At 61.3% G+C, this 55574-nt stretch carries 58 protein-coding genes (2 of these 58 cut by a window edge); 39 read left to right on the top strand and 19 right to left on the bottom strand.

Annotated features, from left to right (window positions below):
- The 24 genes from cbiE to ureC all read left to right on the top strand — a co-directional run.
- Positions 1 to 726: the 3' portion of a precorrin-6y C5,15-methyltransferase (decarboxylating) subunit CbiE gene (cbiE, locus tag HU742_RS20295; protein WP_186644306.1), read on the top strand. It extends 486 nt beyond the left edge of the window; the window shows 726 of its 1212 coding nt (coding positions 487–1212); the start codon falls outside the window, past its left edge; it ends in the stop codon at positions 724 to 726.
- On the top strand, positions 719 to 1816 hold the full coding sequence (locus HU742_RS20290) for a cobalt-precorrin-5B (C(1))-methyltransferase (protein ID WP_186644307.1): 1098 nt from the start codon (positions 719 to 721) through the stop codon (positions 1814 to 1816). Before cbiE ends, HU742_RS20290 begins: the two co-directional genes overlap by 8 nt.
- Before the next feature lie 26 nt (positions 1817 to 1842).
- Complete coding sequence (locus HU742_RS20285) at positions 1843 to 2565, top strand: cobalt-precorrin-6A reductase (protein WP_186644349.1); 723 nt, start codon at positions 1843 to 1845, stop codon at positions 2563 to 2565.
- Between the two features lie 386 nt (positions 2566 to 2951).
- On the top strand, positions 2952 to 3197 hold the full coding sequence (locus tag HU742_RS27125) for a DUF6124 family protein (RefSeq protein WP_437179904.1): 246 nt from the start codon (positions 2952 to 2954) through the stop codon (positions 3195 to 3197).
- Positions 3198 to 3285: 88 nt separating this feature from the next.
- Positions 3286 to 3561, top strand: a complete 276-nt coding sequence (locus HU742_RS26830) for a hypothetical protein (RefSeq protein WP_225923637.1) — start codon at positions 3286 to 3288, stop codon at positions 3559 to 3561.
- A gap of 269 nt (positions 3562 to 3830) precedes the next feature.
- Entirely contained in the window at positions 3831 to 4229 is a 399-nt protein-coding gene (locus HU742_RS20275) for a DUF2946 domain-containing protein (RefSeq protein WP_186644309.1), read from the top strand.
- Positions 4230 to 4274: 45 nt separating this feature from the next.
- On the top strand, positions 4275 to 4754 hold the full coding sequence (locus HU742_RS20270; RefSeq protein WP_186638603.1) for a copper chaperone PCu(A)C: 480 nt from the start codon (positions 4275 to 4277) through the stop codon (positions 4752 to 4754).
- 14 nt (positions 4755 to 4768) lie between these two features.
- Entirely contained in the window at positions 4769 to 5203 is a 435-nt protein-coding gene (locus tag HU742_RS20265; protein ID WP_437179903.1) for a DUF2946 domain-containing protein, read from the top strand.
- An 83-nt stretch (positions 5204 to 5286) separates the two neighbouring features.
- On the top strand, positions 5287 to 7413 hold the full coding sequence (locus HU742_RS20260; RefSeq protein ID WP_186644311.1) for a TonB-dependent copper receptor: 2127 nt from the start codon (positions 5287 to 5289) through the stop codon (positions 7411 to 7413).
- Between the two features lie 212 nt (positions 7414 to 7625).
- On the top strand, positions 7626 to 9005 hold the full coding sequence (locus HU742_RS20255) for a PepSY-associated TM helix domain-containing protein (RefSeq protein ID WP_186644313.1): 1380 nt from the start codon (positions 7626 to 7628) through the stop codon (positions 9003 to 9005).
- Positions 9006 to 9108: 103 nt separating this feature from the next.
- Positions 9109 to 9897: an ABC transporter ATP-binding protein gene (locus HU742_RS20250; RefSeq protein WP_186638591.1), complete on the top strand. Its 789-nt coding sequence runs from the start codon at positions 9109 to 9111 to the stop codon at positions 9895 to 9897.
- Positions 9894 to 10841: an ABC transporter substrate-binding protein gene (locus HU742_RS20245; RefSeq protein WP_186644327.1), complete on the top strand. Its 948-nt coding sequence runs from the start codon at positions 9894 to 9896 to the stop codon at positions 10839 to 10841. The genes HU742_RS20250 and HU742_RS20245 overlap by 4 nt, the downstream gene beginning before the upstream one ends.
- On the top strand, positions 10838 to 11848 hold the full coding sequence (locus tag HU742_RS20240; protein ID WP_186638587.1) for a FecCD family ABC transporter permease: 1011 nt from the start codon (positions 10838 to 10840) through the stop codon (positions 11846 to 11848). The genes HU742_RS20245 and HU742_RS20240 overlap by 4 nt, the downstream gene beginning before the upstream one ends.
- A 236-nt stretch (positions 11849 to 12084) precedes the next feature.
- Complete coding sequence (urtA, locus tag HU742_RS20235; RefSeq protein WP_186638585.1) at positions 12085 to 13350, top strand: urea ABC transporter substrate-binding protein; 1266 nt, start codon at positions 12085 to 12087, stop codon at positions 13348 to 13350.
- Between the two features lie 153 nt (positions 13351 to 13503).
- Complete coding sequence (gene urtB, locus HU742_RS20230; RefSeq protein ID WP_186644328.1) at positions 13504 to 15006, top strand: urea ABC transporter permease subunit UrtB; 1503 nt, start codon at positions 13504 to 13506, stop codon at positions 15004 to 15006.
- Positions 15006 to 16085, top strand: a complete 1080-nt coding sequence (gene urtC / locus HU742_RS20225) for an urea ABC transporter permease subunit UrtC (protein WP_186644329.1) — start codon at positions 15006 to 15008, stop codon at positions 16083 to 16085. The genes urtB and urtC overlap by 1 nt, the downstream gene beginning before the upstream one ends.
- Complete coding sequence (gene urtD / locus HU742_RS20220; RefSeq protein ID WP_186638574.1) at positions 16082 to 16942, top strand: urea ABC transporter ATP-binding protein UrtD; 861 nt, start codon at positions 16082 to 16084, stop codon at positions 16940 to 16942. Before urtC ends, urtD begins: the two co-directional genes overlap by 4 nt.
- A gap of 172 nt (positions 16943 to 17114) precedes the next feature.
- Positions 17115 to 17813, top strand: a complete 699-nt coding sequence (urtE, locus tag HU742_RS20215; RefSeq protein WP_018611889.1) for an urea ABC transporter ATP-binding subunit UrtE — start codon at positions 17115 to 17117, stop codon at positions 17811 to 17813.
- A gap of 30 nt (positions 17814 to 17843) precedes the next feature.
- Positions 17844 to 18686, top strand: coding sequence for an urease accessory protein UreD (locus HU742_RS20210; protein ID WP_186644331.1), 843 nt, complete (start codon positions 17844 to 17846; stop codon positions 18684 to 18686).
- 64 nt (positions 18687 to 18750) lie between these two features.
- Entirely contained in the window at positions 18751 to 19053 is a 303-nt protein-coding gene (ureA, locus tag HU742_RS20205) for an urease subunit gamma (RefSeq protein WP_074873350.1), read from the top strand.
- Between the two features lie 9 nt (positions 19054 to 19062).
- Positions 19063 to 19596, top strand: coding sequence for a GNAT family N-acetyltransferase (locus tag HU742_RS20200; protein WP_186644332.1), 534 nt, complete (start codon positions 19063 to 19065; stop codon positions 19594 to 19596).
- A gap of 5 nt (positions 19597 to 19601) precedes the next feature.
- Positions 19602 to 20135, top strand: a complete 534-nt coding sequence (locus tag HU742_RS20195) for a GNAT family N-acetyltransferase (protein ID WP_186644333.1) — start codon at positions 19602 to 19604, stop codon at positions 20133 to 20135.
- Positions 20132 to 20440 (top strand): urease subunit beta, encoded by a 309-nt coding sequence (locus tag HU742_RS20190; RefSeq protein WP_186638568.1) that lies wholly within the window; start codon positions 20132 to 20134, stop codon positions 20438 to 20440. The genes HU742_RS20195 and HU742_RS20190 overlap by 4 nt, the downstream gene beginning before the upstream one ends.
- Before the next feature lie 123 nt (positions 20441 to 20563).
- Positions 20564 to 22264, top strand: a complete 1701-nt coding sequence (gene ureC / locus HU742_RS20185) for an urease subunit alpha (protein WP_186638567.1) — start codon at positions 20564 to 20566, stop codon at positions 22262 to 22264.
- A gap of 166 nt (positions 22265 to 22430) precedes the next feature.
- Here ureC and HU742_RS20180 read toward each other — a convergent pair whose 3' ends face one another.
- Positions 22431 to 22730 carry a chaperone modulator CbpM gene (locus tag HU742_RS20180; protein WP_186638566.1) on the bottom strand — a complete coding sequence of 100 codons (300 nt, stop codon included), beginning with the start codon at positions 22728 to 22730 and terminating at the stop codon, positions 22431 to 22433.
- A 50-nt stretch (positions 22731 to 22780) separates the two neighbouring features.
- Positions 22781 to 23719, bottom strand: coding sequence for a DnaJ C-terminal domain-containing protein (locus HU742_RS20175; RefSeq protein ID WP_186638565.1), 939 nt, complete (start codon positions 23717 to 23719; stop codon positions 22781 to 22783).
- Positions 23720 to 24011: 292 nt separating this feature from the next.
- On the opposite strand from HU742_RS20175, the gene HU742_RS20170 reads away from it, so the two are divergent.
- Entirely contained in the window at positions 24012 to 25286 is a 1275-nt protein-coding gene (locus HU742_RS20170) for an Hsp70 family protein (protein ID WP_186638563.1), read from the top strand.
- 57 nt (positions 25287 to 25343) lie between these two features.
- On the opposite strand, the gene HU742_RS20165 is transcribed toward HU742_RS20170, so the two are convergent.
- From HU742_RS20165 to HU742_RS20150, 4 genes are all read right to left on the bottom strand, one after another.
- Positions 25344 to 26357, bottom strand: coding sequence for an AI-2E family transporter (locus HU742_RS20165; protein WP_186610775.1), 1014 nt, complete (start codon positions 26355 to 26357; stop codon positions 25344 to 25346).
- Between the two features lie 138 nt (positions 26358 to 26495).
- Positions 26496 to 26792 carry a PsiF family protein gene (locus HU742_RS20160; RefSeq protein WP_186644334.1) on the bottom strand — a complete coding sequence of 99 codons (297 nt, stop codon included), beginning with the start codon at positions 26790 to 26792 and terminating at the stop codon, positions 26496 to 26498.
- A gap of 127 nt (positions 26793 to 26919) precedes the next feature.
- A complete protein-coding gene (locus HU742_RS20155; RefSeq protein WP_186638562.1) occupies positions 26920 to 27810 on the bottom strand; it encodes an esterase/lipase family protein in 891 nt (296 codons plus the stop codon).
- Between the two features lie 110 nt (positions 27811 to 27920).
- Positions 27921 to 28559, bottom strand: a complete 639-nt coding sequence (locus HU742_RS20150; protein ID WP_186638561.1) for an FMN-dependent NADH-azoreductase — start codon at positions 28557 to 28559, stop codon at positions 27921 to 27923.
- A 128-nt stretch (positions 28560 to 28687) separates the two neighbouring features.
- Between HU742_RS20150 and HU742_RS20145 the strand changes: the two genes are divergently transcribed.
- The gene (locus HU742_RS20145; protein WP_186638558.1) at positions 28688 to 29656 is read left to right on the top strand and encodes a LysR substrate-binding domain-containing protein; all 969 of its coding nucleotides are present in this window, start codon (positions 28688 to 28690) and stop codon (positions 29654 to 29656) included.
- Here HU742_RS20145 and HU742_RS20140 read toward each other — a convergent pair.
- From HU742_RS20140 to HU742_RS20130, 3 genes are all read right to left on the bottom strand, one after another.
- The gene (locus tag HU742_RS20140) at positions 29638 to 30354 is read right to left on the bottom strand and encodes a hypothetical protein (RefSeq protein ID WP_186638556.1); all 717 of its coding nucleotides are present in this window, start codon (positions 30352 to 30354) and stop codon (positions 29638 to 29640) included. The genes HU742_RS20145 and HU742_RS20140 overlap by 19 nt on opposite strands.
- A 51-nt stretch (positions 30355 to 30405) precedes the next feature.
- The gene (locus HU742_RS20135; protein WP_186638555.1) at positions 30406 to 31314 is read right to left on the bottom strand and encodes a hypothetical protein; all 909 of its coding nucleotides are present in this window, start codon (positions 31312 to 31314) and stop codon (positions 30406 to 30408) included.
- Between the two features lie 172 nt (positions 31315 to 31486).
- Complete coding sequence (locus tag HU742_RS20130; protein ID WP_186644335.1) at positions 31487 to 33556, bottom strand: AsmA family protein; 2070 nt, start codon at positions 33554 to 33556, stop codon at positions 31487 to 31489.
- Between the two features lie 388 nt (positions 33557 to 33944).
- Here HU742_RS20130 and HU742_RS20125 point away from each other — a divergent pair, with 388 nt between their 5' ends.
- From HU742_RS20125 to HU742_RS20090, 8 genes are all read left to right on the top strand, one after another.
- Entirely contained in the window at positions 33945 to 34439 is a 495-nt protein-coding gene (locus HU742_RS20125) for a hypothetical protein (RefSeq protein WP_186644336.1), read from the top strand.
- A 156-nt stretch (positions 34440 to 34595) separates the two neighbouring features.
- Positions 34596 to 35228 (top strand): TetR family transcriptional regulator, encoded by a 633-nt coding sequence (locus HU742_RS20120; protein WP_186610767.1) that lies wholly within the window; start codon positions 34596 to 34598, stop codon positions 35226 to 35228.
- 479 nt (positions 35229 to 35707) lie between these two features.
- Entirely contained in the window at positions 35708 to 36091 is a 384-nt protein-coding gene (locus HU742_RS20115) for a DUF6124 family protein (protein WP_186644337.1), read from the top strand.
- A gap of 304 nt (positions 36092 to 36395) precedes the next feature.
- Positions 36396 to 36896 carry an urease accessory protein UreE gene (ureE, locus tag HU742_RS20110; protein WP_186644338.1) on the top strand — a complete coding sequence of 167 codons (501 nt, stop codon included), beginning with the start codon at positions 36396 to 36398 and terminating at the stop codon, positions 36894 to 36896.
- Positions 36893 to 37597 carry an urease accessory protein UreF gene (locus HU742_RS20105; protein WP_186644339.1) on the top strand — a complete coding sequence of 235 codons (705 nt, stop codon included), beginning with the start codon at positions 36893 to 36895 and terminating at the stop codon, positions 37595 to 37597. The genes ureE and HU742_RS20105 overlap by 4 nt, the downstream gene beginning before the upstream one ends.
- 9 nt (positions 37598 to 37606) lie before the next feature.
- A complete protein-coding gene (ureG, locus tag HU742_RS20100; RefSeq protein ID WP_186638549.1) occupies positions 37607 to 38221 on the top strand; it encodes an urease accessory protein UreG in 615 nt (204 codons plus the stop codon).
- 32 nt (positions 38222 to 38253) lie between these two features.
- On the top strand, positions 38254 to 38826 hold the full coding sequence (locus HU742_RS20095) for a HupE/UreJ family protein (RefSeq protein WP_186644340.1): 573 nt from the start codon (positions 38254 to 38256) through the stop codon (positions 38824 to 38826).
- A 134-nt stretch (positions 38827 to 38960) separates the two neighbouring features.
- Positions 38961 to 40094: an AGE family epimerase/isomerase gene (locus HU742_RS20090; protein ID WP_186644341.1), complete on the top strand. Its 1134-nt coding sequence runs from the start codon at positions 38961 to 38963 to the stop codon at positions 40092 to 40094.
- A gap of 138 nt (positions 40095 to 40232) precedes the next feature.
- Here HU742_RS20090 and HU742_RS20085 read toward each other — a convergent pair whose 3' ends face one another.
- From HU742_RS20085 to amaB, 8 genes are all read right to left on the bottom strand, one after another.
- Positions 40233 to 40997 carry an SDR family oxidoreductase gene (locus HU742_RS20085; protein WP_186638546.1) on the bottom strand — a complete coding sequence of 255 codons (765 nt, stop codon included), beginning with the start codon at positions 40995 to 40997 and terminating at the stop codon, positions 40233 to 40235.
- Positions 40998 to 41740: 743 nt separating this feature from the next.
- Positions 41741 to 42457 (bottom strand): ABC transporter ATP-binding protein, encoded by a 717-nt coding sequence (locus HU742_RS20080; protein ID WP_186638545.1) that lies wholly within the window; start codon positions 42455 to 42457, stop codon positions 41741 to 41743.
- Positions 42454 to 43326, bottom strand: coding sequence for an ABC transporter ATP-binding protein (locus HU742_RS20075; RefSeq protein ID WP_186638543.1), 873 nt, complete (start codon positions 43324 to 43326; stop codon positions 42454 to 42456). The genes HU742_RS20080 and HU742_RS20075 overlap by 4 nt, the downstream gene beginning before the upstream one ends.
- Entirely contained in the window at positions 43323 to 44603 is a 1281-nt protein-coding gene (gene livM, locus HU742_RS20070) for a high-affinity branched-chain amino acid ABC transporter permease LivM (RefSeq protein ID WP_186638535.1), read from the bottom strand. The genes HU742_RS20075 and livM overlap by 4 nt, the downstream gene beginning before the upstream one ends.
- Before the next feature lie 2 nt (positions 44604 to 44605).
- Positions 44606 to 45520 (bottom strand): ABC transporter permease subunit, encoded by a 915-nt coding sequence (locus HU742_RS20065; RefSeq protein WP_186638533.1) that lies wholly within the window; start codon positions 45518 to 45520, stop codon positions 44606 to 44608.
- 160 nt (positions 45521 to 45680) lie between these two features.
- A complete protein-coding gene (locus HU742_RS20060) occupies positions 45681 to 46817 on the bottom strand; it encodes an ABC transporter substrate-binding protein (protein ID WP_186638531.1) in 1137 nt (378 codons plus the stop codon).
- A gap of 370 nt (positions 46818 to 47187) precedes the next feature.
- Positions 47188 to 48471 (bottom strand): L-pipecolate oxidase, encoded by a 1284-nt coding sequence (gene amaA / locus HU742_RS20055; protein ID WP_186644342.1) that lies wholly within the window; start codon positions 48469 to 48471, stop codon positions 47188 to 47190.
- 91 nt (positions 48472 to 48562) lie between these two features.
- The gene (gene amaB, locus HU742_RS20050) at positions 48563 to 50053 is read right to left on the bottom strand and encodes an L-piperidine-6-carboxylate dehydrogenase (protein WP_186610753.1); all 1491 of its coding nucleotides are present in this window, start codon (positions 50051 to 50053) and stop codon (positions 48563 to 48565) included.
- Positions 50054 to 50230: 177 nt separating this feature from the next.
- Between amaB and HU742_RS20045 the strand changes: the two genes are divergently transcribed.
- The 3 genes from HU742_RS20045 (at position 50231) to nadE (ending at position 53341) form a co-directional block, all read left to right on the top strand.
- The gene (locus tag HU742_RS20045) at positions 50231 to 51142 is read left to right on the top strand and encodes a LysR family transcriptional regulator (protein ID WP_186644343.1); all 912 of its coding nucleotides are present in this window, start codon (positions 50231 to 50233) and stop codon (positions 51140 to 51142) included.
- Positions 51143 to 51282: 140 nt separating this feature from the next.
- Positions 51283 to 52488, top strand: a complete 1206-nt coding sequence (pncB, locus tag HU742_RS20040) for a nicotinate phosphoribosyltransferase (RefSeq protein ID WP_186638527.1) — start codon at positions 51283 to 51285, stop codon at positions 52486 to 52488.
- Between the two features lie 25 nt (positions 52489 to 52513).
- Positions 52514 to 53341: an NAD(+) synthase gene (nadE, locus tag HU742_RS20035; RefSeq protein WP_186638526.1), complete on the top strand. Its 828-nt coding sequence runs from the start codon at positions 52514 to 52516 to the stop codon at positions 53339 to 53341.
- Between the two features lie 86 nt (positions 53342 to 53427).
- Here nadE and azu read toward each other — a convergent pair whose 3' ends face one another.
- Positions 53428 to 53874, bottom strand: a complete 447-nt coding sequence (gene azu, locus HU742_RS20030; RefSeq protein WP_186638521.1) for an azurin — start codon at positions 53872 to 53874, stop codon at positions 53428 to 53430.
- Between the two features lie 342 nt (positions 53875 to 54216).
- Between azu and HU742_RS20025 the strand changes: the two genes are divergently transcribed.
- Positions 54217 to 54804: a cytokinin riboside 5'-monophosphate phosphoribohydrolase gene (locus HU742_RS20025; protein ID WP_186638520.1), complete on the top strand. Its 588-nt coding sequence runs from the start codon at positions 54217 to 54219 to the stop codon at positions 54802 to 54804.
- 68 nt (positions 54805 to 54872) lie between these two features.
- Entirely contained in the window at positions 54873 to 55064 is a 192-nt protein-coding gene (locus tag HU742_RS20020; RefSeq protein WP_186610748.1) for a hypothetical protein, read from the top strand.
- 185 nt (positions 55065 to 55249) lie between these two features.
- Here HU742_RS20020 and HU742_RS20015 read toward each other — a convergent pair whose 3' ends face one another.
- Positions 55250 to 55574: the 3' portion of a transglutaminase family protein gene (locus HU742_RS20015; RefSeq protein ID WP_186644345.1), read on the bottom strand. Its footprint extends 569 nt past the window's final position; the window shows 325 of its 894 coding nt (coding positions 570–894); its start codon lies beyond the right edge, outside the window; its stop codon occupies positions 55250 to 55252.

Raw genomic sequence — 55574 nt, 5'->3', positions numbered from 1 at the left:
GGCTTCGGCCCGAGCGCCATGACGGTGCTGGAACATTTAGGCGGCGCGGCAGAACGACGGATCGAAAGCACTGCGACGCGATGGTCCGATGAAACCGTCGCCGACCTGAACCTGATCGCCCTCGAATGCCGGGCCGAACCGTCGACACAGCGCTTGTCACGCCTGGCCGGTCTGCCAGACAGCGCATTCGAGCATGACGGCCAGTTGACCAAGCGCGACGTGCGCGCCATCACCCTCGCCCGCCTTGCCCCGACGCCCGGTGAATTGCTCTGGGATGTCGGCGCCGGCAGCGGCTCCATCGGCATCGAATGGATGCGCGCCCATCCCAGTTGCCGGACCCTGGCCATCGAAGCCGACGAAAGTCGCCAAGGCTTGATCGAACGCAACCGCGACAGCCTCGGCGTACCGGGCCTGCAGCTGATTCGCGGCAGTGCCCCGCAGGCGCTGGAGAACCTCGAACGTCCGGACGCGGTGTTCATCGGTGGCGGCGTCACCCGAGAAGGCGTGCTCGACGCTTGCTGGGCCCAGCTCAAGCCCGGCGGTCGGTTGGTCGCCAATGCCGTGACCCTGCAAAGCGAAATGACCCTGATGCACTGGCGCGAACGCCACGGCGGCGAGCTGACCCGCATCCACATCGCCCAGGCCCAGCCATTGGGCGAGTTCGACACCTGGCGCCAGGCCTTGCCGATCACCTTGCTGGACCTGACGAAACCTCTCGATGCGTGACGAAACCGCCGAACAACCCGCCCCCTTGCGCAGTGGCCTGACCACCGGCAGCTGCGCCACGGCCACCAGCCTGGCAGCCGCGCGACTGCTGCTTTGCGGCACCGAAGCCGATGCCGTGGAAATCGTATTGCCCAAGGGTAAGCAGGTGCAGATGCGCCTGGAGTTCTGCCGGTTGACCGAGCAAGGCGCCGAGGCCGGAACGATCAAGGACGCCGGCGATGACCCGGACGTGACCCACGGCGCGCTCCTGTTTTCCCAAGTACGCTTGGTCGCCGAGCCCGGCGTGCGCTTCGTCGCCGGTCGTGGCGTGGGCACGGTAACGCGACCGGGGTTGGTGCTGGGCGTCGGCGAACCGGCGATCAACCCGGTGCCGCGCCAGATGATCAACGATCACTTGGGCCGCTTGGCCGAGGAAAGCGCTTACACCGGTGGTTTCGAAGTCACGGTCAATGTCGAGGGCGGCGAAGCCCTGGCGCTGAAAACCATGAACCCGCGCCTGGGCATCCTCGGCGGCCTGTCGATCCTCGGCACCAGCGGCATCGTCCGGCCGTTTTCCTGTGCGGCCTACATTGCCTCGATCCACCAAGGCATCGACGTGGCGAAAACCAACGGCTACCTGCACATCGCCGCCTGCACCGGCAATGCCAGCGAAGACACCATGCGCCGGGTCTACGACCTGCCGGAAATCGCCCTGATCGAAATGGGCGACTTCGTCGGCGCCGTGCTCAAGCATGTGCGCAAGGTGCCGGTGGAAAAACTCAGCCTCTGCGGCGGCTTTGGCAAGATCAGCAAACTCGCCGCCGGCCACATGGACCTGCACAGCCGCCACTCGAGCATCGACCTGCCACAACTGGCCGAATGGGCGGCTGCCATCGGTGCCGATGAAGTTTTGCAGCAGGGGATCCGAGAAGCCAACACCAGCCAACAGGCCCTGGCAATGGCCAGTGCCGCCGGCATTGCCTTGGGCGACGCGGTGTGCGAGCACGCGCTGGCCTTCGCGCGCAGTGTGGTGCCGGCCCTGGTCCAGGTCGAAGTCTTCGCCATCGACCGCCAGGGCGGGATTGTCGGTCATGCCGGAGCCTTGTCATGAAGAGACTTGTCATGAAAAGCCTTGCGATGAAACGCATCCTGCTGCTCGGTGGCGTCACCGAAGCCCTGGCCATCGCCCGCACGCTTGGCCCCCAGCACATCTACAGCCTGGCAGGCATCGGTCGCATCCCCAACGACCTGGCCTGCCAGGTCCGCGTCGGTGGCTACGGCGGCGCCGAAGGGCTGGCGCAATTCATCCGCGCCGAGGGCATCGACCTGCTGCTGGACGCCACCCACCCCTACGCCGCCCAGATCAGCCACAACGCCGCCCACGCGGCCCGCGCCTGTGGCATTCCCTGCTGGGCGCTGCGCCGTCCGACTTGGCAACCCCGGGCTGGCGATGACTGGCGCGAAGTGGCCGACTGGGCCGAATTGATCCAGGCGCTGCGTCCCTTCCAACGCCCCTTGTTCACCCTCGGCCGTGAGCCGCTGCAACATTTGCATGAAATTCCGCCGGAGCAATTCTGGACCCTGCGTGCCCTGGACGTTTATCCCGGTAACGAACGCTGCGAAGTGATTGGGGCCCGTGGGCCGTTTCACATCGAGGGCGAGCGAGAGCTGTTCGAACGACGGCAGATCGATGTGCTGGTGAGCAAGAACAGCGGCAGTACGGCTACTGAACCGAAGCTGGAGGTGGCGCGGGAGCGAGGGGTGCCGGTGTTGGTGCTGAGGCGGCCGGTGTTGGTGGGGGTGGATCGGGAGTTTGGGACGGTGGATGAAGTGTTGCAGGGGCTGCTGCAGTTGATCTGACAGAAAACTGCACCGTCCTACAAGCCTGTCCTGTCAGAACTACGTCAGCAGGCTACATCACCTTGCGTCGCTGCCTACAACTACGCCAGAATCCGCCGGCTTGTGCGCCTTGGAGGCCCTCGGTAACTTGATTCCCGTCACTGCCCTTCAGTGATCGGGTTTAGTCGCCCGAGGTTTTCAGCGGGTTCACAAGCTTCGTCAGTCAGGTATTTCATCCCTGCACTTGATGGTGGTTGTGCGCAGGGCGCCTTCGGGCGCGCCGGTAATGCTGGACTCCCCGGTCGACTAACCTGCGCACAGCCGCCGCCCTGTGGCGAGGGAGCTTGCTCCCGCTGGGCTGCGCAGCAGCCCCAAAAAAGTGGACGCGATATTCCTGACACACCGCAATGTCCGGTTTTAGGGCCGCTCCGCGCTGGAGCGCCAGCCCGGCCCAGCGGGAGCAAGCTCCCTCGCCACAAAGATCTCATTCGTCTTCAGACGGGGGCAACATTCCCGAAGGGACAGCCATGGTCAGCGACCTCGCATTCGATCTGGAGGGCTCGCGACGACATATCGCGCAAGGGGTCCAGCAGATGATTGAGTTGAGCCAGTTGTTGGCAAATCGGGCGCTGGATGTGGTCGATCCGAGATAAGCGACAGGGCCTTGGGTTTGATCAAAGCGATTGATCAAACCCCTCGCCACAAAAACCACGCATGTTCTCTGGTCCCACAGGTGAATAAATGGCCCTTACACGAAACTATAAACATACGATTGCGGAACGCGCCAAAAGCGATCCAGCGGTCGCCCGAATTCTGCGAGATGAAGCCTTCACACGTTTCGATGCTGCCAGCTATCTCCAAACGGCAGAGGAAAAGTTGGCTTATCTTGATGCTTGCCTGGAAGAAGATAAGGGTGACGGCGTCTTGATTCGAGCAACCCTCAACGATATCGCCCGGGCAAACGATATAGCACAGGCTTATACCGGCGCAGATCGGGAACGACTGGATATCAAATGATCAATAATGCCCGTGGCGAGGGAGCTTGCTCCCGCTGGGCTGCGCAGCAGCCCCAACGCTATTTTCCTGAAACACCGCAATGTCCGGTTTTAGGACCGCTTCGCGCCCCAGCGGGAGCAAGCTCCCTCGCCACGAAAGCACTCACCTTAAAATATGTTGCTACTGTTAACACCAGCCCTGCGACCCTACACCGCACGTGGCTTTTTTACTTCTGTCCCCCGATCAGGCTAAATACCGCCACCTGATCGCCCAACCGAGCGGATTGCCCCATGTCCCGACAACGGCTTGCATTTGCCTGGATCGCCTGCTTCGCAGTGCTGTTCAACATGCTTGCCATGCCGCTTTCCAACAGCGGTGGCGCGACCGCCAATTCGCCAGCCGAGCAAATGCTATGGGGCAGTTTCTGCTCCTCCAGCGGCACGAAAATGGTCGCGGTGTCCCTGGGCACGTTCGAACAGGGCACGCCACAGCAAGACAATCACTCGACGATGCAGCATTGCTGGTGCTGCTCAGGTCCGGCGCCGTTGGTGGCGCTCGCCGGGCATGCCCCGCAGTTGTATCTGGATGCACAGCTGGCCCATCACGGTGCCGTCCACTCGACGCTCGACAGCCCCACGCCGCGCCAGCAATGGCCCAGCCTCAATCCCCGCGCCTCACCTCTGGCCTGATTCTTCCGCATAAAACTGCGCCCTGAATCGTTCCGGAGAATTGCCATGTTGAACAGACTTATCCTGCTGGCTGCCCTGCTGCTTCCCGTCGGCTTCGCCCAAGCTCATCAATACAAGGCGGGCGATCTTGAAATCGCTCATCCATGGTCCCAGGAATTGCCGCCCAACGCGCCGACCGTGGCCGCCTATTTCGTCATCCACAACAGCGGCACCACCGCCGACAAGCTGCTCAGCGTCGACTCGCCCATTGCCGGCAAGGCCGAGCTTCATGAGCATGTGATGCAAAACGACTTGATGAAGATGCAGCCGGTGCCCGTCGTGAGTATCGCTCCCGGTGCGACCATCACCTTCGCACCGATGGCCTACCATGTAATGCTGCTGGACCTGAAGGACCGAAGCCTGCTCAGCGACGGCAAACGCTTCCCCATGACCCTGCATTTCGAAAAGGCCGGGGATGTCACGGTTGATGTCGCGGTGCAGAAAAAAGCACCCGACGGCACCAAGAAACATATGCACGGCCAATAAGACGTAGCCGCCCAATGCAATCGCCTCGCGCCAGCCTGTCCACGCACCGCCGTCAGCCCATGAGCCTGACCCGCGGCAGCTGGATCAGCCTGTTCGCCATGCTTATGATCTTTATCGGTCCGCTGGTTTCCCAGTCGATGCCGATGGATCAACGCATGTCTTCGTCCATGCCTGTGTCCATGAGCATGGAGATGGGCATGGACATGACGGCGCACGAAGCGCCGGCAGCCGAGCATTGCCCGCCCCAGGGCGAGCACCATGCGCTGTGGGAAAAATGCGGTTATTGCAGCCTGCTGTTCAACTGCCCCGCCCTCACTGGCGGCCATACTTTCACCGTCTTCGACGCGTCGCCCACACATACCTATAACGGTCCCTCGCCGCGCCTGGGCCACGCCCGGCCAGCATTCTTCCCCGGTGCCCGCACGCGCGCACCACCCATCGTCGCGTAGCCCCGACACTTACTCACCCGGTCGCAAAAAGACAGCCCCAGGCTGCCCGACCGTGTCGTCTACGTCTGTTCGATGGAATCATCATGTCCAGGTTTTCTGCTGGCATCGCTTTGGGCTCTGCCCAGGTTAGCTGCCCCCTGAACGAGCCACGGGTTCGTTTGCGCCAAACCCTCGCCGCACTGTGCGGCCTGCTGCTTACCCCGCTCGTGCTGGCCGACGAGCACGAGCATCACGACCATCAGGTCGAGGAACTGAGCCCGACGGTCATCACCGCCATCGCCCCCAGTTCACCGCTGACTGTCGTCACCAACCCCAAGGACCCGCGCCAACCGGTGCCGGCCAGTGATGGCGGCGACTATCTCAAGACCATTCCCGGCTTCGCCCTGGTGCGCAACGGCGGCACCAATGGCGACCCGGTGTTGCGCGGCATGTTCGGCTCACGACTGAACATCCTCACCAACGGCAGCATGCTGTTGGGTGCTTGCCCAGGTCGAATGGACGCGCCGACGTCCTACATATCGCCGGAAACCTACGACAAGCTCACCGTCATCAAAGGCCCGCAAACCGTGCTCTGGGGCCCCGGCGCATCGGCCGGGACCGTGCTGTTCGAGCGCGAGCCGGAACAGTTCGGGGAACTGGGCACGCGGGTCAACGCCAGTGTGCTGGCCGGCTCCAACGGTCGTTTCGACAAAGTGCTGGATGCCGCCGCCGGGGGGCCGCAGGGTTATGTCCGGGTGATCGGCAACACCGCGCATTCGGACGATTACCGCGACGGCAATAACGACACCGTGCCGTCACGCTATGACAAGTGGAATGGCGACGTCACCCTCGGCTGGACGCCGGACGCCGATACCCTGCTGGAGCTGACGGCCGGCAAGGGCGACGGTGAAGCACGCTACGCCGGGCGCGGCATGGACGGCTCACAGTTCAAGCGTGAAAGCCTCGGGCTGCGTTTCGAGCGCTCGAACATCGGCGAGGTGCTGGACAAGGTCGAGGCCCAGGTCTACTACAACTACGCCGACCACGTGATGGACAACTACACGCTGCGCACGCCGTCCGGTACGGGGATGATGGCCGGGCCCATGGCGTCCAACGTCGACCGCCGCACCCTCGGTGCTCGTATCAAGGCCACCTGGCGCTGGGCCGATGTACAACTGATCAGCGGCCTGGACGCCCAGACCAACGAACATCGCCAACGCAGCAGCATGGGCGTGGACACCTACAAGGACCTGCCGTACACCAAGGACGCCGACTTCCACAATTACGGCGCGTTCAGCGAACTGACCTGGTACGCCGCCGACCGTGACCGAGTGATCACCGGCGCCCGGCTCGACCGCGCCTCGGCCAAGGACTACCGCCAGAGCATCGGCTCCGGCATGTCGACCCGCCCCAATCCCACCGCCGACGGCACCCGCGCCGACACCCTGCCCAGCGGTTTCGTCCGCTACGAACACGATTTGGCCGACAACCCCACCACCCTCTACGCAGGCATCGGTCACACGCAACGGTTCCCGGACTACTGGGAGCTGTTCTCGCCGGACGCCGGCCCGAGCGGTTCGCTGAACGCCTTCGACGCGATCAAGCCGGAGAAAACCACCCAGCTCGACGTCGGCCTGCAGTACAAGACCGACACTCTCGAAGCCTGGGCATCGGGGTACGTCGGGCAGGTACGCGACTACATCCTGTTCGACTACACGCCGGGGATGATGGGCACCACTTCCCGGGCCGAGAACATCGACGCGCGGATCATGGGCGGCGAATTGGGCGCGGCCTACAAATTGACCGAGCGCTGGAAAGCCGACGCGACCCTGGCCTACGCCTGGGGCAAGAACAGCAGCGACGGCAGCGCCCTGGCGCAAATGCCGCCGCTGGACGCACGCCTGGACCTGACCTACAGCGAAGACCGCTGGAGCGCCGGGGCCTTGTGGCGGGTGGTGGCGGCGCAACACCGTGTCGATGAAAACAGAGGCAACGTGGTCGGCAAGGACTACGGCAAAAGCTCGGGGTTCGGGGTCTTCTCGCTCAACGGCGCCTACCGCATCAATCAACACTGGAAGGTCAGCAGCGGCGTCGACAACCTGTTCGGCAAAGCCTACGCCGAGCACTTGAACCTCGCCGGCAACGCCGGGTTTGGCTACCCGGCGAGCGATCCCCAGGCCATCAACGAACCGGGGCGCACGCTCTGGACGAAGGTGGATATGAGTTTCTAACAACACAGGCCAAGCCTGACACCTGACCCTGTGGCGAGGGAGCTTGCTCCCGCTCGGTTGCGTAGCAACCGCAAAAAACTGGGGACTGCTGCGCAGTCCAGCGGGAGCAAGCTCCCTCGCCACAGGTCCGTGTTTATCCAAGGCTCACCTGGCGGTTGCCCGGCAACCACCAAAAACATAACAACCCAATTAGCCCTGCGGAGCGCTTTGCAATGAGCCAACCGAAACCGAATTTTTATAACCTGGCCTGGCGCTGGCATTTCTATGCCGGTCTGTTCGTCGCGCCGTTCATGGTGATGCTGGCCCTGACCGGGATCATTTACCTGTTCAAGCCACAACTCGACCCCCTGATGTACGGCGATCTGCTGAACGTGCCGGCCGGCCATCACAGCTTGGCGGCGGACGATCTGCTCAAGCAGGTTCACCAGGCCTATCCAGAGGGCCACGTCACACAGTACCTGCCGCCGATCAATGCCGAACGCAGCGCGCAATTCGTGGTGATCGACAAGGGCCGGGAATTGAACGTGTTCATCGACCCGTATCACGGCGATGTCCTCGGCGAGCAGGACGCCAAAGACAACCTGCAAGCCATGGCGCGGGCGATCCACGGCGAATTGATGATCGGCACCGTCGGCGATCGGCTGGTGGAAATGGCCGCCGGCTGGGGCGTGGTATTGCTGGTTTCCGGGCTGTACCTGTGGTGGCCGCGCGGGCAATCGTCGGCCGGCGTGCTGTGGCCGCGCTGGAACACTCGCGGCCGGGTGTTCTGGCGTGACCTGCACGTCGTTATCGGGTTCTGGGGCTCGGCGTTCTTGCTGGTGATGCTGCTCAGCGGCATGACCTGGACCGGCTTCTGGGGCAAGCAATACGCCGACCTCTGGAACCGCTTCCCGGCAGCGATGTGGAACGACGTACCGAAGTCCGACGTGGAGGCCGGCAGCCTCAACCACGCCCATCGCCAGACCGTGCCCTGGGCCATGGAAAACACGCCGATGCCGATGTCCGGAGACCATGCCGAACACATGGCCCATGGCGGCATGCACGAAGGCCCCGCCGCCCCGACCGTCAGGTTGCAAGCGGTGCAGGACATCGCTACCGAGCGCAACGTCGAACCCGGCTACAGCATCACGTTCCCGACGACTGCCTCCGGCGTTTTCACCATCGCCGTGTTCGCCGACGACCCGCGCAATGACGCGACCCTGCATGTTGACCAATACACCGGCAAGGTCCTGGCCGATGTGCGCTGGGAGCACTACAACCTCGTGGCCCGCGCCACCGAAACCGGGGTGATGCTGCATGAAGGCAAGATGTTCGGCCCGGTGAACCAGATCATCGTGCTGTTGATCTGCCTGATGATCCTGCTCAGCGCCGTGAGCGGCCTGGTGATCTGGTGGAAGCGCCGGCCGCAAGGCAAGTTCGGCGTGCCGCCGTTGCGTCACGACTTGCCGGCTTGGAAGAGCGGCGTGTTCATCATGCTGGCCCTGGCGGTAGTGTTCCCGTTGGTGGGAGCTTCACTGGTAGTGGTGTGGTTGCTGGATCGCCTGGTCACGCGGTTCAATCGCCAGCCTGAGACGGCCTCATCGTCAAGCTGAAGAGAGTGCATTAACGGAAAGCGGCGAGATGCCTCTACAATCGCGCCGCTTTCCAACGATGAACACAGCCCGATATGTTCCAAACCAAATCCTGAGTGCATGCATGACCTCGCTGACCCTCTCCCATCTCGCCTGGACGCCCTTGGGCCATGGCCACTGCCATCACCAGTTCCAGCTGCGCGACGCCACGTTGCAGGTGGCGGCCGGAGAGTTTGTCGGGTTGATCGGTCCCAACGGCAGCGGCAAGACCAGCCTGTTGCGCTGCGCCTATCGCTTCAGTCGACCGGAACATGGCGAGGTGAAACTCGAGCACCACAACCTCTGGAAACAGTCCTCGCGCTGGTGCGCCCAACGCATCGCCGTGGTGTTGCAGGAGTTTCCCGACGCCTTTGGCCTGACGGTCGAGGAAGTGGTCGCCATGGGCCGCACGCCCCACAAGGGTCTGTTCGACGGCGACAATCACGAAGACCGGTGCCTGGTGCTCCAGGCTTTGCAATCGGCGGGACTCGATGGCTTTGGCGATCATGCATTCTCGACCCTGTCAGGCGGAGAAAAACAGCGGGTAATCCTCGCCCGGGCACTGGCCCAACAACCGCAGTTGTTGATTCTTGATGAACCGACCAATCACCTCGACCCTCGTTATCAACTGCAATTGCTGCAATTGATCAAACGCCTGGGTATCGGCACCCTCGCCAGCATTCACGACCTGAACCTGGCCGCCGCGTTCTGCGATCGCCTGTATGTGATCGAACACGGACGGATCGTCGCCAGCGGCACGCCCAAGGACGTCCTGACCAGCGCACTGCTGCGTGAGGTGTTCGGCGTTGACGCGCTGGTGGACGAACATCCACTGGCCGGCTACCCACGAATCACTTGGATAACCCAACCATGATCTTGCGTTCCCTGCTGTTGCTGCCCTTGCTGCTGGGCAGTGCCCATGCGTTGGCCGAAGCCACTCGCTACCCGTTGACGATCCAGAGTTGCAACCGCCAAGTGGTGTTCAACGAGGCGCCCCGGCACGCTGTCAGCCATGACATCAACATGACCCAGATGATGCTCGCCTTGGGCCTCAAGCCGCGCATGGTCGGCTACAGCGGCATCAGTGGCTGGAAATCGGTAACGTCGGACATGGCGAAGATCCTCGATGGCCTGCCGGAACTGGCCGCCAAGTATCCCTCGGTGGAAACGTTGCTCAATGCCAACGTCGACTTCTTCTTCGCCGGTTGGGACTACGGCATGCGGGTGGGTGGGGATCTGACGCCGCAAACCCTGCAGCCGCTGGGCATCAATGTCTACGAACTGACCGAATCCTGTGCATTCGTGATGAAGCGCCGGGCGGCCACGCTGGAGGACACCTACAACGACCTGCGCAACCTCGGGAAGATCTTCGACGTGCAGGATCGCGCCGATGCGCTGATCGCGACGATGCAGGCCCAGGTGGCCGAAGTCCGCCAACACCTGCCGTCCGAGCGACCTAGGGTATTCCTCTACGACAGCGGCGAGGATCGAGCGATGACATCCGGGCGACTGGGTATGCCCCAGGCGCTGATCGACGCAGCGGGCGGGCGCAACATCCTCGACGACGTGGAAACCAGTTGGACCCGGGTCAACTGGGAGAACGTGGTGGAGCGCAACCCCGAGGTGATTGTGATCGTCGACTATGGCGAAACCACCGCCGAGCAGAAGCAGCAATTCCTTTTGGATAATCCGGCACTGCACTCGGTGGATGCGATCAAGCATCGGCGCTTCATCGTGATTCCCTACGTACAGGCCACGCCAGGCATCGATAATGTGCTGGCGGTGCAAACCCTGGCGAAGGGTCTGCACCGCCAATGAACACTCGTCGCTATGGCGCGCTGTTGATCTTGCTCGGCGTGATGCTGCTCGTGTCGTGCGTGGTGTCCCTGGGCTTCGGGCCCGCGCGGCTGCCGGTGGGCGTGGTCTGGGACATTCTGTTGAACAAGGCTTTCGGCGTGGGCGATGTCCATTGGACGCCGGGGCAGGAGCACATCGTCTGGCTGATCCGCGTACCGCGCCTGCTGCTTGGCGCCCTGGTGGGCGCGGGGCTGGCGTTGATCGGTGCGGTGCTGCAAGCGGTCACGCGCAATCCGCTCGCCGATCCGCATCTTCTCGGCGTGACGTCCGGCGCGACCCTGGGTGCGGTCATCGTGGTGCTGCATGTCGGCGAAATCATCGGCCTGCTCACCTTGCCCCTCGCCGCGTTTATCGGCGCATTGCTGAGCATGTTGCTGGTGTTGGCCATCGCCGCCCGCCAGGGTCGCCTGGAAAGTGATCGCCTGCTGCTGTGCGGCGTCGCGGTGTCGTTCGTGATGATGGCGGCGGCCAACTTGCTGTTGTTCCTTGGTGATCATCGCGCCAGTTCAGCGGTGATGTTCTGGATGCTCGGCGGCTTGGGCCTGGCGCGCTGGGAACTGCTGGCCGTGCCGGCGGCCAGTGTGGTGCTGGGACTGGTGTTGCTGCTGGGCATGGCCCGCCCGTTGAACGCGCTGATGGCGGGCGAGCAGACCGCCGTGACGCTGGGGCTGAACGCGGCGAAGGTGCGGTTGTGGATCTTCCTGATCGCGTCATTGATGACCGGCGTGCTGGTCTCCATCAGCGGCTCGATTGGTTTCGTCGGGCTGATGGTCCCGCACATCGCGCGACGCCTGGTGGGTGCCGAGCATCGTCGGCTGCTGCCAGCCTGCGTACTGCTCGGCAGCCTGTTCCTGGTGTGGGTGGACGTGGCGGCCCGCACGCTGATCGCGCCGGAGGACTTGCCGATTGGAGTCGCTACCGCAGCTATCGGTGGACTGTTCTTTATCGGCCTGATGCGCCGGCGATAAATCCCCTCGCCACAATTGAACTGGAGCCCATGGGAATTGCATCCCTCGCACTAATGTGGCGCACCTCCTCGCACCAGCCCCCGCATCTCGTTCACTCATGGTGCATCCGCTCCCACGCATCCCCAGCCAACCCCGCATTTCCAAGCCTTTCCCCGACCGGGCACACCCCTTGCAAAAGCGCCTTCAGCGTCTGCATCTGCCATCCAGAAAAATACCAAGACCACGGAGATCGCACCATGAAGCGTCGTAGCTTGATCAAGGCTTTTACACTCTCGGCGAGCATTGCCGCGATGGGCATGGCCTGGACCGTCCAGGCCGCCGAGACCATCAAGGTCGGCATCCTGCATTCGCTGTCCGGCACCATGGCGATCTCCGAGACGTCCCTCAAGGACATGGCGCTGATGACCATCGACGAGATCAATGCCAAGGGTGGTGTGAACGGCAAGAAGCTTGAGGCGGTGGTCGTGGACCCGGCGTCGAACTGGCCGCTGTTCGCCGAAAAGGGCCGGCAGTTGCTGACCCAGGACAAGGTCGCCGTGGTGTTCGGCTGCTGGACCTCGGTGTCGCGCAAATCGGTGTTGCCGGTGTTCGAAGAACTCAACGGCCTGCTGTTCTACCCGGTGCAATACGAAGGCGAAGAAATGTCGCCGAACGTGTTCTACACCGGCGCCGCGCCGAACCAGCAGGCGATTCCGGCGGTGGAATACCTGATGAGCGAAGAAGGCGGCAGCGCCAAGCGCTACTTCCTGCTCGGCACCGACTATGTCTACCCGCGCACCACCAACAAAATCCTGCGTTCGTTCCTGCACTCCAAAGGCGTGGCGGACAAGGACATTGAAGAGGTCTACACCCCGTTCGGCCACAGCGATTACCAGACCATCGTCGCCAACATCAAAAAGTTCTCGGCCGGCGGCAAGACTGCGGTCATCTCCACGGTCAATGGCGACTCCAACGTGCCGTTCTACAAAGAACTGGCGAACCAGGGCCTGAAGGCCACCGACGTGCCAGTCGTGGCGTTCTCGGTGGGCGAAGAGGAACTGCGCGGCATCGACACCAAGCCGCTGGTGGGCAACCTGGCGGCGTGGAACTACTTCGAATCCGTGGATAACCCGGCGAACAAGAAATTCGTCGACGCCTGGAAGGCCTACGCCAAGGCGAAGAACCTGCCGGGCGCCGACAAAGCCGTGACCAACGACCCGATGGAGGCCACGTACGTGGGTATCCACATGTGGGCCCAAGCGGTGGAAAAAGCCAAGTCCACCGATGTCGATAAAGTCCGCGAAGCCCTGGCCGGCCAGACCTTTGCCGCACCGTCGGGCTACACCCTGACCATGGACAAGACCAACCACCACCTGCACAAGCCAGTGATGATCGGCGAGATCCAGGCCGACGGCCAGTTCAACGTGGTCTGGCAGACCGAAGGGCCGATCCGCGCGCAACCTTGGAGCCCGTTCATTTCCGGCAACGACAAGAAGCCTGACTATGCGGTGAAGAGCAACTGAGCCCGGGAAAAAGCCCCTAACCCTGCTGATCGTTCCCACGCTCTGCGTGGGAATGCCTCACCGGACGCTCTGCGTCCACCATGGGACGCGGAGCGTCCCGGGCTGCGTTCCCACGCGGAGCGTGGGAACGATCAAACACGCAAGGCCAAGCATATGCCCAACGCCCTTTACCGCCTCATCCTCGCCCTGGTGCTGCTGTTACCACTGGGAGCCCACGCCGGCGACGCCGAAGACTTCGTCGCCGCCAACCCGGCCCAGCAGGCAAAGCTGCTGGAAACCTGGGCCGCGCAGCCCGACCCGGCACGCGTCGAGTTGATCAATGCCTTGCAGCAAGGCCAGTTGACCGTCGACGGCCAACCCAAAACCCTGCGCCTGAACAACCGCTTGCGTGGGCTCATCGAAACCGCCCTCGCCAGCCACCAGTTGCTCGCCGTCGATGCCGGCGTACGCCTGGGCGCCGCGCAGCAACTGCAAAAAAGCGCCCGCCCGGCGCAACTGGCCTTCCTCGACCGGCAACTGGCCGGCGAGCAGGACGAAGACGTACACGCCGCCCTGAGCCTGGCCCTGGCGAACCTGCAACTGGTTGACGCCAACCCCTCCGTGCGCCTGGCCGCTGTCCGGCTGCTGGGGGAAACCGGCGATCCGCTGGCCCGCACCCGCCTCGAAGGCTTGCTCGAACCCGGCGTCGAAACCGATACCGCCGTGCGCACCGCGGCTGAAACCAGCCTCGGCCAGGTCAAGCGCAAACTGCTGATCGGCGAACTGTTGGGCCAAGCCTTCAGCGGCATGTCCCTGGGTTCGATCCTGCTGCTCGCCGCCCTCGGCCTGGCGATTACCTTCGGCCTGCTGGGGGTGATCAACATGGCCCACGGCGAGATGCTGATGCTCGGCGCGTATTCCACTTATGTGGTGCAGATGCTGTTCCAGCGCTTCGCTCCGAACGCCATCGAGTTCTACCCGTTGATCGCCCTGCCGGTGGCATTCTTCATCACTGCAGCCATCGGCATGGCCCTGGAACGCACGGTGATCCGTCATCTCTATGGGCGTCCGCTGGAAACCCTGCTCGCCACCTGGGGCATCAGCCTGATGCTGATCCAATTGGTGCGCCTGGTGTTCGGTGCGCAGAACGTCGAAGTCGCCAACCCGGCCTGGCTATCGGGCGGGATCCAGGTGTTGCCGAACCTGGTGCTGCCGTACAACCGCATCGTGATCATCGCCTTCGCCCTGTTCGTGGTGGTGCTGACCTGGCTGCTGCTGAACAAGACACGCCTGGGCCTGAACGTGCGCGCCGTGACCCAGAACCGCAACATGGCCGCCTGCTGCGGCGTGCCCACCGGCCGCGTAGACATGCTCGCCTTCGGCCTCGGCTCGGGCATCGCCGGGCTCGGTGGCGTGGCCCTGAGCCAAATCGGCAACGTCGGCCCGGACCTGGGCCAGAGCTACATCATCGACTCGTTCCTGGTGGTGGTGCTCGGCGGCGTCGGCCAGTTGGCCGGCAGTGTGTTCGCCGCGTTCGGCCTGGGCATCGCCAACAAGATTCTCGAACCGCAGATCGGCGCCGTGCTTGGCAAAATCCTGATCCTCGCGCTGATCATTCTGTTCATCCAGAAGCGTCCGCAAGGCCTCTTCGCGCTCAAAGGACGGGTAATCGACTGATGAACCAGCCCCTGATGCTCACGGCCACGCAAAAGGCCGGCCCCAAAGTCACCCTCGCCGTCGGCGCGCTGATCCTCGCCGTGCTGCTGAGCCTGCCGTTGCTGTCGCTGTTGGCGGCGGACAACCCGCTGCACGTCTCGGCCTACACCTTGACCCTGGTGGGCAAGATTCTCTGCTACGCCATCGTCGCCCTGGCGCTGGACCTGGTCTGGGGCTACGCCGGCTTGCTCTCCCTCGGCCATGGCCTGTTCTTCGCCCTGGGCGGCTATGCCATGGGCATGTACCTGATGCGCCAAGCCGCTGGCGATGGCTTGCCGGCGTTCATGACTTTCCTGTCGTGGACTGAACTGCCCTGGTACTGGGCCGGCACCGACAGTTTCCTCTGGGCGATGTGCCTGGTGGTGCTGGCGCCGGGTTTGCTCGCGCTGGTGTTCGGCTTCTTCGCCTTCCGCTCGCGGATCAAGGGCGTGTATTTCTCGATCATGACCCAGGCCCTGACCTTCGCCGGGATGCTGCTGTTTTTCCGCAACGAAACCGGGTTTGGCGGCAACAACGGCTTCACCAATTTCCGCTCGATCCTAGGCTTTGGCATCACCGAGCCGGGCACCCGGGCGGTGCTGTTTTTTGCCACGGTGCTGTTGCTGGTGGCGAGCCTGTTCATCGGCTGGCGCCTGGCCCGCAGCAAGTTCGGTCGGGTATTGACCGCCCTGCGCGACGCGGAAAACCGCCTGATGTTCTGCGGCTACGATCCCCGTGGCTTCAAGCTGTTCGTCTGGGTGTTGAGCGCAATGTTGTGCGGCTTGGCGGGTGCGCTGTACGTGCCGCAGGTTGGCATCATCAACCCCAGCGAGATGTCGCCGACCAACTCCATCGAAGCCGCTGTGTGGGTCGCCCTTGGCGGGCGCGGCACGTTGATTGGGCCGTTGCTGGGCGCCGGTGTGGTGAACGGCATGAAGAGCTGGTTCACCGTGGCGTTTCCTGAATATTGGCTGTTCTTCCTCGGTGCATTGTTCATCGTCGTGACCCTGTATCTGCCTAAAGGTGTGATCGGCTTGCTGAAGAAGAGAGGCGAACAATGAGAATCACCCCGACAGCCGATTTCATGCTCGAACCGATCCTTGAGCCCAACAAAGACCAAGGCAGCAGCCGCGACGCCATCGGCCTTGGCCAGGCGGCCGGCGTGGGCCTGAACACCCGCCACGGCACCATCCTGACCCTGGAAGACATCAGCGTCAGTTTCGATGGTTTCAAGGCCTTGAACGATTTGAACCTGTACATCGGCGTCGGCGAATTGCGCTGCATCATCGGCCCCAACGGTGCCGGCAAGACCACCCTGATGGACGTGATCACCGGCAAGACCCGCCCCAGCCATGGCAAGGCCTGGTTCGGCGAAACCCTCGACCTGACGACCATGAGCGAAGTGCAGATCGCCCAGGCCGGCATCGGGCGCAAGTTCCAGAAGCCCACGGTATTCGAAGCCCTGAGCGTGTTCGAGAACCTGGAGCTGGCGCTCAAGACCGACAAATCGGTGTGGGCCAGCCTGCGGGCAAAACTGAACGGCGAGCAGCACGACCGCATCAGCCAAGTGCTCGAGACCATTCGCCTCACCACCTCGGTCAATCGCGCCGCCGGTCTCTTGTCCCATGGCCAGAAACAATTCCTGGAGATCGGCATGCTGTTGGTCCAGGACCCGCAACTGCTGCTGCTCGACGAACCGGTGGCGGGCATGACCGACGCCGAGACCGAGTTTACCGCCGAGCTGTTCAAGTCCCTGGCGGGCAAGCATTCGCTGATGGTGGTGGAGCACGACATGGGCTTCGTCGGCGCGATTGCCGACCACGTCACCGTGCTGCACCAAGGCAGCGTGCTGGCCGAAGGGTCGCTGGAACAGGTGCAGGCCGATGAGCGAGTGATCGAGGTGTATCTCGGTCGCTGAGGCGATAGGAGTTGGTTTTGATCGTTCCCACGCTCTGCGTGGTAACGCCGCCTGGGACGCTCCGCGTCCCTTGGTTTGCGCCGGATTCACACCTGCGCAATGGTGACGCAGAGCGTCACAGAATGCATTCCCACGCAGAGCGTGGGAACGATCATCGAGGAGAATCTGGAACATGCTGCAAGTCGACAAGCTGCACCAATACTACGGCGGTAGCCACATCCTGCGGGGCCTGTCGTTCGACGCCAAGGTCGGCGAGGTGACCTGCCTGTTGGGGCGCAACGGCGTGGGCAAGACCACCCTGCTCAAATGCCTGATGGGCCTGTTGCCGGCCAAGGAAGGCGCGGTGAATTGGGAAGGCAAGGCCATCACCACCTTCAAGCCGCACCAACGCGTCCACGCAGGCATTGCCTACGTGCCTCAGGGCCGGGAAATTTTCGGTCGGCTGACGGTGGAAGAAAACCTGCTGATGGGCCTGTCGCGCTTTCCCGGTTCAGAGGCCAAGGAAGTGCCTGCGTTCATCTACGAATTGTTCCCGGTACTGCTGCAAATGAAGCAACGCCGTGGCGGCGACTTGTCCGGCGGCCAGCAACAGCAGCTCGCCATTGGCCGGGCCTTGGCCAGCCGTCCGCGCCTGCTGATTCTCGACGAACCCACCGAAGGCATCCAGCCTTCGGTGATCAAGGAAATTGGCGTGGTGATCAAGAAACTCGCGGCCCGGGGCGACATGGCAATCCTGCTGGTGGAGCAGTTCTACGACTTCGCCGCCGAGCTGGCCGATCAATACCTGGTGATGTCCCGGGGCGAGATCGTGCAGCAAGGGCGCGGAGAAAATATGGAAGCCGAGGGTGTGCGCGGGCTGGTTACCATCTAGTCTGTAGCGTCACGACAATAATCAGAAATCATGAATCTACCTGTCTCGCCCTCAGCCTTGTTCACCCCCAGCTGGCACGCCGAGCTGGAATTGGGCTATGCCCGATTCGGCGAGTGCACACGCCCGGTCCAGCGTCGCCACATCGGCCCGCTGCGGGTGCAAAAGCATTTGTATGCCGAGGGGCCCGAGGTGTGCCAGCACATCATCGTTCACCCGCCCGGCGGGATTGCCGGCGGCGATCGGCTGGACATCTCGGCCCACGTCGGCGCCGGTGCCTGGGCGCAACTGACGAGCCCCGGCGCGGCCAAGTGGTACCGCGCCGCCGGCCCGGCGTACCAGCAACTGAAGCTGAGCGTGGCGCCCGGCGCAACCCTGGAATGGCTGCCTCAGGAAACCATCGTGTTCAGCGCGGCCCAGGCGGAACTCAGCACCGAAATCGACCTGCAGGGTGACGCCCGGTTGTTCTACTGGGACATGGTTGCCCTCGGCCGGCCGGCCAGTCACGAGCGCTTCGATCTCGGGCATTTTCAATCGCGCCTGGACATCCGCCGCGACGGCCAGTTGTTGTGGCACGAGCGCCAGCGCATCGTCGGCGACGACGGCTTGCTCGACTCGCCCATCGGGCTGGGTGGCGATCCGGTATTTGCCACGTTATTAGTCACTGGCGAGATCGACGGCGAACTGCTGGAGCAATGCCGATCCCTGGGCCATGCCGTGCGCGGCGACCTGACGCAATTACCCGGCCTGCTCGTGGCTCGCTGCCTGGCGAGCGAGGCGCTGCTCGCGCGGGGATGGTTGATCGAATTGTGGCGTTTGCTCAGGCCAGCGCTGTTGGGAAGAGAGGCCATGCCGCCAAGAATCTGGAGTACCTGACTCTTTCTTCACAAGGGATCTGTATCCAGCCCGAACTTACTTATCTGCCCTACTTGGATTGCACATGGACCTGACCCCACGCGAAAAAGACAAGCTGCTGATCTTCACCGCCGGCCTGGTCGCCGAACGGCGCCTGGCCCGAGGTGTGAAGCTCAACTACCCGGAAGCCATGGCCTATATTTCCGCCGCGCTGCTCGAAGGCGCCCGTGACGGCCGGACCGTGGCTGAGCTGATGCATTACGGCACCACGCTGCTGAGCCGCGAGCAGGTGATGGAAGGCATCCCGGAAATGATCCCGGAGATCCAGGTCGAAGCGACGTTTCCCGACGGCACCAAACTGGTCACCGTCCACCAACCCATCGCCTGAGGTCGCGGCATGACTTATCACATTCGTGACGCGCAACCTGCCGACCTGCCGGCAATCCGCGATATCTACAACGATGCCGTGCTCAACACCACGGCGATCTGGAACGAACAGGCCGTGGACCTGGGTAATCGCCAGGCCTGGTTCAGCGCCCGGCGAGCCCAGGGCTACCCTGTATTGGTGGTCGTCGATACCGAGGAAAACGTGCTCGGCTATGCCTCGTTCGGTGACTGGCGGCCCTTCGACGGTTTCCGCCACACCGTCGAGCATTCGGTCTACGTCCGCCACGATCAACGCGGTCATGGCCTCGGCCCATTATTGATGTTGGCCCTGATCGAACGCGCCAAGGCCTGCGGTAAACACGTGATGGTCGCCGCCATCGAGAGCGGCAACGCGGCCTCGATTCGCCTGCACGAACGCGCGGGTTTCACTATTACCGGGCAGATGCCCCAGGTGGGTACCAAGTTTGGCCGCTGGCTGGACCTGACCTTCATGCAGTTGGTCCTCAACCCCGGGGCCCAACCGCCCGCCATCGACAAGGAGTGATACCGATGAACGCCGCCCAGTTGCGACGAGTCCACGTTGAAAGCTTCGCGCATTACCGCCAAGGCTTGATTGATCTGCTGCTCGACGCCGTGGGCTATGGCGCCAGTGTGGGGTTCATGGCCGACCTCGATGCCGACCAGGCCCGCGCCTATTTCGACGAGGTCCAGGCCAGCCTCGACCAGGGTGATCTGCTGCTTTGGGTGGTGGTCAAGGACGAGCAGGTGCAGGCCAGCGTCCAGCTCGCCCTGTGCCAGAAACCCAACGGCCTGAACCGCGCCGAAGTGCAAAAGCTGCTGGTACGTGGCGACGCCCGTCGCCGCGGCCTGGGCCAACAATTGATGAACGCCCTGGAGCTCGGTGCCCGCCAGCACAAGCGTGGCCTGCTGTACCTCGACACCGAGGCCGGTTCCGAGGCCGAGGCGTTCTACCGCGCCATGGGCTACACCCGCGTCGGTGAACTGCCCGACTACTGCCAGAGCCCAGACGGGACCTACACCCCGACCGCCATCTACTACAAAATTTTGGGGCAACCGCAATGATCCCAGGTCAGTACCAGATCGCGCCCGGCGACATCGAGCTCAACGTCGGCCGCCGCACCCTTACGCTGAAAGTCGCCAACAGCGGTGATCGGCCGATCCAGGTCGGCTCGCACTATCACTTTTTCGAAACCAACGACGCCCTGGCCTTCGACCGCGCCGCCAGCCGTGGCATGCGCCTGAACATCCCGGCCGGCACCGCCGTGCGTTTCGAGCCGGGCCAGAGCCGCGAGGTGGAGCTGGTGGATCTGGCCGGGCATCGCAGGGTGTTCGGGTTTGCCGGGCGGGTCATGGGCGACCTGGACTAAGCGTCAGCTCGTTCCCACGCTCTGCGTGGGAATGCATCCCGTGACGCTCCGCGTCACACAAGCGGACGCAGAGCGTCCATGGCGGCATTCCCACGCAGAGCGTGGGAACGATCAGGAAAGCACATGAAGATTTCGAGACAAGCCTACGCCGACATGTTCGGCCCCACCGTCGGCGACAAGGTCCGTCTGGCCGACACCGAGCTGTGGATCGAAGTGGAAAAGGACTTCACCACCTACGGCGAAGAAGTGAAGTTCGGCGGTGGCAAAGTGATTCGCGACGGCATGGGCCAGAGCCAGCTGCTGGCCGCCGAGGTCGTCGACACGCTGATCACCAACGCGCTGATCATTGATCACTGGGGCATCGTCAAGGCTGATGTCGGCCTCAAGGACGGGCGCATCGCCGCCATCGGCAAGGCCGGCAACCCGGACATCCAGCCCGATGTGACCATCGCCATCGGCGCCAGCACCGAAGTGATCGCCGGCGAAGGCATGATCCTCACGGCGGGGGGTATCGACACCCACATCCATTTCATCTGCCCGCAGCAGATCGAAGAGGCGCTGATGAGTGGCGTCACCACCATGATCGGCGGCGGCACGGGCCCGGCCACCGGGACCAACGCCACCACCTGCACCTCCGGCCCGTGGCATCTGGCGCGCATGCTCCAGGCCGCCGACGCGTTCGCGATGAACATCGGTTTCACCGGCAAGGGCAACGCCAGCTTGCCGGAACCATTGATCGAACAGGTCAAGGCCGGCGCCATCGGCCTCAAGCTGCACGAAGACTGGGGCACCACGCCGGCGGCCATCGACAACTGCCTGAGCGTCGCCGACCAATATGACGTACAGGTGGCGATCCACACCGACACCCTCAACGAATCCGGCTTCGTCGAAACCACCCTGGCCGCGTTCAAGGGCCGCACCATCCACACCTACCACACCGAAGGCGCCGGTGGCGGCCATGCGCCGGACATCATCAAGGCTTGCGGCTTCCCTAACGTGTTGCCCAGTTCGACCAACCCGACCCGGCCGTTCACCCGCAATACCATCGACGAGCACCTGGACATGTTGATGGTCTGCCATCACCTCGACCCGAGCATCGCCGAAGACGTGGCCTTCGCCGAAAGCCGCATCCGTCGCGAAACCATCGCCGCCGAAGACATCCTCCACGACCTCGGCGCCTTCTCGATGATCAGTTCCGACAGTCAGGCGATGGGCCGCGTCGGTGAAGTCATCACCCGCACCTGGCAGACCGCCGACAAGATGAAGAAGCAACGCGGCGCCCTGCCCGGCGATGGCGAAGGCAACGACAATTTCCGCATCAAGCGCTACATCGCCAAGTACACCATCAACCCAGCGATCACCCACGGCATCAGCCATGAAGTGGGCTCCGTCGAAGTCGGGAAATGGGCCGACCTGGTGCTTTGGCGCCCGGCGTTCTTTGGTGTCAAGCCGACGCTGATTCTCAAGGGCGGGGCGATTGCCGCCAGCCTGATGGGTGACGCCAACGCTTCGATTCCGACGCCGCAACCCGTGCACTACCGGCCGATGTTCGCCAGCTTTGGCGGCTCGCGGCATGCCACCAGCCTGACCTTCATCAGCCAGGCCGCCGCCGAGGCTGGGTTGCCGGAACAGCTAGGGCTGAAGAAGAAAATCGCCGTGGTAAAGGGTTGCCGCGATGTGCAGAAGACTGACCTGATCCACAACGACTACCTGCCGAACATCGATGTCGATCCGCAGACCTATCAGGTCAAGGCCGATGGGGTGTTGTTGTGGTGCGAGCCGGCTGATGTGCTGCCGATGGCGCAGCGGTATTTTCTGTTTTGATGAAAGGAGATACCTGACCGAGCGCAGAACCTGTGACGAGGGCGCTTGCTCCCGCTCGGTTGCGTAGCAGCCGCAAAAAAGCGCGGCCGCTGCGCCCGAAGCGTCGGACCGGCCCAGCGGGAGCAAGCTCCCTCGCCACAAATGCAGTCGGCCCAGAGAACGCGTGTCACTCCACCAACCGCCCCAGCCGCTGCTTGAGCATGCGGTTTTCGCTTCGCAGTTGCTGGACCTCTTCCAGCAGGTCCAGCGCCAGGGCGACCCCTTCCCATTCCAGCTCCAACTCGCGGCGCAACTTGGCGGCACGCTTGGCCAGGATCAGTTCGTAATCGGTAAAGCGCCAGTCCGTCGGTGCCGCACCGTGAGGCTCGAGGATGCCATGCCGGACGATTTCGATGACATGGATATCCTGCAACGCAGCGGCCTCGCAGAAATCCACCAGGTTCAGTTCAACGATCGGGTTGTTCATGATCTGCTTCTCCCAATGCTTTAACGGGCGGTTGCCCAAGTCCGCAGCGGTCAGAAATTCTCTCGTGGATCGAACGCGGCTTTCTTCGCCAGTTCAGCCCACAAGGCCTTGACTGATTCGTCGCTGGCCTTCGGCATCACCGCCTTGAGCTGCACGAACAGGTAGCCTCGCTCGCCGGCCTTGTTACGCAAGCCGTGACCCTTGGCGCGCATGCGCTGGCCATTCTGGCTGCCCGCCGGGATCTTGAGGTTGATCTTGCCGGTGAGGGTCGGCACCGCCACTTCGGTGCCCAGCGCCAGTTCCCACGGCGCCAGCGGCAAGGTGATGATCAGGTCCTGGCCCTCGACGTCGAACTTGGGATGCGGGGCGAAGCGAATGGTCAGGTACAAGTCACCATTGGCGCCACCACCGATACCGGGCGCACCCTGGCCTTTCAGGCGGATACGTTCGCCATCGGTCACGCCCAATGGAATCTTCACGTTCAGGCTTTTGCTGGTATTGCTGACGTGCTGGCCCGCGGCGTTGTACTGAGGCACCTGGAAGGTGACCTTCTTCGACTCGTTCGACAGGGTCTCTTCCAGGAAGATCGGTAATTCCATTTCCACGTCTTGCCCTCGCCGGCCGGCGCTGCGACCTGATTGTCCGCCACCGAAACCCGGCCCGCGATTACCAAAGATCGAACTGAAGAAGTCCGAGAAGTCACCCGTGTCCTGGCCCCCAAAGCCGCCGCGACTCTGCCAACCCGGCGGCCCTTGGAAAGGCTGGCCGTGCTGGCCGTAACGGCGCAGCTCGTCGTACTCCGCACGTTTTTCGGCGCTTTTCAATGCTTCGTACGCTTCGGAGACGTCCTTGAACTTGGTCTCGGCGTCTTTTTCTTTACTCACGTCCGGGTGATATCTGCGCGCCAGCTTGCGGTAGGCAGCCTTGATCGTGCTGTCGTCCGCCGTCGGCTCCACACCCAGAATCTTGTAATAGTCTTTGAAGTCCATCTAAGCGTTACCATCCGTTATCGATGTCGCACCGCCACGCACGGCATGCCCGGATGTCCGGACACCGGTTGACCGGCCTCAAGGTTGTGACCGGACGGTGCATCAGAAGTTTATCGGCAGCCGGCAGCGGTTCTTGTACCGCCCTGTGCTACCGGACCCATGCCAGCAAGTTTGGGGGTGTCGAGTCGTCTTTCAAGGCCGCTGTTTGCGAATTAGCGGATAACCGGCCTACGAATCCGCCTCGCACTGACATACACTGCGCGGCCGTTTTTTCAACTGGAACCCGAAAGACATGAAAAACGCATCCCCGGCCCGTGCCTGCGGCATCGACTTCGGCACGTCCAACTCCACTGTCGGCTGGCTGCGCCCCGGCATGGAAACGTTGATCGCGCTGGAGGACGACAAGATCACCCTGCCCTCGGTGGTCTTCTTCAATTTCGAGGAGCGTCGCCCGGTGTACGGTCGCCTGGCGCTGCACGAATACCTGGAAGGCTATGAAGGCCGGCTGATGCGTTCGCTCAAGAGCCTGTTGGGCTCCAAGCTTATCAAGCAGGACACCAGCGTGCTCGGCACGGCGATGCCCTTCAAGGATCTGCTGGGGTTGTTCATCGGCCAGTTGAAGAAACGTGCCGAAGCCACCGCCGGTCGGGAATTCGAAGAAGTAGTGCTGGGTCGTCCGGTGTTTTTCGTCGACGACGATGAAATGGCTGACCAGGAAGCGGAAAACACCTTGGTGGACGTCGCCCGAGCCATTGGTTTCAAGGAAGTCTCCTTCCAGTACGAGCCCATTGCGGCAGCCTTCGATTATGAATCGACCATCGAAAAAGAAGAGCTGGTGCTGATCGTTGACATTGGCGGCGGTACCTCGGACTTTTCCCTGGTGCGCCTGTCCCCCGAACGTCGCACCCACGACAACCGTCACGCCGACATCCTCGCCACCGGTGGCGTGCACATCGGCGGGACCGACTTCGACAAACAACTCAGCCTGCAAGGCTTGATGCCGCTGTTTGGCTACGGCAGCCGGATGAAAAGCGGCGCCTACATGCCCACCAGCCACCACATGAATCTGGCGACCTGGCACACCATCAACGCGGTCTACTCGCAAAAATCGACCCTGGCCCTGGGCAGCATGCGCTACGACATCGAAGACACCGGCGGCATCGACCGGCTGTTCAAGCTGATCGACCAGCGTGCCGGGCACTGGTTGGCGATGGAAGTGGAGGAAACCAAGATCCAGCTGACCCACGCCGACCAACGCCATGTCGCGCTGGACCGCATCGAGCCGGGCCTGAGCGTGGACCTGAGCCGAGCCCTGTTCGAATCGGCGATCGACGGCTTGCTGGAGCGGGTGCGCGGCAGCGTCACGCAATTGCTCAACGATGCCAACGTGCGCGTCGATCAGGTCGATACCGTGTTTTTCACCGGCGGCTCCAGTGGCATCCCGGCGCTGCGCAACAGCGTCTCGGCCATGCTGCCCCAGGCGCGGCATGTGGAAGGCAATATCTTCGGCAGTATTGGCAGCGGGTTGGCGATCGAGGCGATGAAGCGGTATGGGACGCAGGGCTGATGCAGTACCGAGGCGCCTGCTCGCTGTGAGGTCAGTCCAGGCGCCGCGCCTATGGGATCAAACCATCCCCACCTGCTTCAACTCACTCTTGAGATACGCATAATAAATCGGCCCCGCCACCACCCCCGGCAGGCCGAATGCGGCTTCGAACACCAGCATCGCCATGAGCAATTCCCAAGACTTGGCGCTGATCTGTCCGCCGACGATACGGGCATTGAGGAAATACTCGAGCTTGTGGATCACGATCAGGTAGCCCAGCGCCGCCATCGCCACCCAGATCGACAGCGACAAGGCGACGATGGTGATCAGCGTATTGGACATCAGGTTGCCGATGACCGGCAGCAGCCCCAGCAGGAACGTCATCACGATCAGGGTCTTGGTCAACGGCAGCTGGATGCCGAACAGCGGCAGTACCACCGCCAGGAAAATCCCAGTGAAGAAGGTGTTGAGCAGGGAGATCTTGATCTGCGCAAATACGATGTTGCGAAACGCCTTGACCAGCAGGTTCAGCCGATCGAACAGCGCGGCGGCCAAGGGCTTGCGCTTGGTCAGGTCGGGGATGCGCTGCAAGGCGACGATGGCGCCCAGCACCATGCCGATCAGCAGCGTGACAAACATATGGGCCGCGTCCTTGCCCACCAGCTGCAAGTCGCTCAGGTGCTTGCTCATCCAGTCACCGATCGCCACCCGGAACTCGGCGGCGCTGGCCGGCAGATACGCGTCGATGAAGGGCGGCAATTGCCCTCGGGCGCGGTCCACCACGCCCATGAATTTATCCAGGGAAGCGCCAGGGTTTTCCGCTTCATGCAGCAGGAAGCTGAAGGCACCGGCGAAAATCAGGCTCAGTACACTGACCACCAGCGTCCCCAGCAGCGCCACCGCTACCCAACGGGCGCGCCGGCCTTCGATCAACCGTTGCAGCTGCGGCGTGAGCATGTTGACCAGCTCGAACACCAGCAACCCGGCCAACAGGCTCGGCAACAGGCGCAGCGGCAGCACCAGCAACAACCCACCAAAAATGATCACCCAACTGATCACCAACAACACATGACGCTGAGAAAACGTTGGCATACAGCCCCAGAACAAAACGAGCGTGAAAGGATCGGCAGTCTGCCAGCGTTCCGCTGGCAGCACTAGGCATTGTATCGGCCGACCTTGGTCGGGGTTCAGGTGTTTTTTTGCCTCAGGGGCGTAGAAAAATCCAAGGCGTTATTTTTTCTTCAGGCATTCGCTCATGAAGGTCTTGCGAGCATCGCCCTTCAAGGCCTGGGTGGTGGCCGTGGCGTTGCAGGTCTTCATGCGTTCCTGCGGCGTGCTCGGTTCGGCGGCGACCGGAGTGGCCTTCAGGCAGTTGCTCATGAAAGCTTTGCGTTCGTCCCCCTTGAGGGCCTTGGCAGTCGCGTCGGCATTGCAGGTAGTCATCTTGGTCTGTTGGGCCGTGGCGGCGAAGCCCTGGGAACACAGCAGCAAACCGATCATCAACAATGGCAGGCGCAGCATCTTCATGGTGTTTCTCCTGGTTGCCGCCCGAGGAGGACGGCGATGAGGTGCAGTGTAGACAAAGCCCGTTACACCTTTCCAGATCGACTCTCGCGTCGCTGCTCGCGCTGAAGTCGCTAATGCAGTCCGGCGGCTAAACGCCGGCTGACTTCAATCGTTCGGCATGCTCGACAAACAAGCGAATGGGTTCCGCGCCCTTGCCCACCAACCCCAGCGACTGATTGACGATGTCGAAATGGTCCAGCGGGTAGTCATCGCGGATGACCGTGCCCAAGTGCGAGCTGTAGCGTCCGACCATCCCGTCGCACTGCCCCGCCTCGCGCACGAAGGTGCGAGCAAACAACCGGCAACTGCGGTTCGTCCCGTCGAACAGGTTGCGCCCTTTATCGGTCTTGCCCGGCTGCAAGGTCCCGGACCAGGAGTAATAGCGCACGCCACCGACTTCTTCCGGCCCCTGCCCGCCCCAGGTCTGTGGCAACCCCTGTGGATAACGCTCGTTGAACAGCGCTACCCCGGCGGTTGTCAGCGAGGCATGGGAGGCTTGAATGTCGACCGGCAGTCTTGGCCCGTGATACCCGCTGTCCAGCAAGCTCATCATGGCGTTGATCAACCGCAACAAGGCGCTCAGCAATCGTCCTTTGGCGCTGTCGGCCGGGTAATGGGTGTGCAGGTAATCCGCCAGTTCGGAACCGTGGTTGGTGCCGGCCACCGAGGTGACTGACGCGACCAGGTCCGGGCGCCTGGCTGCGGCGTAGCGAGCAGTGAGAGCGCCCTGGCTGTGGCCGATCAGGTTGACCTTCTGCGCGCCGGTGTCGCGCAGGATTTCCTCGATCCGCGCCAAAAGCTGCTCGCCACGCACTTCCGAGGAATGCAGCGGCGAGACCTTCACCGCAACCACCACCGCTCCGCCTCGGCGCAGCGCCGCGACGATGCCATACCAGTACGGATACAGCACCAGGCGAATGAAACCGAGCATGCCCGGGACCAGTACCAGCGGGTAGCGAGTGGCGCAGCGCTGCGACATGGCGACATCCTTGAGATCAAAAGTGGTCAGCATCGATATCGATGATGACCAGTCTATGACACCCGGGTCACTTCAGCCCGCGCTGAATCCAGGACCAAGCCTGCTGCCACTCAAAATGTCCGCGCCAGCGCCAACAACCGCTGCTCGGCCTCGGCATAGGAACGGGCAAAGCTGTGCTCCGCCGACTCTTCTCCTTCGGCGGCCACCACCGTCACATCGCTGATGCCGATAAATCCCAGGACGGTACGCAGCCACGTGTCGGCGTGGTTCATGGCCTCCAGTTGGCCACCGGGGCCAAAGCCAAAATCGCCACGACTGGTCACGATCAAAGCCTTCTTGCCCAACACCAGCGGTTCGTATTGCGAGACGCCGTTATCCAGGCTGTGATTGAACGTCAGGCCGATGCGCACGATCTGGTCGATCCACGCTTTTATCCCGCTGGGCACGCCGAAGTTATGCATGGGCGCGGAGATCACCAGCCGCTCGTGGGCCATCAGCTCCGCCACCAAGGTGTCGCTCAAGGCCAGGTCGGCCCGCATTGTCAGCGGCCGTGCCTGCGGCTCGGGGTGGAACGCTGCCGCGATAAAGGCTTCGTTGACTGGCGCAATGACCGTTCGGCCGACTTCGCGGCGGGTCGCTTGGGACTGTGGATTGACGTCCTGCCAGGCGCTTATGAAAGTTTCTGCCAGACGCCGGGAATGGGACCGCTCACCGCGAGGGCTGCCCTGCACTACAAGAATATTGCTCATCTATAACGCCTCATCTGTGACTACAATCGGAACTGTCTGTGGCTTTCAGCTTGAAGCTCAGATCCGTTTTCACTCAAATGAGCGTTAATGCACCTGGATGAGTTTTTCTCATTCATTGGAGATTACCGATGTTTGCCACCTTGCCCCTCAATGCCCTGCGCGCCTTTGAATCCGCCGCACGGCTGCTCAGTTTCAAGGCGGCGGCCCAGGAGCTTTCGGTCACACCGACGGCGGTTTCCCATCAGATCCGCGCGCTGGAAACCTGGCTGGGCTTGTCGTTGTTCGAACGATTGCCCCGCCAGGTACGACTCACCGAAGGCGGGCAACGCTTGTTCCATAGCCTTCACGGCGCCTTGCTGGAAGTCGCGCAAAGCGTGGACTCCTTGCGCCCACAACGCAGCACCAGCCACCTGACGATTTCCACCACGGCCGCATTTGCCGCCTTATGGCTGGTGCCACGCCTGGGCCGGTTCTATGCGCGCCATCCGAACATCAACGTAAGGCTGGACACCCATTGCGAAGTCATCGACCTGCATCAGGACGCCAGCGTGGACATGGTGGTGCGCTACAGCCTGGACAACTATTCAAACCTGTATGGCCTGTGCCTGTTCGACGAATCCTTCGGCGTATACGGGTCACCTGAGCAAATAGCCGCTCTGGCGACCCGGCAACCGACGACGCTGATCAGTGTGCGATGGCACAACACCAAGCTGTATGCCCATGGCTGGGACGCCTGGTGCGCGCAAGCGGGAGAAACCTGGCTGACCCACCAGCCCTGCATACGCGAATACGACGAGGAACATTACGCCCTGCAAGCGGCAATCGCCGGGCAAGGCCTGGTACTGGCGAGCAACGTCCTGGTCTCCGAAAGCGTCGCCAGCGGTTTGTTGGTCGCTTACCGCCCGCACGTCCAAGTCAACGGCGCGGGCTACAGCGCCTTATGCGTTCCGGGCCGGGAACGCCATCCACCAGTACGAGCGCTTTTCAAATGGCTGGAGGAAGAGGCGCGGCAGTCCGGGCACGCACTGACGAGTTCGTTAAAACTGTTCCAGGATCGGGTCGCCCAGAGCCAGAGCGATCATGCTGGCAGAGCATGAGGCTTTGGATCGCCTGCTGAAGAAAGCTCGACGAGCAATGAGTCCGCGTTGGCCGGCAGGCCGCGCCTCACCTTTTGTTCAATACCGTTTCCTTCGTAACGGGCTGTGCTGAGTTGTCTTTTGGAAACAGCCACACTGACCTGTCCCACTACATGCTTGCCTGCGAAACGCTGCTGGAAAAAAAGCTCATCAACACCTTGCGAGGTCCGAAACCTCACAGATACCGTATAAACAACGGGGCCGACGCCTATCAGGCTGATATGCACGAAAATAGTCGTATCGGAGTTGTTCAGCGACTGAACGGGTGAAAGCAACTGCTCCCTGATCGCAGCACCCGGCGGCTCTGAACCCGGCGCCGCCTCAACATTGGCGATCAGTCGATCAAGCTGCGCCAACTCTTGCGGTTGGAAATCCGATATCAATTTTTCCCTGAGCAAGTCGCTCAGCACAATGACAGCCTCGTCCTTCGGCTCGAAACTGGACGCTTTATTCGCCATGGTCGCCCATTCCAGATTTCCCATGACGCGGGAATAACCTGAGCGCCATTTCCCCAAAGCATCAAACTTGTCACCGCTGGAGCGTGCGTACAGATGGGAATAGAGCAACGCATATTTCAACTTCTGCCGCCACTCCTTTGGCACGCCTTGCGAAATAGACAACAGCCCTTCCGGAAGCAGCAGTATTTCCTCATTCAACATGACAGACCACCTTCCAAGATGGGTTGCTCATTCGAACAACCCGGTGAGCGCTTATAACTCGATACTATTGAAAAACTCGTCAGAGCTCTTATCCAGCTTCTGATAGATCAGGTCCCTGTTCCGATCATGTATGCGCATATTGAGCTCGGCCATCGTAGCCACGCGCTTCATTTGAAGCCTCGACACTTTCCATTTCCAGAACCAAGCCCCGCCTTGGCTTGAAGAGAGAGTGCAGTCGACCGCCAGGAAAGCCGTTATCGGAGTTCCCCCTGGGGATTGGATGCAGGGTACGATTCTGAAGTCCTTATCCGCACCTTTTGCACTGGTGCTATCAAAAAGATTTACCAGCTCCTCGTCGGATCGCACCCGATCAAAGACGCCTAACAATAAATCAAGCATCGCCGGAGCATTTCGGCCTGCCACCGCCTGGACAATTTCCAGAACGATGGAATCCATCGTCAGACTTGTTTCTGAAGTCGTAAGTTCCTGATATTTATTGCTGGTCATCGTCCATCCGCAATGCCTCATTGCATCACTGTACAGTTCGTGCCACTCGAGGGGCTGCGTGTTCTTGTCAAACTTGAAAGTGGCAACACGTTCAGCAAAATGAATACTGTCCGCCGCCGCGTGTTTTGTATCTCCGTCCAAATTATCGGCAAAGCCGATAATGGCGGGATTCTCGTTGGCTAATAATACGTCTGCCTGGGCAACTGACTGACTCTCCGACTTTTCAGCCATAGCCGTTAAACGGGAACTTCTTGGTGCACCTGCAGATAAATCAGCAACACTGACGGGCGCAAGCCTTACCGTTTCAAAAAAGCGCATACTCTCGTCGATGCTGGGCAATAAGATACTCATGATATTTTTCCTTTTAATAAGTGATTGTTGTTTCTTGTTTTGCCACCTGACTGCAAGCGCCAACTTAATCACATAAGCCCGGACTTTCCACAGTTCATCCATGACTGCTTGTTACCACCATCCAAGCGGCCGCATGCAACCCTGTCCGATTCGTTAAAAACCAAAACGGCGTTACAATTCGACCAATAACACTAACCAACTCAGAAACTAATAGAACAGACAGCCCATTAACTTTCTGCTACCCAGCAAACATCCGCCCACTTCGCAAACGCGATCAGTCCTTTACCGTCCTCGGTGCCTTGCCTTCCTTCATCTGCTGCAGCAGCGGCGCGCACTGGTTCGGCTCGCCGCCGCTAGGCGCCACCAACGCCAGCAACCCGGCCGCTGGGGCGGCGATGACCCCCAAGGCCACCATCCCCGCCCCGCGCAGCATCAGCGGCACAGCCTTGACCCCGGCAGCGGGCTTGGCGAAGGTCCCCCGCACGTATAACGGAGAGCGCAGGGAAATCAACCGCCAGCCTTTGGACTCGGGGGTGATGGTCAGGTCCAACTGCTCGGTCGCCATGTTCGCCGTGCCGTCGATATAGATAATTGCGTTCTCAGTGTCGAATACGAACAGGCGCGTGGTCGCCAGGCCAGTCTTGATGTCGAAGTCAGCCGCCGCGCAGTTGATCTTCACTTCCTTGTCGCCAAAGACTTTCCCTACCACGTAATTGCCGACGTTGAGTCCGGCCAGCTCCATCAACTCCCGACTGATAGCGCCATCATTGATGAGCATCTTCAGCGTGCCATTGGACGTCCCCAGCAGGGCCGCCACCGAGTTGCCGCGCCCGGAGAGATCAGCGTCGCCATTGAGCTCGCCGAAACTGGTTTTCATTGGCTCGAAGCCGGGGAATAGCTGCTTGAGCTTGAAGCCCCGCGCCGTCAATCTCGCCCGCCCTTCGAGCGGCTGGGTGCGGCCGTTGAGGCGGATCTGCGCATCGAGCCGGCCACCGGCTACGCCAAAGCGCAGGGGCTCGAGGCCCAGTTGACCATCGTTGAGCACCAGGTGCGTGTAGAGGTCGTTAAAGGGCAACTGCTCGCTGTGGACAATGCGCTTGCCGGTGAACTCCACGTCGGCGTCCATCACGCTCCAGCGTTCGGTGCGGAACTCCTCCACCGGCAACACCTTGTCGGACGGTTGCTTGCTGGCGCCGCCCCGGGCTTTTTGTTCAGTGTTGGAGTCAGCACCGATCAGCGGTGCCAGGTCGCTGAACAACAACTGGTTCGAAACCAGCGCGCCACTGAGTTTCGGCCGGGGCTGACTGGCGGCATAGGCCAGGTCGCCATGGATATCGCTGTCGCCGATCTTGCCGTTGAACGCCTCATAGCGAAATTGCGCGCCGTCCGGCTCGTGGAGCTTGGCGATCAATCGACCGTCGGTGGCGTAGGGCGGCGAATCCGGCAGGGTGACGCCCGTCAGTGGATAAAGGTTGGCCAGGCTGTTGCCGGCCAGCTTCAAGCGCAGGTCAAGGGCGCCGAGGTTCTTCGGGTCAGTGAGAGTGCCGGCCAGTTCGATGCGGGTATCGGCGATCTTTGCCTGGGCCTGCAATGGGAATGGTTGCGATGCATCCTGCAAGGCCAGCAGTCCGCCGACCTTGCCGGAACCGCTGAGCGCCTGGCCGTGGTACTGCCCGTCAACCTTGAAGGCGAAGGCATAATCCTGCGGCGCCGCGCCCTGCTCCCGAACTTTTTTAGCAGTCTTCTCACCCACGATGTCGCTGAACGGAATCGGCTTGCCCAGCGGGTCGATCAGCAGGTCGAGCCGGGTCTTGAGCGTCTGGTCATCAAGGACGACATGGCCCTTGTCGAAACCGATGGCGCCAATGTCCACCACCCAATTGGACGGCTCGGCCTGTGGGTCCTTCGGATCGAATTGAAACGTCCAGTTGGCGCGCCCGTCGGCCAGGCGCTGCAGATTGGCGTTGGGTTCAGTCAGGTCGATGCGCGGAATCGCCACCCTTTGGGCCAGCAGGGCCAAGGGCGAAACGCGCAATTCAACGCGCTTGAGCGTGGCCATTTGCGGTGTCTTCGACCAGTCCGGGTTGCCCAAGGTCAAGTCCTCGGCCACGACATGGGGCCAGGGCATCCACGCTCGCCACCCGCCTTCGGTTAGCTCGCGCCGCCACACCACCGCCAGGTTGCCATTGATTGCAAACGGACGATGCAACTCCTCGGACACCTTGGCATTGAGCGCAGGCTTGATGCGGTTCCAGTCGAACAATGCAAGGAACAACACCAGCACCGCCAGCAGAACGACGAGGCAGGCAAGGCCCCAAGCAAGGATTTTCGAGGTGCGCGTCATGCACAAGGCTCCTGATGACAAACCAGCGTCCGGACCGCGACGCTTGGGCAACACGAACCTGGACCGGCTCGCTGCATAAATGATTGGACTGGCGAAACGGCCGACAGGTTTACCACCATGAGCAGAGAACGGCACGAAAAAACACTCTGGATCCTGACCAGATCGTCAGCTACCTGTTACCGGCACCGCACTATTGCGGAGCGCAAGTGAGTACAAACTACCCACTCCAGAGCAAAACGCTCCCTCCGAAAGGCCCGTTCTAGAGCCTTTCCGCTGAACAATCAATTCTGTTGATTATTACCATTGCGTTTATGAACTTTTATATCGACTTATCGAGAGTAGCATTGCCCTCGTACCCACTTTTAAGCCCTCCCGAGGAGCAACGATCATGAAACGCCAATTACTGATGAGCCTGTCCCTTTCACTGCTGGCCTCTACGGCTTTCGCCCTGCCAGCCTCCGAACAAGCCACCCCCCAGGTCAAGGATAGCCAGTCTGTCTATAGCCAAACCGTAGCCGAAGGTGGTCGTGACCGCCTGGAAGAAAAAGGCTTGGTCGAGGACGGTTATGACCGCACCAAGCAGAATGATACCTTTGCAGCTGACGGTTCCGACCGTACTCCCGGCCAGACCCTCGCCGAAGACGGTTCTTCGCGCACTCCACAAGGTCAAACCCTGGCAGCTGACGGCTCCGACCGCACTCCAGGCCAAACCTTGGCGGCTGACGGCTCCGACCGCACCCCAGGCCAAACCTTGGCGGCTGACGGCTCCGACCGCACACCAGGCCAAACCTTGGCGGCTGACGGCTCCGACCGCACCCCAGGCCAGACCCTCGCCGAAGGCGGTGGTGATCGCGTGATCGAACGCAACAGCACAGTGAGCTGAGCCCATGGTGGCCCGGAAAAAAGCCCGATTCCTTGAATCGGGCTTTTGACTTTTCAAGCCCCTCGTTTTCCAGCCTGAACCTCCTCTACCGTTCGACGACGGCAAAGCCGATTTGCTAGAGTGCATCGCTCCCATGACTCGGAAGTCAGTCTTGCGATGCTGCCCCGCGCCGAACAGAAACAACAGACCCGAAATGCCCTGATGGACGCAGCCCGCCATTTGATGGAGTGCGGCAGGGGATTTGGCAGCCTGAGCCTGCGCGAAGTCGCCAAGGCGGCGGGCATCGTGCCCACCGGGTTCTATCGACACTTCGATGACATGGACCAACTGGGCCTGGCGCTCGTCAGTGAAGTCGGCCAGACCTTTCGCGCGACCATCCGGCTGGTGCGCCACAATGAATTCGTGATGGGCGGCATCATCGATGCGTCGGTGCGGATCTTTCTCGACGTGGTCCACGCCAACCGGTCACAGTTCCTGTTCCTGGCACGCGAGCAGTACGGTGGTTCACAGCCGGTACGCCAAGCCATCGCAAGACTGCGCGAGGACATCAGCTCGGACCTGACCGCCGACCTGGCGCTCATGCCGAAACTGCAGCACCTGGACCTGGCGGGGCTGAACGTGATGGCCGACCTCATCGTCAAAAGTGTCTTCGCGACGTTGCCGGACATCATCGACCCGCCCGCCGAAGCCCTGCCCGAACACCTCACCCCCCAAGCGAAGATTACCCAGCAATTGCGATTCATCTTCATTGGTCTCAAGCACTGGCGCGGGTTGGGCAGTACTGAATAACTGTCCGCATGCTTCCTCTGGGGGAGCGAGCCCGCTCGCGATGGCGGAGTTGACCAACCCTCTCGCTCCATCAGACATTCAAATCAAAAAATCGCAGCTTTCGGCAGCCGCTAGGCAATTTCTGTAGGAGCTGCCGACCGCTGTGATCTTTCGGTGCTTTTTCCCCGCCAAACCCTCGGACATTTCCTTCAACACGCCGGGCTGTTCATGAACTAGGCAGCGCTTTCGAGCGCCGCTAACCTCTGTTCGTCATCGCAAAAACGGTGACACGGACGTGCAAGTCCGACGGAGGACACAATTGTCGATGGCTATTCATCGAGCATTTTTTTATGCTCGCGGACCGTTATGGCAGCTGTGTATGGGAGACCTTCGGGTCTGCCGGGTACTCCGACCGGTCTTGCACACCTATGCATAGCTGCCACCTCTCTCGACTGTGCAAGCGAGGCGGTGTTGGCTCCTAAAAATTTCGGAGTACAACTATGTTCAAGCCGTCACCAAATCCACCGCAAAACGAACACAAATCCCGCGTCGAAAAACTCGAAGAAAAACGCCTCGAAGACGCCACCAACCGCGCCCTCGACTACTACCTGAAACCCCAGCCCGCCCCTCCGCCGGAACCCGACAAAGACCAGCTCTTCATCGTCTCCCCGCACATCGACACCGAAACCCTGCTCGCCAACGCCTCCGAAGACCTGCTGTCGATCAGCACCATCGCCGCCGACCTGGCCGACGACATCGACGAATCGCGCCGCTGCATCGCCCTGGCAATCAGCCGCATGGCCGATGGAGTTCAGTTGTTGGTCGAGCGGGCATTGGATCATCTGGAGACTAAGGAGATGGCGGCGCCTGGCGCCAAGGGATAACGCTTTGTCTTGATGCAAGCTGAGCCGACGCCCCAAGCGAAGATGACCCAGCAGCATGCCTGCTCGTGATGGCGTCGGGTCAGTCAGCATTGATGTTAATGATGCGCCGCTATCGAGAGCAGGCTCGCTGCCACAATGTCTTTTTATACCAGCCGCAAAATGGTGCGCACCATCGCGATACGCACCAACATGGCACGCAATCCGTCCCATCCTGAAACGCCATCCCCAGATATTTCCTACACCCTCTTCGATTGGCAAGCCCCTTGCTCTAAACACAGCATCGTTCATTGCTGGAAGCACTCCAATGCTGGTGATCCACCGCAGAATCGCCGCCCAATCGCGCTGGGACGCCGAGTTGCACCTGACCTTCGATGCCCGCAGTAAAAGCCGTCTGCGCTGTTTCAGTGCCGAGGGTGAAGATGTGGGTCTGTTTTTGGAGCGAGGTCAGCCGCCGCTTTACGACGGTGAATGCTTGCAAGCCGAAGATGAGCGCATCGTGCGCGTCTGCGCCCGCCCTGAACAGTTGCTGCACGTCACCTGTGCCAGTGCGTTAGAACTGACCCGCGCGGCTTACCACCTGGGTAATCGCCATGTGGCGCTGCAAGTGGGCGACGGCTGGCTGCGCCTGCTGGACGACTACGTGCTCAAGGCAATGCTTGAACAACTCGGCGCCAGCGTCGAGGCCATCGAAGCGCCGTTCCAGCCCGAACACGGCGCCTATGGTGGCGGTCATCACCATTCCCGGCACGGCGATGAAGATTTCAACTATGCCCCGCGCCTGCATCAGTTCGGCGTGCGCACATGAATCCGGCCTGGGCGCTGCTGCGTCTGGCCAGTCCACAACTGCCGATCGGCGGCTACAGCTATTCACAAGGGCTGGAAATGGCCGTCGACAATGGCTTGGTCAAGACGCCTGACGATGCTCGCCGCTGGATCAGTGATCAAATGCTGCTGAACCTGGCGCGCTTCGAAGCGCCCTTGCTGCTGGCCCACTGCACCGCAGCCGCGGCCAACGATTGGGAGGCGCTGCTACGACTGTGCGCAGAACACCGCGCCAGCCGGGAAACCCGCGAGCTTTATCAAGAGAGTCGGCAAATGGGCTACTCGTTGCAGCAATTGCTCGTTGGCCTGCCGGAACTCGACAGCGCAGCACGGGGCTTTCTTGAACGGCTCAGTCTTGAACAGCTCAGCCTCGAACAGCGCAGCGAACCGCACCTGGCACTGGGCTGGGCCCTGGCCGCCCGCGCGTGGCGCATCGAGCCGCAGGATGCCCTCGCCGCCTGGCTCTGGAGCTGGCTGGAAAACCAACTGGCGGTGCTGATGAAGACCTTGCCGCTGGGCCAGCAAGCCGCCCAGCGCCTGACCAGCGAACTGTTGCCGTTGCTGCAGCAGGCCCAGCAGATCGCCTCGACCATCGACCCTGAACATTACGGCAGCGCCGCGTTTGGCCTGTCCCTGGCGTGCATGGCCCATGAACGCCAGTACAGCCGCCTGTTCCGTTCCTAGGAGATTCACATGAACACACAACCCCTTCGCGTTGGCATTGGCGGCCCAGTGGGCTCCGGCAAAACCGCCCTGACCCTGGCCCTCTGCCTGGCCTTGCGCGATCGCTACAACCTGGCGGTCGTCACCAACGACATCTATACCCGCGAGGACGCCGACTTCCTGGTGCGCAACGAAGCCCTGGCGCCGGAGCGGATCATCGGCGTGGAAACCGGCGGCTGCCCGCACACGGCGATCCGCGAAGACGCGTCGATCAATCTCGAAGCAGTGGACCAGTTGAACCGGCGCTTTCCCGGGCTGGACCTGATCCTGGTTGAATCCGGCGGCGATAACCTGTCGGCGACCTTCAGCCCGGAACTGTCCGACCTGACAATCTATGTGATCGACGTGTCCGCCGGCGACAAGCTGCCACGCAAGGGCGGACCGGGCATCTGCAAATCCGACTTGCTGGTGATCAACAAGATCGACCTGGCGCCGCTGGTGGGCGCCTCGCTGGAATTGATGAACAGCGACACCCAGCGGATGCGCAACGGCAAGCCTTTCGTGTTCAGCAACCAGAAAACCGGCCAGGGCCTGGAGGACATCATTGCCTTTATCGAGCGCCAGGGCCTGCTGACCGCCGCGTGAACATTTTCACTTACAACAAGGAAGCTTTCTCCATGACGTTCAAACGCACCCTCGCCGCCCTCGCTTTGCTGCTAAGCCCCGCACTGGCATTCGCCCACCCAGGCCACGGCGATAACGGCCTGATCGCCGGGCTGGGCCACCCCATCGGCGGGCTCGATCATTTGCTGGCGATGCTGGCGGTGGGCTTGTGGGCAGCGCAACAACAAGGCGCGGCGCGCTGGGCGCTGCCGTGCACGTTCGTCGGCACAATGTTGCTCGGCGGCCTGCTGGGCTTCGAGGGCCTGGATCTGCCGGCGCTGGAAAGCGCGATTGCGGCGTCTGTATTGGCCCTGGGCCTGGCGGTGGCGCTGGCGGTGCGTCCGCCACTGAGTCTGGCAGTGGCAGCGACGGCATTGTTCGCGCTGTTCCACGGCGTGGCCCATGGCCTGGAGCTACCTTACATGTCGAGTCCGTGGGCTTATGCGATCGGTTTCGTCGCGGCAACGGCGGCACTGCATGGCGCGGGTTTCGCCTTGGTGCGGGTATTGCCACGGGCGGCCGCGCCCTTGGTGCGCTTGGCTGGAGCGGCGTCGGCGGCGGCTGGGGTTTGGTTGTTGGCAGGCTGACCCGCTAGCGCCTGCACGACCTTTATCGTGGGCAGGCTTGCTCGCGATATGGGTCGTGCAGGCGCATCTCTACGAAGTCGACCACTCTGCTACCATGTCGCGCAATCGCTCCCCAGCCGTGACGACGTTTGCCAATGCCTGATGCTTCCCGCCCTGCTCACCAGCCTGAATTGACTGCCCTGTTCACCACGGTGCATAGGCATTTTCACGACGTGATTGTGCCCATGTGGCAAGGCCCGGGCTGGAATGCCGAGTTGGCATTGCCCTACGAATCCCTCGATTCCCAGCACACGCCGCTGCCGCCGCAACGTTACCGGGCCATGGCCTGTGCACGACAGTTGTATGTGTTCGCCAGCCTGATCGGAGAAGTACCGGATGCCGTAGAGCGGGCCGCTGCGTTGTTCCGCTCGCTGCAACGGCATTTCCACGATGCCGAACATGGCGGCTGGTTCTACAGCATCGATCCGCAGGGTGCGCCGCTGGATACCGGCAAGGATCTCTACACCCACGCCTTCATCCTCTTCGCCTGCGCTCACTACTGGAGCAAGGTTCGCGAGCCGTTGGTGGAGTCCACGCTGAATGCGGCGCTGGAAGTGATCACGCGACGCTTCGCCACCGACGACGGCCTTTACGAAGCCAACCTTGGGCGGGATTGGTCGACTTGCCAATCCGGCCCGTTGCAGAACCCGTTGATGCATTTGGCAGAAGCGTTTCTCGCGATCCTTTCGGTTCGCGACGATGCCAATGTGCGCCAGGCGTTGCGGAGCCTTTGCGACGGCATGTTCAAATACTTCGTTGACCCGCAACGGCAGGTCATGATGGAGAAGCCACTCAAGGCTGTGGATAACTGGTACGAACCGGGCCACCAGTTTGAATGGTATTTCCTGTTGGCCTCATCGCCCTTGCTGCGCGGGGGAAAACTGCACACAGCCGTGGAGCGCAGCTTCAGCCATACCGAGCAACAGGGCGTAGACCAGCAGTCTGGCGCAGTGTGCGCCATGCTGGCGTTGGAACCACAGGCGCTCGCGCGTGACGCCACCCAACGCATCTGGGCCCAGGCGGAATACCTGCGTGCGCTGACCTTGCGTCCAGGAAGCGAAGGGACGTTGCTGCGTCAATTACAGGCGTTTGAGCAACATTTCTTGAGCCCGGAAGGCTGGAACGAATGCCTCGACGCCGGTGGCAACATCAGCCGCCGGGACATGCCGTCCACCACGCCATATCACCTGCTGACCTGCTATCGCGGGCTGGCTGATTACCTGGCTTGACCCTCCACTGTGGCGAGGGAGCTTGCTCCCGCTGGGCCGCGCAGCGGCCCCAAAAAGCTTACGACTGCTTCGCAGCCGAGCGGGAGCAAGCTCCCTCGCCACAAGGGCTCAACATTTCCAGCTCAAGTACCTCAGCGGTCAGGCCTTGTTGCGCTCGATGGCGAAACCGGCCCAGGTCTGGCTCACCGGCATCAACTCAAGGCTGTTGATGTTGATGTGCGCCGGGGTGTTGAGCACCCAGAAAATCGTATCGGCGATATCCTGCGGCTGGATCGGCTCGGCACCGGCATAGGTCGCGTTGTAGCGTTCCTGATCGCCGCCAAAGCGCACCAGGGAAAACTCGCTTTCACACAAACCCGGCTCGATGTTGCTCACCCGCACGCCCGTACCTTGCAGGTCGCAGCGCAGGTTCAGGGAGAACTGTTTGACGAACGCCTTGCTCGCACCGTACACGTGGCTGCCTGGGTACGGGTAGCTGCCGGCAATGGAGCCCAGGTTTACGATCCCGGCGCCACGGCCATGGGCGATCAGGCGCGGCAGCAACAGGCGCGTGCTGTAGATCAGGCCTTTCACGTTGGTGTCGACCATGGTGTCCCAATCATCGAGGTCGCACTTGGGCGCGGGATCGACACCCAGGGCCAGGCCGGCGTTGTTGATCAACCCGCGCAATTTGGCGAAGGACGGCGGCAGGTTGGCGATGGCGTCTTCCATGGCCTTGCGATCACGCACGTCCAGGACCAGGCCGTGGACTTCGGTCTGCTTCGATAGCTCGGCGCAGAGTGCATCAAGGCGTTCTTCACGACGACCGGTCAGCACCAGTTTCCAACCCGCCTCGGCAAAACGACGGGCACAGGCTTCACCAAAACCGGACGTCGCGCCGGTGATAAACAGGGTGTCAGACATCGTGTTCTCCTTGCTTGGGCTCAAAGCCATTGAATGGAAATCGGCCCACAGCATGCCCGGCCGGGCATGCCAGGGGCAAGGCTTGAGCAGGGGCTTTTAGCCGGGAAGGTGCTCAAAAAACAACCAACCTCCGTCAGGCCTTGCCCAACAAGGGCTGTAGCGGGTTGCACGCACCTTATCCACAGGCAGGTCCACAATAACCGGGGGCAAGTACAAACACTGGAAGCCGCTGTGCATAAGGCTTTGCGGAAGATTTGGAAAATTTTTTCGCTTGACCGAGCAAGTCAGGTTGTGCAGCGCAATTTCCCTGCTATAAGCAGCGCTCAATACGGCGATGGCTCCAAGCCAGCAACGACGGCACTCAGCGCCGTCTTTCCAGAGTTTAGTCACAGACTTATCCACAGGCTTGCACACCGGCTATCGAGGCTCTTTCACTCCGTAGAAAACTGTTGACAACCGCCACTCCTGCTTGAGCAAAAACGCCTGATCAAAAAATGATCGCAGCGCTGTAAGCCACGGAATGAAAGGCTTGCAGCCAGATATTCCCACGTTACCCACAGCCGGCTCCACAGCAAACGGGGACAAGTCAAAACCGTGACAAAACAACTATTTGCGGCGACTTTATGTCGCGGTTTCGAAAGGGTTCAGGATTGTTTTCCACAATTGCCGGAGATGGCCAAAGGCTGGATTTCGGGGATAAAAAAACCGGCGATCACTCGCCGGTTTTTCATTGCAACATCAACTCAATGCCCGCCCAGATACGCGTTGCGCACTTCCTCGTTGGCGAGCAGTTCCTTGCCAGTGCCGGTCAGGCGGATTTCGCCGTTGACCATCACATAGGCCCGGTCAGACAGCTTGAGGGCGTGGTTAGCGTTTTGCTCCACAAGGAAGATGGTCATGCCCGTGGAGGCCAGTTCACGCAGAGTCGCGAAGATCTGTTTCACCACGATCGGCGCCAGCCCCAGGCTCGGCTCATCGAGCAGCAACAACTTGGGCCGACTCATCAATGCCCGGGCGATGGCGAGCATTTGCTGCTCGCCGCCGGACATGGTCATGGCCCGCTGGTTGCGCCGTTCCTTGAGGCGCGGGAACAGCTCGAACATGCGCTGCATGTCTTCGCTGGCGTATTTGTCACCGATAGGGATGGTGCCCATCAGCAGGTTTTCCTCGACGGTCATGTCGGGGAATACCCGGCGGCCTTCCGGTGACTGCGCGATGCCGTTGGACGCAATGTAGTGCGACGACTTCTGGGTGATGTCCACGCCCTGGTAGATGATCTGCCCGCCCGCCGCCCGCGGCTGGCCGAAGATTGACATCAGCAGCGTGGACTTGCCGGCCCCGTTGGAGCCGATCAGGCTCACGGTTTCGCCTTCACCAATGTGCATGGAGACTTTCTTCAGGGCCTGGATCGGCCCGTAGAACACATCCAGCTCCTTGAGTTCGAGGATAGGTCCACTCATACCAATTCCTCTTCATCGGCACCCAGGTAAGCCGCGATCACCTTCGGATCGTTGCGAATCGCCTCGGGACCGCCCTCGGCGATCACGTTGCCGTGGTCCAGCACCACGATGTGGTCGGAAATGCTCATTACCATGCCCATGTCGTGTTCGATCAGCACCACGGTCAGATCGTGCTCGTCGCGCAGCAGCCGGATCATCGCGCTCAGCGCTTCGGTTTCCTGAGGGTTGAGGCCAGCGGCTGGTTCGTCGAGGCAGATGATCTGCGGACGGGTGCACATCGCCCGGGCGATTTCCAGACGGCGTTGCTGACCGTAGGAAAGCTCCCCGGCCAGGCGGTTGGCGCAGTCCACCAGGTCGACCACTTCCAGCCAATAGAACGCATGGTCCAGGGCGTCGCTTTCAGCCTTGCGGTAGCCTTTGGTGTTGAGGATGCCCGCCACCAGGCTGCGGTTGACCCACATGTGCTGGGCCACCAGCAGGTTTTCCAGCACCGACATTTCCTTGAAGAGCCGAATGTTCTGGAACGTACGCGCCAGGCCCGCGCGATTCACCAGATGGGTGCCGCCGAACATCTTGTAGTAAAGCCGGCTGGCGAAGGATCTTGGCGAGACAAAGTCGGTTGGGCGAAACGCTTCGCCCAACAGCTTGATGACGTCGGTCTGCTCGCCGCGCACGCTGAGCTCGATCTTGCCGCCCGAAGCCTTGTAGAAACCGGTCAGGCAGTTGAACACCGTGGTCTTGCCCGCACCGTTGGGGCCGATCAGGGCAAAGATCGAGTTGCGCTTGACCTGCAGGCTGACGTCGCTGAGGGCCTTGATGCCGCCGAACTGCATCATCAGGTTTTCAACTTTGAGTACGACTTCGCTCATGGCGCTACCCCCTTGCGCGGCGTCACACCGGTACGGCTGATACGAATCAGGCCACGCGGGCGCCAGATCATCATCAACACCATCAACACGCCAAACAGCAACACACGGTACTCGGAGAAACTGCGCAGCAGCTCCGGTGCCACGGTGAGCACGAAGGCGGCTATCACCACGCCCACGGTCGAGCCCATGCCGCCCAGCACGACGATCGCCAGGATCAGCGCCGACTCGAAGAAGGTGAACGATGACGGGTTGACGAAGCCCTGGTAGCTGGCGAAGAACACACCTGCGAGGCCAGCGGTCGACGCACCGATGGTGAACGCCGAAAGCTTGACCAGCACGTGGTTCAGGCCCATGGAACGGCAGGCGATTTCGTCTTCGCGCAGGGCTTCCCAGGCGCGACCGACCGGCATGCGGGTCAGGCGATGCTTGATGTAGAGCACCAGCAGCACCGTGATGAACAGTACGATGTAAATGAACAGGAATTTGATGTTGGGGTTGTAGTCGATGCCGAAGAACTCATGGAAAGGCACCCCGCCTTCCTTCGCCCTTCGACCAAACTCCAGGCCGAAAAAGGTTGGCGACGGCACCGGCATGCCATTCGGCCCACCCGTGAACGACAGCCAGTTATTCAGCACCAGCCGGATGATCTCGCCAAAACCCAGGGTCACGATGGCCAGGTAGTCACCGTGCATTCGTAACACCGGGAATCCCAATATGCAGCCCGCCATCGCCGCCGCGATGGCCGCCAGCGGCAATACGGTCCAGAAACCCAGTCCGAGGTATTGATAGCCCAGGGCCAGGCCATAGGCACCGATGGCATAGAACGCCACGTAACCAAGGTCGAGCAGCCCCGCCAGGCCGACCACGATGTTCAGGCCCAGGCCCAACAGCACGTAGATCAGCCCGAGGATAACCACCGTGAGGATGTATTTGTTGGCGAAGAACGGAAACACGATGGCAATCACGATCAGCGCGGGGATGATCCAGCGCAGGCGCGACTTGTAGTCTGGCGGCAACACGTGCACGCCGGAGCCGGTGCTCTCGAAACCCTGGAGAATCTTCAGTCCCTTGGGGGTTTGCAGGAACAGGCTCAGGGCGAAGCGCCCGACCATCACGATCGCCACCAGCCAGCCGACGCGGGCCGGTTGCAGATTGAAGCTGTAGCCGTCGAGCACCACGCCGACGATCGGTCCGAACACGATCAGCGAGATCAGGCCGGCCAGGATCGCGTCGATGACGCTCTTTTTGATATCAAGCGGTTTATTGGCAGCAGACATACTTATACCTTCGCCACGAGTGGGCGACCCAGCAGGCCTTGGGGACGGAAGATCAGAATCAGCACCAGCAGCGAGAAACTGAACACGTCTTTGTAGTCGGAGTTGATCAGACCGGCGAACAGCGACTCGGAGATCCCGAGGATGATCCCGCCGAGCATTGCCCCAGGCAGGGAGCCGATGCCGCCGAGTACCGCCGCGGTGAACGCCTTGATGCCGATGATGAAGCCGGCATAGAAGTCGAAGGTCCCGTAGTTCATGGTGATCAGCACACCAGCCAGGGCCGCCATGGCCGCGCCGATGATGAACACGTAGGAAATCACCCGGTCGGTGTTGATCCCGAGGATCGAGGCCATCTTGCGGTCTTGCTGGGTGGCGCGGCACATGCGGCCGAGCTTGGTGTACTTGATGATGTAGGTCAGCAGGGCCATGCCGGCGAATGCGGCGACCAGGATGAAAATCTTGGTGTAGGTGAGCTGCACGAAGCCGCTGCCGATGTCGACGCGCATGGCGCCTTCGAGCAGCGTCGGGATGCCCTGTTGGCGGGCGCCCTGGCTGATCTGCGCGTAGTTCTGCAGGATCAGCGAAATGCCGATGGCACTGATCAGCGGTGCCAGGCGGGTGGAGTTGCGCAGGGGTTTGTAGGCGACGCGTTCGATGACCCAGCCGTATACCCCGGTGACCACGACCGTGAACACGAGGGTGCCAAGGATCATTAGCGGAAAGGATTCAATACCGAAGTAAGCCAGCAGAGCCAGACTGATTGCCGCGAGGTAAGCGGAAATCATGTAAACCTCGCCGTGGGCGAAGTTGATCATGCCGATGATGCCATAGACCATTGTGTAGCCGATGGCGATCAGACCATAGACCGACCCGAGGGTCAGGCCATTGATCAGTTGCTGCAGGAAAATACCATCCATAACGCAATCTCACGCAGTGAGAACCTGCACGCCCTTGGGGCGTGCGGCTCTTCTAAGGAAAATACAGATTTACGTCGGAGCAATGCCAGGCGCGACCAGTGCTCCCTGTAGAAACCGGACTTGGCCGGGACCTACAGGGTTTGATCGATCGCTTCAGCCCTTACTTCTGTTTTTCCAACTGGTGGTATTTGCCATCCTTGTCCCACTGGTAGACCACGTAGTCGGAGACTTTCAGGTCACCTTTGGTGTCCCATTCCTTCTTGCCCATCACGGTCTGGACCGGATTGGCTTTCAGCCACTTGGCCGCGTCTTCGCCTTTGTTGGACTTGGCACCGTTGAAGCCAGCAGCCAGGGCCTGGACCGAGGCATAGGCGTACAGGGTGTAGCCTTCAGGTTCGACGCCGTTGGCACGGAAGGCGTCGACCACAGCCTTGCTGTCGGGCAGCAGGCGCGGGTCGGCACCGAAGGTCATGTACACGCCGTCGACGTATTGCGCGCCGCCGGCGGTGGTGACCAGTTCGTCGGTGACGATGCCGTCATCGGACATGAACTTGACGTCCTTGAGGCCTTGTTCACGCAACTGGCGAACCAGAGGACCGGCTTCCGGGTGCAGGCCGCCGAAGTAGACCACGTCGGCGCCAGCCCCACGGATCTTGGTGACCACGGCGCTGAAGTCTTTCTCGCCACGGGTCAGGCCTTCATACAGCACGGGCTTCACGCCACGCTTTTCGAGCTGGGCCTTGGTAGCATCCGCCAGGCCTTGGCCGTAGGTGTCCTTGTCGTGCAGCACGACGACTTTCTTGCCCTTGAGCACGTCGACGATGTAGTCGCCGGCCACGATGCCTTGCTGGTCGTCACGACCGCACATACGGAACATCGCGCTCAGGCCGCGTTCGGTAACGGCCGGGTTGGTGGAACCTGGGGTGATGGCAATGATGCCTGCTTCGTCATAGACCTCGGAGGCCGGGATGGTGTTGGATGAGCAGAAGTGCCCGACCACGCCAATCACTTTGTCCTGGTCAACCAGTCGGTTGGCCACGGCCACGGCCTGCTTCGGTTCGCACGCATCGTCACCGGCGACCAGGACGATTTTCTCGCCATTGACGCCACCGGCCTTGTTGATGACATCAGCCGCGGCCTGCGCACCTTTCATGTACTGCTCGCCAAACGCGGCGTTGGCACCGGTCATTGGCCCCGCCACACCAAATTTCACATCAGCCTGGGCAAACGCAGAAACACCCAGCGCAGTTGCCACTGCGAGGGCCAGAAAGCCTTTCTTGTAAAACGTCTGGGACATGAGGTGGTGCTCCAAGGTTTTTTTTAGTTGGCACTGCGACTTCACTTCACTGAAAAGCTAAGAGCAAGGGGCGTGCCATCGGTTTTTTATTCTGAAAAAAGTCGCTGCTTTATTGTTATTTCGACTGTTTCGGGCCCTTTTTCACAGGGCGTGCAACCGTCTAAACCGCACGAGGTGCAACCTTTTCTAAAAGTAGGTGAAACCCTCCGTGAGCCATCATTGCAACCGCCACACTAAACGGCGTGCAACCACTGTGTAACAACCTGCGTCACCTAACTGCACACTGTCGGTGCGCGGCTGCTACAACCCGCACCATAACAGGCTAGCCGCTGGGCTGGAAAACGCCGCTGTCCGTAACACTTTTCAACAATCAGATGACGATCCGCAAGCACTGGCCCGCGTGATACAGGGAAAAACCCGCTTCATACAGGCAGCTGCGCAGGCCAACGCCAGCCAAAGGTTGCATCGGCGCGAAGGGAATCGGCAACGCCTTGGCATCGCCATGGCACAGGTAGTCGGCGAACGCCTTGCCGACCACGGTGCCGGTGGTCACGCCGCGACCGTTATAGCCGGTGACCGCCACCAGGCCGGGCGCCGGCTCGAACAGGCGCATCAGATGGTCGGGCGTAAAGGCGATACAACCAGTCCACGTGCACTCCCACTCCACCGGCTTGAGGTACGGGAAATAATGCTGCTGCACCCGGTCGGCCCAGGCCTTGAGAAACCAGGTCGGCTTGCGGTTGCCGTTGCCCAGGCTGCCCAGCAGCAAGCGGCCTTCCTTGTCCCGACGAATGCTGCTTAGCACTTGGCGGGTATCCCATGAACCCTGCCCTCCCGGCAAAATGCGCCGGGCGGCCGCGTCGGTCAGCGGGACGGAAGCGACCTGATAGTAGTAACCGGGGAAAAAATTGCGCCGCAACTCGGTCCAGTCGCCCTCGGTATAAGCGTTGGAAGCAATCACGACTTGCTCGGCCAGCACCGAACCCTGGGCCGTCTGCACCAACCACCGCTGGCCCTGGCGTTCCAGGCGGGTGACGGGCGAATGGTCGAAAAGCTGGCCGCCGAGTTTTTTCGCGGCAGCGGCCAGTCCGCTGGTATAAGCCATGGGGTTGAGCGTACCGGCGCGGCGGTCGAGCAATGCCGCAGCGATCTTGTCAGTGCCGGTGGCTTCGGCGCAGGCTTGGCCAGTCAGCAATTCTACCGGGGCGCCACGGCGCTTCCATTGTGCTTCGCGACTGCGCAGATCCGCCTCGCCCCGGGCGTTATGGGCCATGTGCAGCGTGCCTTCGCGACGCAGCTGGCAATCGATGTCGTATTTGTCGACGAGGCTGAACACCAAGGCCGGCGCGGCCCCAAGCATGCGATTAAGCTGGCTGCCCACGGCTTCGCCGAACCCGGCCTCAATGTCATCCGGCGGGATCCACATCCCGGCATTCACCAATCCCACGTTGCGCCCCGACCCACCGTGCCCGGCCCGATGAGCTTCCAGCACCGCCACGCGCCTGCCCTGCTCCAACAGGTGCACCGCCGCCGACAACCCGGTAAAGCCCGCGCCGACGACGCACACGTCCACCGTGACTTCACCCTTGAGCGAGGTGTTGTCGGGCCGTTGTGGCGTCAATATTTCCCACAGACATTCTTCGCGTAACGGCATTGCCAGACTCCGAAATGAAACCCAACCACTACACAGTTCAATTGTGGGAGCGGGCTTGCTCCCACATTGGGATCACCGCTTGGCTCACGCCTTAATCGAAAGTAATACCCTGCGCCAACGGCAACTCCAGCGAATAGTTCACGGTGTTGGTCTGGCGGCGCATGTAGGCACGCCACGCGTCGGAGCCGGATTCACGGCCGCCGCCGGTTTCTTTCTCGCCGCCGAACGCTCCGCCGATCTCCGCGCCGCTCGGGCCGATGTTGACGTTGGCGATCCCGCAATCGCTGCCCACGGCCGACATGAACTGCTCGGCTTCACGCACATCGGTGGTGAAAATGCACGACGACAGGCCTTGTGGCACCGAATTGTTCAGGTGCAGCGCTTCGGCGAAGTCCTTGTAGCCAACCACATAGAGGATCGGCGCGAAGGTTTCGTGACGCACCACGTCGCTTTGCTCCGGCATCTCGACGATGGCGGGCGAGACGTAATAGGCATTCGCAAACTGGTCTTCGAGTTGGCGCTTGCCGCCAAACACTCGCCCGCCTTCGCTCAACGCCTGCTCCAGCGCGTCCTGCATGTTCTCGAAGCTCTGCTTGTCGATCAGCGGCCCGACCAGATTGCCTTCCAGCGGATGACCGATGCGCACTTTCGAATAGGCCGCCTTGAGACGGGTGACGATCTCTTCCTTCACCGATTCATGGGCGATCAAGCGGCGCAGCGTGGTGCAACGCTGGCCCGCAGTGCCGACGGCGCTGAACAGGATGGCGCGCACGGCCATATCCAGGTCGGCGCTCGGAGCCAGGATCATCGCGTTGTTGCCGCCCAGTTCCAGGATGCTGCGGGCAAACCGCGCTGCGACTTTCGGCGCGACCTCGCGGCCCATGCGCGTGCTGCCGGTGGCGCTGATCAGCGCCACGCGCGGATCGTCGACCAGCGCTTCGCCGGCATCACGCCCACCGATGATCACTTGGCTCAGGTACGGTGGCGCATCGGTGAAATTCTTCAACACACGTTCGAACAAGGCCTGGCACGCCAGGGCGGTCAGCGGGGTTTTCTCGGAAGGCTTCCAGATCACCGGGTTACCGCACACCAGCGCGAGGGTGGTGTTCCAGGCCCAGACCGCCACGGGAAAGTTGAACGCGCTGATCACTCCAACCACGCCCAGCGGGTGCCAGGTTTCACGCATGTGGTGGCCAGGACGCTCGGACGCAATGGTCAAGCCGTACAACTGGCGGGACAGGCCGACAGCGAAATCGCAGATGTCGATCATCTCCTGCACTTCGCCCAGGCCTTCCTGGGTAATCTTGCCGGCTTCCCACGACACCAGCTCGCCGAGGTCGGCCTTGTACTCACGCAACAGGTCGCCAAACTGACGCACCAGCTCGCCGCGCCGTGGCGCCGGCACCTTGCGCCACAGGTCGAAGGCATGCTCCGCGCGGCTGACCTGCTGCTCGACTTCAGCGGCGCCTTCCCAGTTCACGGCGCCGATGCGACTGCCATCGATGGGCGAGTGCACGGGCTGTGTGCCGTTCTGGTACAAGGCCGGGTTGACGCCCAGACGATCAAGCAATGCAGCAACCATGGGTAAATTCCTCAAGCGAGAGACAAAATTGGGCAGCCGGACGATCACGGCTGATCAGGCCTGTAGTTGTAGCTGGCCCGAGACTTGCCAACAAACGACCTTTAAGCGAGATATCATTCCGTTTATTCATGCTGGCCGTTACCGGATAAGCAGAGCAACAAGAAATAAGGGCTGATCATGCTCAATAAACGCTATTTGCCATCGATTACAGCGCTACAGTGCTTCGAAGCGGTGACCCGTCACCTGAGCTTTACCCGCGCCGCCGAAGAACTGAACCTGACCCAGAGCGCCGTCAGCAAACAGGTCGCGCAGCTTGAAGAGCTGTTGCAGCACCTGCTGTTCCGGCGCGTGCGCCGACGCCTGCAACTGACACCGGCAGGAAACTTGTACTTGGGGGAGGTGCGAAAAATCCTCACCCAGGTTGAGATGTCGACCCATTACCTGCGCTCCTACGGCGGCGACACCGAAGTCCTGCGAGTCTCCACGCCTCCGACCTTCGGCGCCCGCTGGCTGGTTCCGCGGCTCAAGGGTTGGCGCCTGCGGCATCCGTCGATTCATCTGGACTTGTGCAGCGAGCACGAAGCCGACGACTTGCAGCAAGGGCGTAGCGACCTGGCGTTCTACTTCGGCCAGGGCTCCCGACCGGGAACCGAATCGTTGAAACTGTTCGGCGAAGAGTTGGTGCCGGTCTGCGCGCCAGGCAGCCTGCCGGACCGGCCCTTCACCGACCCGACGCAACTGGCCGACCTGGTGCTGCTGCAAAACGCTTCGCGCCCGCAAGCCTGGCACGACTGGTTCGACAGCCAGGGCTACCACACCGAACACAGCTACCACGGGCCGCGCTTCGAAACCTTCTACATGTGCATTCGTGCCGCCCAGGTCGGCTGCGGCGTGGCCCTGTTGCCAAAATTCCTGGTGGAAGAAGAGCTCGCCGACGGCAAACTGGTCATCCCCTGGCAACATGCGATGCCCAGCGCCAGTGCCTATTACCTGTCCTACCCGGAACATGCAGCGGAAGTGCCCAAAGTGCGACTGTTCGTGGAGTGGATGCTGGAGCAGATCGATAGCCCGCAGGAGCCGCAGCAATAAAAGCCAGCACAGCCTGTGGCAGAAAACGCGGCGCCCAAAAAAATACTGGCAATCAACCTCTCCAATATGCGCCACTAGCCCTTACACCACGAACAGCCGTACGCCGCTGCCACCGCAGCATCTGTCTGGAGATTCCCGTTATGAGCGAGAGTGTGTTTGCCGATCGCATCGTGCAGAACCTGCTCGACACCGACTTCTACAAACTGACGATGATGCAGGCCGTCCTGCACAACTACCCCAACGTCGAAGTTGAATGGGAGTTTCGTTGCCGCAACAGCGAGGACCTGCGTCCGTACCTGGCGGAGATCCGCTTCCAGATCGAGCGCCTGTCCGAGCTGAACCTGAGCGCCGACCAGCTGAGTTTCCTTGAGCGCATCAGCTTTCTGAAACCGGATTTCCTCAGGTTCCTGGGGCTGTTTCGTTTCAACCTGCGGTACGTGCACACCGGCATCGAAAACGGTGAATTGTTCATCCGCCTGCGTGGGCCATGGTTGCACGTCATCCTGTTCGAAGTGCCGTTGCTCGCCATCGTCAGCGAAGTGCGCAATCGCTATCGCTACCGTGAGATCGTTCTGGAACAAGCGCGCGAGCAGCTTTATCGCAAGTTCGACTGGCTGGCTGCCAACGCCAGCGCCGAGGAATTGTCCGAGCTGCAAGTCGCCGATTTCGGCACTCGGCGCAGGTTTTCCTACCGGGTCCAAGAAGAAGTGGTAAACGTGCTCAAGCACGATTTCCCGGGGCGCTTCGTCGGCACCAGCAACGTGCACCTGTCCCGGGAGCTGGACATGAAACCCTTGGGCACCATGGCCCACGAGTGGATCATGGCCCACCAACAACTGGGCCCACGGCTGATCGACAGCCAGATCGCCGCGCTCGATTGCTGGGTTCGCGAGTACCGAGGCCTGCTGGGCATTGCGTTGACCGACTGCATCACCATGGACGCCTTTTTGAAGGACTTCGATCTGTTCTTCGCCAAGCTGTTCGACGGTTTGCGCCATGACTCAGGGGATCCTGTCATCTGGGCGGAAAAAGCCATCGCTCACTACCATAACCTCGGCATCGACCCGATGAGCAAGACGTTGGTGTTCTCCGACAGCCTGACATTACCCAAATGCCTGGATATTTTCCGTGCCTTGCGTGGTCGCATTAATGTGAGCTTCGGTATCGGCACCAACCTGACCTGTGACATTCCAGGCGTGGAGCCGATGAGCATCGTGCTTAAAATGATCAGCTGTGACGGGCAACCCGTGGCCAAGATTTCAGACGAGCCCGGCAAGACCCACTGCAAGGACCCGAATTTCGTCGCCTACATGCGACATGTTTTCCAAGTACCTGCCGCCCATTAAGGCACATCAAGCAAGGAGTGAATTCATGCAAGCCGTACAGCGTGAGATTGCTGAACAGCTCAAGGTCCAGCCACCATTCGCCGATGACGCCGCCCTCAAGGCCGAAATCGCTCGCCGGGTGGGTTTCATTCAGGACAGCCTCGTCAACTCAGGGCTCAAGAGCCTGGTGCTGGGTATCAGCGGCGGGGTCGACTCGTTGACCGCCGGCCTGCTGGCCCAACGTGCCGTGCGCGAGCTGCGGGAAAAAACCGGCAATGCGGCATACAAGTTCATTGCCGTGCGCCTGCCGTATGAAACCCAGTTCGACGAGCACGAAGCCCAAGCCTGCGTCGACTTCATAGAGCCGGACGAGCGTCACACCGTCAACATCGGCCCCGCGGTCAAAGCCTTGGCAAAAGAAGTCCTGGCGTTCGAAGGCAAGGCGCCGGGTTCACGGGACTTCGTGCTGGGCAATACCAAGGCGCGGATGCGCATGGTGGCGCAATATACCATCGCCGGCGCGGAACAAGGCCTGGTGATCGGCACCGATCATGCGGCCGAGGCAGTCATGGGTTTCTTCACCAAGTTTGGTGATGGCGCCTGTGACCTGGCCCCGCTGAGCGGCCTGGTGAAAAACCAGGTCCGGGCCATCGCCCGTGACTTTGGCGCGCCAGAGTCGCTGGTGGAGAAAGTCCCCACCGCTGACTTGGAAGACTTGTCCCCGGGCAAGCCGGACGAAGCGGCCCATGGCGTGACCTATGGCGAGATTGACGCCTTCCTGCATGGGCAACCCATTCGTGAAGAGGCGGCCAGGATCATTTGCGATACCTATCGCAAGACCGAGCACAAGCGGGTCATGCCTTACGCCCCATGACCGGACGCCCGCTACAGGGCTGTTTCGCCAGGTAAAAAAAAGCGCCCTGCATACATGGGGCGCTTTTTTTGTGTCCGGAAAATCGGTTACTTCAGGGTAACCGTGCCTTTCATCATCGAGATGTGGCCTGGGAAGGAGCAGAAGAAACCATACTTCTCGCCAGCAGCCAGTTTCGACACGTCGAAGGTTACCGAGTCCTTTTCCTTGGCGCCGATAAGCTTGGTGTGGGCGATGATGCGAGCGTCGCCTTCCTTCAGGTAATCCTTGTCGATGCCTGCGGCCAGGCCATCGGTGGCGATCGGCTGCATGTCGGCCTCTTTGCTCAGCACCCAGTTATGGCCCATGACGTTTTTCGGCAAGCTGCCCGAGTGAGTCAGCTCAACGGTGAAGGTCTTGCAGCTCTTGTCGATTTCGATGGCCTTGGTATTGAAGGACATCTGGTCGGTCGAGTCGATGGTGGTCTTGCACTCCGCTGCCATCAGTTGGCTGCTGGCCAGCGTCAACAGGGATACTGCAACAAGTTTGGCAAACATCGTGAATCTCCAAGGCATGGTTAACAAAATTCCGTCAAAGGGGAAGACTGCCTGAATTTCAGACAAGTTCCTATGACCTGAGTCAAAGATTGTATACAACTTAAGCCTATCAGCCTGATGGACATAATCAACCAGCCAGAAGTCTGACTCGCCCCTATGATCAGCGCCATCACCTCTTTGGAGCGCCCCTCATGAACCTCAACAGCCTGTTATGCAGCTTGCTCGCCGCCTATGCCTGCGGCGCCAGTGGCACCTATGAAAAACCTCGCCGCGAGGTTTAATTCCTTTGCGCAATAAAGGACAGGCCTTACTCTGGACCGGTTACCGATCACGGAGTAAAGCATGTCCATAGCGTCTGTTTGTGTATTTTGCGGCGCCAGCACCGGCGCGAATCCAGCCTATCGCGAAGCGGCCCAGGCTTTGGGGCGCACATTGGCGGAACGGAAACTGACCCTGGTCTACGGCGGTGGCGCGGTCGGCTTGATGGGGATCGTTGCTGACGCGGCCCTGGCGGCCGGCGGCGAGGTCATCGGCATCATTCCGCAGAGCCTGAAGGACAAGGAAATCGGCCACAGCGGCCTGACCCGCCTGGAAGTGGTGGACGGCATGCACGCACGCAAGGCGCGCATGGCCGAACTCAGCGACGCCTTCATTGCCCTGCCCGGCGGCCTCGGCACCTTGGAAGAATTGTTTGAAGTCTGGACCTGGGGCCAGCTCGGCTATCATGGAAAACCGCTGGGGCTGCTGGAAGTGAACGGTTTCTACAGCAAACTCACGGGTTTTCTCGATCATATCGTCGGCGAGGGCTTCGTCCGCGCGCCCCATCGTGACATGCTGCAAGTGAGCGAATCAGCGCACAATCTGCTCGACGCACTGGACGAATGGCAACCGTCGGTGCAACCAAAATGGGCCGAGCAAAAACCCAGCTAACGGCTCGGCCCCGATACAGGGCAGAATACGCGCCGCTCAACCTCACCTTCGACCCCAGAGGATCGCCCATGGCTAAACCCAATTATTCCTTCGCCAAACGTCAGAGAGACTTGGCCAAGGAGCAGAAGAAAGAGGAAAAGCTTCAGCGCAAGAAAGCTACAGCTGAAGAGGAAGCCGCAGCACTGAACCCGGATACCGAAGGCGAAGTGACGGCAGAAGACGATGTTGATGCACCGAAAGACCAGGCGCCTGACGCCTGAGACCCTCAGTTCTGTGTCCAGGGCCGGCCGCCTCGCTGCCGGCCCTCACAGCTCTAGCGCCTTGTTAATCGACAGGCGATAACCCACAGGCAGTTCTCCGGCAATTGGCCCGGCTCGAACAGCCCGATCTCCTTGTGTTCATGACTGATCGTCGGCACAAAACCGCCTGGATTTCAGGAATTGGATCACTGTTCCAACGGCATCACCGTCACTCGTACTTCGGGGTCATGGGTACCGCCCCCCAGGATCACCCCGCGCAACGGCGACACATCGGAAAAATCCCGGCCCCAGGCCAGGGTGATGTGTTCCAGGGCCGGCTGCACATTGTTGGTCGGGTCGAAGTCCACCCAACCCAATACCGGACAGAACACCGAAACCCAGGCGTGAGAAGCGTCGGCGCCAATCAACCGCGCCTGGCCGGGTGGCGGCTGGGTCAGCAGGTAGCCGCTGACGTAACGCGCCGCCAGCCCACGGGAGCGTACGCAAGCCAGCATCAAGTGGGCGAAGTCC

The sequence above is a fragment of the Pseudomonas marvdashtae genome (assembly GCF_014268655.2).
Classification (GTDB): domain Bacteria; phylum Pseudomonadota; class Gammaproteobacteria; order Pseudomonadales; family Pseudomonadaceae; genus Aquipseudomonas; species Aquipseudomonas marvdashtae.
The sequence above is the reverse complement of the archived record's forward strand: the minus strand, read 5'-3'. Positions and strand labels throughout refer to the sequence as shown.

What these genes read in the sequence shown, in the direction of transcription:
- HU742_RS20290 (WP_186644307.1), top strand. Translation starts at nt 719, where the DNA reads ATGCGTGACGAAACCGCCGAACAACCCGCCCCCTTGCGCAGTGGCCTG.
- HU742_RS20285 (WP_186644349.1), top strand. Translation starts at nt 1,843, where the DNA reads ATGAAACGCATCCTGCTGCTCGGTGGCGTCACCGAAGCCCTGGCCATC.
- HU742_RS27125 (WP_437179904.1), top strand. Translation starts at nt 2,952, where the DNA reads ATGTCCGGTTTTAGGGCCGCTCCGCGCTGGAGCGCCAGCCCGGCCCAG.
- HU742_RS26830 (WP_225923637.1), top strand. Translation starts at nt 3,286, where the DNA reads ATGGCCCTTACACGAAACTATAAACATACGATTGCGGAACGCGCCAAA.
- HU742_RS20275 (WP_186644309.1), top strand. Translation starts at nt 3,831, where the DNA reads ATGTCCCGACAACGGCTTGCATTTGCCTGGATCGCCTGCTTCGCAGTG.
- HU742_RS20270 (WP_186638603.1), top strand. Translation starts at nt 4,275, where the DNA reads ATGTTGAACAGACTTATCCTGCTGGCTGCCCTGCTGCTTCCCGTCGGC.
- HU742_RS20265 (WP_437179903.1), top strand. Translation starts at nt 4,769, where the DNA reads ATGCAATCGCCTCGCGCCAGCCTGTCCACGCACCGCCGTCAGCCCATG.
- HU742_RS20260 (WP_186644311.1), top strand. Translation starts at nt 5,287, where the DNA reads ATGTCCAGGTTTTCTGCTGGCATCGCTTTGGGCTCTGCCCAGGTTAGC.
- HU742_RS20255 (WP_186644313.1), top strand. Translation starts at nt 7,626, where the DNA reads ATGAGCCAACCGAAACCGAATTTTTATAACCTGGCCTGGCGCTGGCAT.
- HU742_RS20250 (WP_186638591.1), top strand. Translation starts at nt 9,109, where the DNA reads ATGACCTCGCTGACCCTCTCCCATCTCGCCTGGACGCCCTTGGGCCAT.
- HU742_RS20245 (WP_186644327.1), top strand. Translation starts at nt 9,894, where the DNA reads ATGATCTTGCGTTCCCTGCTGTTGCTGCCCTTGCTGCTGGGCAGTGCC.
- HU742_RS20240 (WP_186638587.1), top strand. Translation starts at nt 10,838, where the DNA reads ATGAACACTCGTCGCTATGGCGCGCTGTTGATCTTGCTCGGCGTGATG.
- urtA (WP_186638585.1), top strand. Translation starts at nt 12,085, where the DNA reads ATGAAGCGTCGTAGCTTGATCAAGGCTTTTACACTCTCGGCGAGCATT.
- urtB (WP_186644328.1), top strand. Translation starts at nt 13,504, where the DNA reads ATGCCCAACGCCCTTTACCGCCTCATCCTCGCCCTGGTGCTGCTGTTA.
- urtC (WP_186644329.1), top strand. Translation starts at nt 15,006, where the DNA reads ATGAACCAGCCCCTGATGCTCACGGCCACGCAAAAGGCCGGCCCCAAA.
- urtD (WP_186638574.1), top strand. Translation starts at nt 16,082, where the DNA reads ATGAGAATCACCCCGACAGCCGATTTCATGCTCGAACCGATCCTTGAG.
- urtE (WP_018611889.1), top strand. Translation starts at nt 17,115, where the DNA reads ATGCTGCAAGTCGACAAGCTGCACCAATACTACGGCGGTAGCCACATC.
- HU742_RS20210 (WP_186644331.1), top strand. Translation starts at nt 17,844, where the DNA reads ATGAATCTACCTGTCTCGCCCTCAGCCTTGTTCACCCCCAGCTGGCAC.
- ureA (WP_074873350.1), top strand. Translation starts at nt 18,751, where the DNA reads ATGGACCTGACCCCACGCGAAAAAGACAAGCTGCTGATCTTCACCGCC.
- HU742_RS20200 (WP_186644332.1), top strand. Translation starts at nt 19,063, where the DNA reads ATGACTTATCACATTCGTGACGCGCAACCTGCCGACCTGCCGGCAATC.
- HU742_RS20195 (WP_186644333.1), top strand. Translation starts at nt 19,602, where the DNA reads ATGAACGCCGCCCAGTTGCGACGAGTCCACGTTGAAAGCTTCGCGCAT.
- HU742_RS20190 (WP_186638568.1), top strand. Translation starts at nt 20,132, where the DNA reads ATGATCCCAGGTCAGTACCAGATCGCGCCCGGCGACATCGAGCTCAAC.
- ureC (WP_186638567.1), top strand. Translation starts at nt 20,564, where the DNA reads ATGAAGATTTCGAGACAAGCCTACGCCGACATGTTCGGCCCCACCGTC.
- HU742_RS20180 (WP_186638566.1), bottom strand. Translation starts at nt 22,730, where the DNA reads ATGAACAACCCGATCGTTGAACTGAACCTGGTGGATTTCTGCGAGGCC.
- HU742_RS20175 (WP_186638565.1), bottom strand. Translation starts at nt 23,719, where the DNA reads ATGGACTTCAAAGACTATTACAAGATTCTGGGTGTGGAGCCGACGGCG.
- HU742_RS20170 (WP_186638563.1), top strand. Translation starts at nt 24,012, where the DNA reads ATGAAAAACGCATCCCCGGCCCGTGCCTGCGGCATCGACTTCGGCACG.
- HU742_RS20165 (WP_186610775.1), bottom strand. Translation starts at nt 26,357, where the DNA reads ATGCCAACGTTTTCTCAGCGTCATGTGTTGTTGGTGATCAGTTGGGTG.
- HU742_RS20160 (WP_186644334.1), bottom strand. Translation starts at nt 26,792, where the DNA reads ATGAAGATGCTGCGCCTGCCATTGTTGATGATCGGTTTGCTGCTGTGT.
- HU742_RS20155 (WP_186638562.1), bottom strand. Translation starts at nt 27,810, where the DNA reads ATGTCGCAGCGCTGCGCCACTCGCTACCCGCTGGTACTGGTCCCGGGC.
- HU742_RS20150 (WP_186638561.1), bottom strand. Translation starts at nt 28,559, where the DNA reads ATGAGCAATATTCTTGTAGTGCAGGGCAGCCCTCGCGGTGAGCGGTCC.
- HU742_RS20145 (WP_186638558.1), top strand. Translation starts at nt 28,688, where the DNA reads ATGTTTGCCACCTTGCCCCTCAATGCCCTGCGCGCCTTTGAATCCGCC.
- HU742_RS20140 (WP_186638556.1), bottom strand. Translation starts at nt 30,354, where the DNA reads ATGTTGAATGAGGAAATACTGCTGCTTCCGGAAGGGCTGTTGTCTATT.
- HU742_RS20135 (WP_186638555.1), bottom strand. Translation starts at nt 31,314, where the DNA reads ATGGATGAACTGTGGAAAGTCCGGGCTTATGTGATTAAGTTGGCGCTT.
- HU742_RS20130 (WP_186644335.1), bottom strand. Translation starts at nt 33,556, where the DNA reads ATGACGCGCACCTCGAAAATCCTTGCTTGGGGCCTTGCCTGCCTCGTC.
- HU742_RS20125 (WP_186644336.1), top strand. Translation starts at nt 33,945, where the DNA reads ATGAAACGCCAATTACTGATGAGCCTGTCCCTTTCACTGCTGGCCTCT.
- HU742_RS20120 (WP_186610767.1), top strand. Translation starts at nt 34,596, where the DNA reads ATGCTGCCCCGCGCCGAACAGAAACAACAGACCCGAAATGCCCTGATG.
- HU742_RS20115 (WP_186644337.1), top strand. Translation starts at nt 35,708, where the DNA reads ATGTTCAAGCCGTCACCAAATCCACCGCAAAACGAACACAAATCCCGC.
- ureE (WP_186644338.1), top strand. Translation starts at nt 36,396, where the DNA reads ATGCTGGTGATCCACCGCAGAATCGCCGCCCAATCGCGCTGGGACGCC.
- HU742_RS20105 (WP_186644339.1), top strand. Translation starts at nt 36,893, where the DNA reads ATGAATCCGGCCTGGGCGCTGCTGCGTCTGGCCAGTCCACAACTGCCG.
- ureG (WP_186638549.1), top strand. Translation starts at nt 37,607, where the DNA reads ATGAACACACAACCCCTTCGCGTTGGCATTGGCGGCCCAGTGGGCTCC.
- HU742_RS20095 (WP_186644340.1), top strand. Translation starts at nt 38,254, where the DNA reads ATGACGTTCAAACGCACCCTCGCCGCCCTCGCTTTGCTGCTAAGCCCC.
- HU742_RS20090 (WP_186644341.1), top strand. Translation starts at nt 38,961, where the DNA reads ATGCCTGATGCTTCCCGCCCTGCTCACCAGCCTGAATTGACTGCCCTG.
- HU742_RS20085 (WP_186638546.1), bottom strand. Translation starts at nt 40,997, where the DNA reads ATGTCTGACACCCTGTTTATCACCGGCGCGACGTCCGGTTTTGGTGAA.
- HU742_RS20080 (WP_186638545.1), bottom strand. Translation starts at nt 42,457, where the DNA reads ATGAGTGGACCTATCCTCGAACTCAAGGAGCTGGATGTGTTCTACGGG.
- HU742_RS20075 (WP_186638543.1), bottom strand. Translation starts at nt 43,326, where the DNA reads ATGAGCGAAGTCGTACTCAAAGTTGAAAACCTGATGATGCAGTTCGGC.
- livM (WP_186638535.1), bottom strand. Translation starts at nt 44,603, where the DNA reads ATGTCTGCTGCCAATAAACCGCTTGATATCAAAAAGAGCGTCATCGAC.
- HU742_RS20065 (WP_186638533.1), bottom strand. Translation starts at nt 45,520, where the DNA reads ATGGATGGTATTTTCCTGCAGCAACTGATCAATGGCCTGACCCTCGGG.
- HU742_RS20060 (WP_186638531.1), bottom strand. Translation starts at nt 46,817, where the DNA reads ATGTCCCAGACGTTTTACAAGAAAGGCTTTCTGGCCCTCGCAGTGGCA.
- amaA (WP_186644342.1), bottom strand. Translation starts at nt 48,471, where the DNA reads ATGCCGTTACGCGAAGAATGTCTGTGGGAAATATTGACGCCACAACGG.
- amaB (WP_186610753.1), bottom strand. Translation starts at nt 50,053, where the DNA reads ATGGTTGCTGCATTGCTTGATCGTCTGGGCGTCAACCCGGCCTTGTAC.
- HU742_RS20045 (WP_186644343.1), top strand. Translation starts at nt 50,231, where the DNA reads ATGCTCAATAAACGCTATTTGCCATCGATTACAGCGCTACAGTGCTTC.
- pncB (WP_186638527.1), top strand. Translation starts at nt 51,283, where the DNA reads ATGAGCGAGAGTGTGTTTGCCGATCGCATCGTGCAGAACCTGCTCGAC.
- nadE (WP_186638526.1), top strand. Translation starts at nt 52,514, where the DNA reads ATGCAAGCCGTACAGCGTGAGATTGCTGAACAGCTCAAGGTCCAGCCA.
- azu (WP_186638521.1), bottom strand. Translation starts at nt 53,874, where the DNA reads ATGTTTGCCAAACTTGTTGCAGTATCCCTGTTGACGCTGGCCAGCAGC.
- HU742_RS20025 (WP_186638520.1), top strand. Translation starts at nt 54,217, where the DNA reads ATGTCCATAGCGTCTGTTTGTGTATTTTGCGGCGCCAGCACCGGCGCG.
- HU742_RS20020 (WP_186610748.1), top strand. Translation starts at nt 54,873, where the DNA reads ATGGCTAAACCCAATTATTCCTTCGCCAAACGTCAGAGAGACTTGGCC.